Source organism: Promicromonospora sp. NPDC050262, from assembly GCF_040655935.1.
GTDB lineage: Bacteria > Actinomycetota > Actinomycetes > Actinomycetales > Cellulomonadaceae > Promicromonospora.
This window is the reverse complement of sequence record NZ_JBFAKX010000028.1, coordinates 1-43,153: the sequence shown is the minus strand read 5'-3', so window position 1 is coordinate 43,153 and position 43,153 is coordinate 1. Positions and strand designations below refer to the sequence as shown.

At 72.6% G+C, this 43,153-nt stretch carries 39 protein-coding genes and 4 tRNA genes; 13 read left to right on the top strand and 30 right to left on the bottom strand.

What is annotated here, in order from left to right; genetic code table 11:
- Positions 1-906: 906 nt before the first annotated feature.
- From AB0I29_RS26205 to AB0I29_RS26180, 6 genes are all read right to left on the bottom strand, one after another.
- Positions 907-1,587, bottom strand: a complete 681-nt coding sequence (locus AB0I29_RS26205; RefSeq protein ID WP_357487003.1) for a 3-oxoacid CoA-transferase subunit B — start codon at positions 1,585-1,587, stop codon at positions 907-909.
- Complete coding sequence (locus tag AB0I29_RS26200; RefSeq protein WP_357487001.1) at positions 1,584-2,297, bottom strand: 3-oxoacid CoA-transferase subunit A; 714 nt, start codon at positions 2,295-2,297, stop codon at positions 1,584-1,586. Before AB0I29_RS26200 ends, AB0I29_RS26205 begins: the two co-directional genes overlap by 4 nt.
- Positions 2,294-3,487, bottom strand: coding sequence for a thiolase family protein (locus tag AB0I29_RS26195; protein WP_285106501.1), 1,194 nt, complete (start codon positions 3,485-3,487; stop codon positions 2,294-2,296). Before AB0I29_RS26195 ends, AB0I29_RS26200 begins: the two co-directional genes overlap by 4 nt.
- Positions 3,488-3,559: 72 nt before the next feature.
- The gene (locus AB0I29_RS26190; RefSeq protein WP_357486998.1) at positions 3,560-4,354 is read right to left on the bottom strand and encodes an IclR family transcriptional regulator C-terminal domain-containing protein; all 795 of its coding nucleotides are present in this window, start codon (positions 4,352-4,354) and stop codon (positions 3,560-3,562) included.
- A gap of 333 nt (positions 4,355-4,687) precedes the next feature.
- Positions 4,688-4,760, bottom strand: a tRNA-Arg gene (locus tag AB0I29_RS26185).
- A 186-nt stretch (positions 4,761-4,946) separates the two neighbouring features.
- A tRNA-Ser gene (locus AB0I29_RS26180) sits at positions 4,947-5,038 on the bottom strand.
- Positions 5,039-5,277: 239 nt separating this feature from the next.
- Here AB0I29_RS26180 and AB0I29_RS26175 point away from each other — a divergent pair.
- A complete protein-coding gene (locus tag AB0I29_RS26175; protein WP_357486996.1) occupies positions 5,278-6,999 on the top strand; it encodes a GMC family oxidoreductase in 1,722 nt (573 codons plus the stop codon).
- A 61-nt stretch (positions 7,000-7,060) separates the two neighbouring features.
- Here AB0I29_RS26175 and AB0I29_RS26170 read toward each other — a convergent pair.
- The 5 genes from AB0I29_RS26170 to AB0I29_RS26150 all read right to left on the bottom strand — a co-directional run bounded on the left by AB0I29_RS26170 (position 7,061) and on the right by AB0I29_RS26150 (position 13,134).
- Positions 7,061-7,145 (bottom strand) — tRNA-Ser (locus tag AB0I29_RS26170).
- A gap of 119 nt (positions 7,146-7,264) precedes the next feature.
- Positions 7,265-7,984: an ATP/GTP-binding protein gene (locus AB0I29_RS26165; RefSeq protein WP_357487007.1), complete on the bottom strand. Its 720-nt coding sequence runs from the start codon at positions 7,982-7,984 to the stop codon at positions 7,265-7,267.
- A gap of 91 nt (positions 7,985-8,075) precedes the next feature.
- Positions 8,076-8,486 (bottom strand): DUF742 domain-containing protein, encoded by a 411-nt coding sequence (locus AB0I29_RS26160; RefSeq protein WP_020017526.1) that lies wholly within the window; start codon positions 8,484-8,486, stop codon positions 8,076-8,078.
- A gap of 10 nt (positions 8,487-8,496) precedes the next feature.
- Positions 8,497-8,946: a roadblock/LC7 domain-containing protein gene (locus tag AB0I29_RS26155; protein ID WP_357486994.1), complete on the bottom strand. Its 450-nt coding sequence runs from the start codon at positions 8,944-8,946 to the stop codon at positions 8,497-8,499.
- A gap of 36 nt (positions 8,947-8,982) precedes the next feature.
- Entirely contained in the window at positions 8,983-13,134 is a 4,152-nt protein-coding gene (locus AB0I29_RS26150) for an ATP-binding protein (protein ID WP_357486992.1), read from the bottom strand.
- Between the two features lie 143 nt (positions 13,135-13,277).
- Here AB0I29_RS26150 and AB0I29_RS26145 point away from each other — a divergent pair, with 143 nt between their 5' ends.
- A complete protein-coding gene (locus AB0I29_RS26145; protein ID WP_285106510.1) occupies positions 13,278-14,255 on the top strand; it encodes an NAD(P)H-quinone oxidoreductase in 978 nt (325 codons plus the stop codon).
- A gap of 94 nt (positions 14,256-14,349) precedes the next feature.
- On the top strand, positions 14,350-14,982 hold the full coding sequence (locus tag AB0I29_RS26140; protein ID WP_285106512.1) for a bacterial proteasome activator family protein: 633 nt from the start codon (positions 14,350-14,352) through the stop codon (positions 14,980-14,982).
- Positions 14,983-15,044: 62 nt separating this feature from the next.
- On the opposite strand, the gene AB0I29_RS26135 is transcribed toward AB0I29_RS26140, so the two are convergent.
- From AB0I29_RS26135 to AB0I29_RS26125, 3 genes are all read right to left on the bottom strand, one after another.
- Positions 15,045-16,166, bottom strand: coding sequence for a hypothetical protein (locus AB0I29_RS26135; RefSeq protein ID WP_285106514.1), 1,122 nt, complete (start codon positions 16,164-16,166; stop codon positions 15,045-15,047).
- 106 nt (positions 16,167-16,272) lie between these two features.
- Complete coding sequence (dcd, locus tag AB0I29_RS26130; RefSeq protein WP_285106516.1) at positions 16,273-16,848, bottom strand: dCTP deaminase; 576 nt, start codon at positions 16,846-16,848, stop codon at positions 16,273-16,275.
- Between the two features lie 94 nt (positions 16,849-16,942).
- A complete protein-coding gene (locus AB0I29_RS26125) occupies positions 16,943-17,398 on the bottom strand; it encodes a TM2 domain-containing protein (RefSeq protein ID WP_357486989.1) in 456 nt (151 codons plus the stop codon).
- Between the two features lie 156 nt (positions 17,399-17,554).
- Here AB0I29_RS26125 and AB0I29_RS26120 point away from each other — a divergent pair.
- A tRNA-Gly gene (locus AB0I29_RS26120) sits at positions 17,555-17,628 on the top strand.
- Between the two features lie 93 nt (positions 17,629-17,721).
- Here the strand turns inward: AB0I29_RS26120 and AB0I29_RS26115 are convergent.
- The 4 genes from AB0I29_RS26115 to AB0I29_RS26100 all read right to left on the bottom strand — a co-directional run bounded on the left by AB0I29_RS26115 (position 17,722) and on the right by AB0I29_RS26100 (position 19,924).
- Positions 17,722-18,537 (bottom strand): DUF1206 domain-containing protein, encoded by an 816-nt coding sequence (locus AB0I29_RS26115; protein ID WP_357486987.1) that lies wholly within the window; start codon positions 18,535-18,537, stop codon positions 17,722-17,724.
- A gap of 74 nt (positions 18,538-18,611) precedes the next feature.
- The gene (locus AB0I29_RS26110; RefSeq protein WP_357486985.1) at positions 18,612-19,151 is read right to left on the bottom strand and encodes a hypothetical protein; all 540 of its coding nucleotides are present in this window, start codon (positions 19,149-19,151) and stop codon (positions 18,612-18,614) included.
- 102 nt (positions 19,152-19,253) lie between these two features.
- Positions 19,254-19,628, bottom strand: a complete 375-nt coding sequence (locus AB0I29_RS26105; RefSeq protein WP_357486983.1) for a hypothetical protein — start codon at positions 19,626-19,628, stop codon at positions 19,254-19,256.
- Positions 19,625-19,924 carry a hypothetical protein gene (locus tag AB0I29_RS26100; RefSeq protein WP_357486981.1) on the bottom strand — a complete coding sequence of 100 codons (300 nt, stop codon included), beginning with the start codon at positions 19,922-19,924 and terminating at the stop codon, positions 19,625-19,627. The genes AB0I29_RS26105 and AB0I29_RS26100 overlap by 4 nt, the downstream gene beginning before the upstream one ends.
- A gap of 113 nt (positions 19,925-20,037) precedes the next feature.
- Here AB0I29_RS26100 and AB0I29_RS26095 point away from each other — a divergent pair, with 113 nt between their 5' ends.
- The gene (locus AB0I29_RS26095) at positions 20,038-20,784 is read left to right on the top strand and encodes a GntR family transcriptional regulator (protein ID WP_357486979.1); all 747 of its coding nucleotides are present in this window, start codon (positions 20,038-20,040) and stop codon (positions 20,782-20,784) included.
- On the opposite strand, the gene AB0I29_RS26090 is transcribed toward AB0I29_RS26095, so the two are convergent.
- A complete protein-coding gene (locus tag AB0I29_RS26090) occupies positions 20,781-21,695 on the bottom strand; it encodes a hypothetical protein (protein WP_357486977.1) in 915 nt (304 codons plus the stop codon). The two genes, AB0I29_RS26095 and AB0I29_RS26090, sit on opposite strands and share 4 nt — an antisense overlap.
- Position 21,696: 1 nt before the next feature.
- Positions 21,697-22,752 carry an SPFH domain-containing protein gene (locus AB0I29_RS26085; RefSeq protein WP_285106532.1) on the bottom strand — a complete coding sequence of 352 codons (1,056 nt, stop codon included), beginning with the start codon at positions 22,750-22,752 and terminating at the stop codon, positions 21,697-21,699.
- Positions 22,753-22,842: 90 nt separating this feature from the next.
- Between AB0I29_RS26085 and AB0I29_RS26080 the strand changes: the two genes are divergently transcribed.
- Positions 22,843-23,619, top strand: a complete 777-nt coding sequence (locus tag AB0I29_RS26080; RefSeq protein ID WP_357486974.1) for an NUDIX domain-containing protein — start codon at positions 22,843-22,845, stop codon at positions 23,617-23,619.
- Here the strand turns inward: AB0I29_RS26080 and AB0I29_RS26075 are convergent.
- Both AB0I29_RS26075 and AB0I29_RS26070 read right to left on the bottom strand, forming a co-directional pair.
- Positions 23,588-24,628, bottom strand: a complete 1,041-nt coding sequence (locus tag AB0I29_RS26075; RefSeq protein WP_285106536.1) for a pirin family protein — start codon at positions 24,626-24,628, stop codon at positions 23,588-23,590. The genes AB0I29_RS26080 and AB0I29_RS26075 overlap by 32 nt on opposite strands.
- A 509-nt stretch (positions 24,629-25,137) precedes the next feature.
- Positions 25,138-26,070: a hypothetical protein gene (locus AB0I29_RS26070; protein ID WP_357486972.1), complete on the bottom strand. Its 933-nt coding sequence runs from the start codon at positions 26,068-26,070 to the stop codon at positions 25,138-25,140.
- Between the two features lie 388 nt (positions 26,071-26,458).
- On the opposite strand from AB0I29_RS26070, the gene AB0I29_RS26065 reads away from it, so the two are divergent.
- Positions 26,459-27,070 (top strand): TetR/AcrR family transcriptional regulator, encoded by a 612-nt coding sequence (locus AB0I29_RS26065; RefSeq protein WP_285106540.1) that lies wholly within the window; start codon positions 26,459-26,461, stop codon positions 27,068-27,070.
- A 171-nt stretch (positions 27,071-27,241) separates the two neighbouring features.
- Positions 27,242-28,588 carry an MFS transporter gene (locus AB0I29_RS26060; protein ID WP_357486970.1) on the top strand — a complete coding sequence of 449 codons (1,347 nt, stop codon included), beginning with the start codon at positions 27,242-27,244 and terminating at the stop codon, positions 28,586-28,588.
- A 52-nt stretch (positions 28,589-28,640) separates the two neighbouring features.
- On the opposite strand, the gene AB0I29_RS26055 is transcribed toward AB0I29_RS26060, so the two are convergent.
- The 3 genes from AB0I29_RS26055 to ptsP form a co-directional block, all read right to left on the bottom strand.
- Positions 28,641-29,774, bottom strand: a complete 1,134-nt coding sequence (locus tag AB0I29_RS26055; RefSeq protein ID WP_285106544.1) for a magnesium and cobalt transport protein CorA — start codon at positions 29,772-29,774, stop codon at positions 28,641-28,643.
- Positions 29,775-30,089: 315 nt separating this feature from the next.
- On the bottom strand, positions 30,090-30,968 hold the full coding sequence (locus AB0I29_RS26050; RefSeq protein WP_285106546.1) for a sugar phosphate isomerase/epimerase: 879 nt from the start codon (positions 30,966-30,968) through the stop codon (positions 30,090-30,092).
- A gap of 58 nt (positions 30,969-31,026) precedes the next feature.
- Positions 31,027-32,676: a phosphoenolpyruvate--protein phosphotransferase gene (gene ptsP / locus AB0I29_RS26045; RefSeq protein WP_285106548.1), complete on the bottom strand. Its 1,650-nt coding sequence runs from the start codon at positions 32,674-32,676 to the stop codon at positions 31,027-31,029.
- Between the two features lie 132 nt (positions 32,677-32,808).
- Here ptsP and AB0I29_RS26040 point away from each other — a divergent pair, with 132 nt between their 5' ends.
- Both AB0I29_RS26040 and AB0I29_RS26035 read left to right on the top strand, forming a co-directional pair.
- The gene (locus AB0I29_RS26040; RefSeq protein ID WP_285106550.1) at positions 32,809-33,294 is read left to right on the top strand and encodes a PTS glucose transporter subunit IIA; all 486 of its coding nucleotides are present in this window, start codon (positions 32,809-32,811) and stop codon (positions 33,292-33,294) included.
- 43 nt (positions 33,295-33,337) lie between these two features.
- Positions 33,338-33,982: an HAD family hydrolase gene (locus tag AB0I29_RS26035; protein WP_357486967.1), complete on the top strand. Its 645-nt coding sequence runs from the start codon at positions 33,338-33,340 to the stop codon at positions 33,980-33,982.
- Positions 33,983-33,986: 4 nt separating this feature from the next.
- On the opposite strand, the gene AB0I29_RS26030 is transcribed toward AB0I29_RS26035, so the two are convergent.
- Both AB0I29_RS26030 and AB0I29_RS26025 read right to left on the bottom strand, forming a co-directional pair.
- On the bottom strand, positions 33,987-35,921 hold the full coding sequence (locus tag AB0I29_RS26030) for an NHL domain-containing thioredoxin family protein (RefSeq protein ID WP_357486965.1): 1,935 nt from the start codon (positions 35,919-35,921) through the stop codon (positions 33,987-33,989).
- A gap of 10 nt (positions 35,922-35,931) precedes the next feature.
- Positions 35,932-36,147, bottom strand: a complete 216-nt coding sequence (locus AB0I29_RS26025) for a hypothetical protein (protein WP_285106556.1) — start codon at positions 36,145-36,147, stop codon at positions 35,932-35,934.
- Between the two features lie 258 nt (positions 36,148-36,405).
- On the opposite strand from AB0I29_RS26025, the gene AB0I29_RS26020 reads away from it, so the two are divergent.
- Both AB0I29_RS26020 and AB0I29_RS26015 read left to right on the top strand, forming a co-directional pair.
- A complete protein-coding gene (locus AB0I29_RS26020; protein ID WP_285106558.1) occupies positions 36,406-37,461 on the top strand; it encodes a hypothetical protein in 1,056 nt (351 codons plus the stop codon).
- Positions 37,462-37,722: 261 nt separating this feature from the next.
- Positions 37,723-38,067, top strand: coding sequence for a hypothetical protein (locus tag AB0I29_RS26015; protein ID WP_285106560.1), 345 nt, complete (start codon positions 37,723-37,725; stop codon positions 38,065-38,067).
- A gap of 69 nt (positions 38,068-38,136) precedes the next feature.
- On the opposite strand, the gene AB0I29_RS26010 is transcribed toward AB0I29_RS26015, so the two are convergent.
- Both AB0I29_RS26010 and AB0I29_RS26005 read right to left on the bottom strand, forming a co-directional pair.
- Positions 38,137-40,314, bottom strand: coding sequence for a prolyl oligopeptidase family serine peptidase (locus tag AB0I29_RS26010; protein ID WP_357486962.1), 2,178 nt, complete (start codon positions 40,312-40,314; stop codon positions 38,137-38,139).
- Positions 40,315-40,362: 48 nt separating this feature from the next.
- A complete protein-coding gene (locus AB0I29_RS26005; RefSeq protein ID WP_285106562.1) occupies positions 40,363-42,408 on the bottom strand; it encodes a cytochrome c oxidase assembly protein in 2,046 nt (681 codons plus the stop codon).
- Between the two features lie 158 nt (positions 42,409-42,566).
- Between AB0I29_RS26005 and AB0I29_RS26000 the strand changes: the two genes are divergently transcribed.
- Positions 42,567-42,848, top strand: a complete 282-nt coding sequence (locus tag AB0I29_RS26000; protein WP_312877184.1) for a WhiB family transcriptional regulator — start codon at positions 42,567-42,569, stop codon at positions 42,846-42,848.
- A gap of 225 nt (positions 42,849-43,073) precedes the next feature.
- On the opposite strand, the gene AB0I29_RS25995 is transcribed toward AB0I29_RS26000, so the two are convergent.
- Positions 43,074-43,153: DUF3093 family protein (locus AB0I29_RS25995; protein ID WP_357487005.1), on the bottom strand; the 80-nt coding region annotated here is incomplete at its 5' end.

Sequence of the window (43,153 nt, the reverse complement as noted above, 5' to 3'; positions counted from 1 at the left end):
GGCCAGACCAAAACCAAACTGGTTAATTGATCCGATCCAAAAACAACCCCCACCGATCCCGACCACACCACCATGCTGGTGATACGACCCGAAACATGAGAGTCAAATAATTGGCATTGACTATCAAGCACACTGTTGAGTTCTCAAACAACCGACGCACACCGTCAGAGCCGCGACCTTTTCGTTCGCTTCCCTGTCCGGGGCAGTTCCTCAAACTTACCAGGCCCTTTCGGACTTTTCCAAATCCCCGCCGGCCGCAGTGGCCGGGAGAATTCTTCGAGCAACCGAAGGAATTCTGATCCCATTTTTCGCCGACCATGAAAGGCATAAACCTTGATGATCCGCAGAGGAAGGGAACCATCCGAAGTGAACCGCGGTGCGAACCGCGTCATCCCCGTTCGGAGGCAACCTCTGTAACTTACCCTACCACGCTCCCCGGCGCAAGCATCCTGGTCAGGATCACTGCAACGAGGCGCCTGTCGGCAAGCCCAACCCAGAACCGAAGCGCACAAAGCCACCTCGAAGATCTGGGATGGTTCCCGCCCCGGGACCGGCCAGTCACGCTCTTCGCGCTCCCTGTCCGTCTCTCCCTGCCGGGCGAACAACGAGAACGTTACGTGAGCCCGCAGGGTCCGTCAAAGCCAGGGGGCGTGACAGCGGACACAGAGGCGCTGTTCACCGCGTGTTTTTCCAAGAAGCCATCAGGCACGCCCGCGCCGGAGCCATGTCGGACCGGCCCAGCAGCCCCCGTCCGCGGTTCGTTGGCCCGGCGTAGACCAAGAATTCCGCCCGTCGGCCATGTCTGCGTAATCTTTGGTTCAGATTTCGCCATCCGCCGTGCGGCAAGGCTCCAGGGCGCCGTCAGACCCGACGTCCACGCGGCAGGACGCTGCGAGGGCCGGGCCCCTAGGCCAGGCGGAGGCCGAGCAGCTCCTCGAGCTCCCCGTGGGTCACCCCGTACGTCTCGACCACGTGCGCGGCGCCGTCGCCCGGGAGCGCCGGCCCGACGTCGATCACCGCGATGTCGCTGTAGATCCTGGACACGCAGCCCACGCCCGTGAGCGGCAGAGTGCACTCCTCGACGAGCTTGGGCTGACCGTCCTTGGTCAGCAGGGTCATCATGACGACGCTCCGCCTGGCGCCCACCGCGAGGTCCATCGCCCCGCCCACCGCGGGCACCGCCCCCGGCCGGCCCGTGGACCAGTTCGCGAGGTCCCCCGACGTCGACACCTGGAACGCCCCCAGCACGCAGACGTCGATGTGGCCGCCGCGCATCATGGCGAACGAGTCGGCCTGGTGGAAGTACGAGGCGCCGGGGAGCTCGGTCACGGGGATCTTGCCCGCGTTGATGAGCTCGGGGTCCGCGGCGTCCGGCTCCGGCGACGGGCCCATCCCGAGCAGCCCGTTCTCCGTGTGCAGCGTGATGCCCGAGCCGGCAGGAAGGTGGTCGGCCACGAGCGTCGGCAGGCCGATGCCCAGGTTGACGTAGGAACCCGGCGCGATGTCGGCGGCCACGCGGGCCGCCAGCTCGGCTCTCGACAGAGGAGAGCCGCTCCGCGGGCCCGGCGGGACCGTCTCGGCGCTCATGAGGCCGAGCCCTGCGCGCCGGCCTGCGCACCCGCCAGCGTCGTCACGCTGTCGATCGCCACGACGGCGTCGACGTAGATGCCGGGCGTCACCACCGTCTCCGGGTCGATCGACCCGGTCGGCACCACCTCCGCCACCTGCGCCACGGTCCGCCGGGCCGCCGTGGCCATGACGGGCCCGAAGTTCCGGGCCGTCCTGCGGTAGACGAGGTTCCCGACACCGTCGGCCCGGAAGGCCTTGACCAGCGCGACGTCGGCGGCGAGCGGCGCCTCGAAGACCATCGGGACGCCGTCGACCACGCGCGTCTCCTTGCCCTCCGCGAGGGGTGTGCCGAAGCCGGTGGGTGTGAAGAAGCCGCCCAGGCCGGCACCGGCCGCGCGGATCCGCTCGGCCAGGTTGCCCTGCGGCACCAGCTCCAGCTCGATCTCACCCGCGCGGTACGCGGCGTCGAAGTGCCACGAGTCCACCTGACGCGGGAACGAGCACACGATCTTGCGCACCCGACGCTCCAGGATCAGCCGGGCCAGCGCGTCCTCGCCGTTGCCCGCGTTGTTGGAGACGACGACGAGGTCGGCGGCGCCCTGCTCCAGGAGCGCCTCGATGAGCTCCACCGGCTGCCCCGCCGGTCCGAACCCACCGATCATCACGGTCGAGCCGTCGGCGACGTCGCCCACCGCCTCCAGGGCGGTCCGTGCGACCTCGACGGTCATCCGGCGGCCCGCACGTTCTCCAGGACGACGGCCACACCCTGGCCGACGCCGATGCAGATCGCCGCCACGCCCCAGCGCTGGTGCTCCGCGAGCAGCCGGCGGGCGAGCGTGCCGAGGATCCGGGTGCCGGAGGCGCCGAGCGGGTGCCCGAGCGCCGTCGCACCGCCCCACGCGTTCACGATCGCCGGGTCGACGCCCCACGCGTCGACGCAGACGAGCGACTGCGCGGCGAACGCCTCGTTGAGCTCGACGGCACCGACGTCGGCCCAGCCGATGCCGCTCTTCGCGAGCGCGCGCTCGGCGGCCGCCACGGGGGCGTAGCCGAAGTACTGCGGCTCGTTGGCGACCGCGGCGCGGCCCGCGATCCGGGCCAGCGGTTCCAGGCCGGTCAGGCCCGCCGCCGCCTCGGAGCCGATCAGGGCGGCGCTGGCGCCGTCCGTCAGCGGGGAGGCGTTGCCCGCCGTGATGGTGCCGCCGTCCGACCGGAAGGAGGGCTTGAGCGCGGCGAGCTTCTCCAGGGTGCCGTCCGGGCGGACGGGCTCGTCGCGGTGCAGGTCGGTCCCGGGCACCGCGGTGACCAGGTCGTCGTACCGGCCGGCCTCCCAGGCCTCGTGCGCCAGGCGGTGGCTGCGCAGGGCGAACTCGTCCTGACGCTCCCGCGTGACGCCGTACTTCTCGCGCAGCCGCTCGGTCGCCTCGCCGAGGGAGACCGTCCAGTCCGGCTGCATCCGCGCGTTGACCAGGCGCCAGCCCAGCGTGGTGGACACCAGCTCGGCCCCGCCGGCCGGGTAGGCGCGCTCCGGCTTGGGCAGCACCCACGGCGCGCGGCTCATGGACTCGACCCCGCCGGCCACGACGACGTCGGCGTCGCCGGTCTCCACGGCGCGGGCCGCCTGCACGGCGGCGTCGAGCGACGAGCCGCACAGCCGGTTGACCGTCACCCCGGGTACCGACAGCGGCAGGCCCGCCAGCAGCACCGCCATCCGTGCCACGTCCCGGTTCTCCTCGCCCGCGCCGTTCGCGTTGCCGAGGATCACGTCGTCGATCCGGGCCGGGTCCAGCCCGGGTGCCCGGCGGGTCTGCTCGCCGACGACGAAGGCCGCCAGGTCGTCCGGCCGCACCCCCGCGAGCGCGCCGCCGTAGCGGCCGAAGGGTGTTCGCACGGCGTCGTAGACGAATGCCTGCCTCATCGATTCACACCTCTGCCTGTTCGCAGGGCGCACACAAGTTCCGTATGCGTACGCCCACCGTAACAGCCGGGCTCAGGCGCGGGTACGGGCCAGATCCGCCTCGATCTCGCCGGCCGCACGGAGCAGCGCCGGCAGGAACTCGGACACCAGCTCGTCGACCGCGCCACGGCGCACGGGGGCGGACACGTTCACCGCGCCCACCACGCGGCCGGCCCGATCCCGCAGCGGGACCGCCAGGGACCGCAGGCCCTCCTCCAGCTCCTGGTCGACGAGCGCCCAGCCCTGACCACGTACCCGGTCCAGCTCCGCGCGCAGCAGGTCCCGGTCGACGATCGTGTGCGGGGTGAGCGGCTCCAGGGCGACGGCGCCGAGAAAGTCGTCGCGGTCGCCGTGAGGCAGGTGGGCCAGGACCGCGCGCCCCATCGAGGTGGCGGACGCCGGGAACCGCGTGCCCACCTGGATCGCCGCCGACATGATCCGGCGCGTGGCGACCCGGGCCACGTAGACGATCTCCGCGCCGTCGAGCACCGCGACCGAGGACGACTCACCGACGTCCTCCGCGAGGCGCTCCAGGTGCGGCTGGGCCACCTCCGGCAGGGTCAGGCTCGACAGGTAGGCGTAGCCGAGCTCGAGCACCTGGGGGCGCAGGGCGAACACCCGCCCGTCGGTGACGACATAGCCGAGCTCCACCAGGGTGTGCAGGAAGCGTCGCGCCGACGCGCGGCTGAGCGCAGCCTCGCGGGCCACCTCGCTCAGGGTCATGCGTGCCCGGGCAGGGCCGAACGCGCGGATCACGGCCAGCCCGCGCTCGAGGGACTGCACGAACTCGCCCGACCGGGTTCCGGCGTCCTGCGCGGTCTCGCTCATCTCGGGTTCCTCCATGCCGTCGGCGCGTCCGCTTCGCATCCTGGCCGAGCATCCGGTCGTCCGCACCAGGTCGCCCGCGTGCGTCCTGGGAGCCGCGCCTTTGGCAGCACGCCCGCCCGGGCCTCCCCTGGTCCGACGACGGAACGCACCGTTGAGCTCCGACGCCCGCGACCCTGGTCGTTCTCCGAACGGGTGTGCCGCAGGTGAACGTAGCGATCGGCCGGAGGCCGGGTCAATGGTTCGGTGGCCCCGGTCGCAACCGTGACCGGATCGCGACGTGGACAAGAAGAAGAGCCCCTCACCGGCTGGTGCCGGTGAGGGGCTCTGTCACTGTGCGCCCGAAGGGATTCGAACCCCCAACCTTCTGATCCGTAGTCAGATGCTCTATCCGTTGAGCTACGGGCGCTGGTCGTACTACGTGCTGCCTGCCTGCCGTTCACACGGCCGACCGACGAGAACATTACCGCCTGTTCGGCGCGGGCCCAAACTCAAATCCGCGCTTCCCGAGGAGAACTCCGTCACAGCCCTGAACCTGCGTGCCGAAGCCTCTCACAGAAAAGGCCCCGGGCGTCACGCGCGGCCGGGACCTTCCTGGCGGAGACGGAGGGATTTGAACCCTCGAACGGGTTGCCCCGTTACCACCTTAGCAGGGTGGCGCACTAGACCTGACTATGCGACGTCTCCTCGCGACAGCCTCTACCCAGGCAGGGCGATGCCGCGCGGCCCAGGCTACCTGCCGCATGGCGGCCTGAGCAAAGCGGGACGGTCGGCGGCCCGCCGGACCGTGCGACATCCGCGTGATCCTGCCGATTTTCCGTCCGGACCGAGGTGGTCCGGGACGCGCGCCGGACGCCCTCGCAGGGGCCTCGACGGCGTCCGGCAGCATATTTCATACAGCGTCAATAAGCGGTACATTCGCGCACATGGACTACGACGTCTTGGTGATCGGCTCGGGTTTCGGCGGCAGTGTGGCTGCCCTCCGCCTCACGGAGAAGGGCTACAGGGTCGGTGTGCTCGAGGCGGGCCGCCGGTTCGAGGACGACGAGTTCGCCAAGAACTCCTGGCACCTCAAGCAGTTCCTGTGGGCGCCCGCCCTGGGGTGCTACGGGATCCAGCGGGTGCGCCTGCTGCGCAACGTGCTGTGCCTGACGGGGGCCGGCGTGGGCGGCGGGTCGCTGGTGTACGCCAACACCCTCTACCGCCCGCTGGACCCGTTCTACGCCGACCCCGCCTGGTCCCACATCGCCGACTGGAAGTCCGAGCTCGCCCCGTACTACGACCAGGCGGAGCGCATGCTCGGCGTCGTCCAGTACCACGGCCGCTCCCCCGCGGACGACGTCATCCGGGGCGTCGCGGACGACATGGGCGTGGGCGAGACGTTCCGGCCCACGCGGGTGGGCGTGTACTTCGGCCCGGGCGGCGCGGAGGCGCCGTCGCCGGGCTGCCGGGCCGCCGACCCGTTCTTCGGCGGGGCGGGGCCTGAGCGGACGGGCTGCATCGAGTGCGGCGAGTGCATGACGGGCTGCCGGCACGGCGCCAAGAACACCCTGGTCAAGAACTACCTCTACCTCGCGGAGCGCGCGGGCGCCGTGGTGCACCCGCTGACCACGGCCGACGTCGTCCGGCCGCGTCCTGACACGGAGGGTGGCGGCTACGAGATCCGTACCCACCGCACCGGCAAGAGGTGGGGCGGACGGCGGACCTTCACCGCCAGGCAGGTCGTGTTCGCCGCAGGCACCCTCGGCACGCAGCGCCTGCTGCACGCCATGAAGGACACCGGCACGCTGCCGTCGCTGTCGGACCGGCTCGGGCACCTCACCCGCACCAACTCCGAGGCCCTGCTGGGCGCGATGACGCACAAGGTCGGCTCGACGGACTACTCGCGGGGCCTCGCCATCACGTCGTCGTTCTACCCGAACGAGAGCACCCATATCGAGCCCGTGCGCTACGGCCACGGCTCCAACGTCATGGCGGCGCTGCAGCACATCCTGGTCGACGGCGGGCCGTACCGGTTCTTCCGCTGGTTCGGCGAGATGGGCAGGAACCTCAAGTGGCTGCCGGTGCTGATGGACTGGCGCCGCTGGTCCGAGCGGACGGTCATCGCCCTGGTCATGCAGGCCCACGACAACTCGCTGACCACGCTGACCCGGCGGTCGCCCTTCGGCCGGTACTTGACCTCCCGGCAGGGCACCGGCGCGCCCAACCCGAGCTGGATCCCGGAGGGCCACGAGGCGGTGCGCCGCATGGCGGACAAGATGGGCGACGACGGCGTCGAGGGCATCGCGGGCGGCACGGTCGGCGACCCCTTCAACATCCCGCTGACCGCGCACATCCTCGGCGGCTGCGCCATCGGTTCCGACGCCGCGGACGGCGTCGTCGACCCGTACCTGCGGATGTTCGGCCACGCGGGCCTGCACGTCATGGACGGTTCCGCCGTGACCGCGAACCTCGGGGTGAACCCGTCGCTCACCATCACGGCGCAGGCCGAGCGGGCATGCGCGCTGTGGCCCAACGCCGGCGAACAGGACGGGCGGCCCGCCCTCGGGTCGACCTACCGGCCGGTCGAGCCGGTGCGTCCCGTCGCCCCGGTGGTGCCCGAGGCAGCTCCCGCGGCGCTGCGCCTGCCCATCGTCGGGATCAGCTGACCTCGGACGGCAAAAGACGACGGCCGGGATCCCTGGATCCCGGCCGTCGTCCTGTGTGCTGCGGAGGGCGAGGGATTCGAACCCCCGGTGCGTTGCCGCACAACGGTTTTCAAGACCGTCACATTAGGCCGCTCTGTCAGCCCTCCTCGCGCCGTTCACCCCTGCGGGCAGGGCCGGCGCGGGCCCACAGTCTATCGTCCGGCAAGACAGCGACGGCGGGCCGCCCCCAGGGTGGCCCGCCGTCCGCGAGGTGCTGGAGAGCGACTCAGCCCTGCGCCTGCGCGCCGGAGCGGAGCTGGCGCATCGCGAGCTGGACCAGCGCGATCAGCGTCTGCTTGGTCGCCGCACGCGAACGTGCGTCCGTGTAGAGCATCGGCACGTGCGAGGGGATCTGCAGCGCCTCCCGCACGTCCTCGAGCCGGTGCTTGGCCACGCCGTCGAAGCAGTTCACGCCCACGACGAAGGGGATGTTGCGCGACTCGAAGTAGTCGATGGCCGGGAAGCACTGCTCCAGGCGGTCCGTGTCGACCAGGACGACGGCACCGATCGCACCGCGCACCAGGTCGTCCCACATGAAGAGGAAGCGGTCCTGGCCCGGGGTACCGAACAGGTACAGCCACAGGTTGCCCGGCAGCTCCACGCGGCCGAAGTCCATGGCCACCGTGGTGGTGGTCTTGCGGTCGGTCACGCCACCGGCGTCGTCCACGCCGACCGAGTGCTCCGTCATGGCAGCCTCGGTGTTCAGGGGCTCGACGTCGGAGATCGAGCCGATGAACGTGGTCTTGCCCACCGCGAAGCCACCGGCGACGACGATCTTGACGACGGTCGGCGCGGTGCGCTCGGCCGCGGGCTGCGCACCCGGAGCGGCCTGCGCGCCGGCGTTGACCGCCGGCGCCTGCTGCATCACCGGCGGCGCAGGCTGAGCCTGCGCCGGACGGGACGCCTGCGCGGTGGGCGCCGAGGCGCCACCGCCGCCACCCAGCACGCTCTGGCGCGCGGGCGCGTTCGAGGAAGCGGTCGCAGTGCCGGCGTTACCCGACACCGGGGCCCAGTTGGGACCGCTGCGGGCCCCGCCGTCAGAGGGCGGAAATGCCATTAAGAACACTCTCCAAGACGCTCAGCGACAGGCCCGAGTTCGAGCTGCCGTGGCCTGTGTGGACGTTAACCGGTGTCGAGGTGTGCACGGTGACGTGCCCTTCCTCCTGCATGTCCGCCACAAGGATCCGGACGACACCCAGGGGCAGCCGCAGAAGGGCCGAGAGCTCGGCGATCGACACGTACGTGTGCGCGGCGTGCTGGAGGATCGCGCGCTTCTCGGGAGGCAGTCCGAAACTGCTGACTGCCCCGGGAAGAACCTCCACGAGGGCCTCGAGCGGCAGGTCGGACAGCTCCGACCGCACCCGGCCTCCGGTGACCGCATAGGGGCGCACGGTGGACGTCTCACGGACGTCCCCCTGCCCCTGGGAACCGAAAGGTGCGTACGTCATGGTCGAGTCCTCATCCCACGCTGGCGGCTCGGGTCTGCCCATCGACCGGGAGGCTGCCGTGCATCTCCGAGATGAGCTGCGGCGTGAGGGTGGCCTCGGTGCGCGACACCAGGAGAGCCATCTCGTAGCCGATGAGGCCGATGTCGCACGTGGCCTCCGCGACGACGCCGAGCACGGACCCGTTCGAGACGTTCATCAGGAAGAGGAAGCCGTTGTCCATCTCGATGATCGCCTGACGGACGTTACCGCCGTTGAGCTGCCGAGAAGCTCCACGCGTGAGGCTTGACATACCGGAGACGATCGCCGCGAGCTGGTCGCCGCTGGTGCGGTCGAGCTGGTCGGACATCGCCATGAGCAGTCCGTCTGCCGACACGACGAGCGTGTGCCGACTGCCGGGAACGGTACGCACGAAGTTGTCGAGCAGCCAACCGAAATTGGTTGCTTCGGTGCTGAGGGTCACTCTGTTCCTCCTAGTCAGAATCCACAGACGCGCTTGTCACCGCGACTGCGGCGCTGAGTCAGGGACATGATTCACGGTCGAGGGTGCCCACGTCGAGTCCCCACCGCCGTTCTTGCCGTTCTCGTGCTCCGACTTGCCCTCGTCCACGGACTCCGACCGGCCACGTGCGGTGGCCGACTGGAACGCCGAGAGACGTGAGCGAAGCTGCTCGGGATCACGGTCGATGCGAGCCGAGAGCCGCTCGACAGCTGGGTCCGCACCGGTGCCGGAGGCACCGCGGGTACGGCGGGTCAGCCCACCGCTGGCAACCTCCGTGTTGACGGCTGCCGGACGGTACGAGTCGTTCTCTTTCACATCATCTTCCTGATAAGCCCCTCGACGGAGAAGGCTCGTCATCTCCTCGTAGAGCACTGCCGAGGCGGTCCATTCCGACCGTGCCTCCACCGAGTCACGCACGTACTCGGGGTCTAGTGGGTCCTTCCCGTCGCCGTCGGTCCCGGCGGCTCGCTTGGCGAGCGGGGCCGACGAACCGTACGACGGGTCGTACACGGCGCCCGTCGGGTACGGCTCGCTGAACTCGCGGGCGGGAGGCTCGAAGGCCTGCTGCTCGAAGGCCTGCTGCACGTCCGCCACGGGCACGGCCTGCGTGGCCGGTGCCGAGGCGAACGAGGTGGGCACCCGCTCGGGAGCCGGTGCGGCCGGGGCGGGAGCCGCCGGGGCCGGAGCCAGCGGTGCGGCGGCGGCGCGGGGCGCCGCGTCGACGAACGGGTTGGTGCCGGGAGCGGGAGCCGGGGCCTGCGCCTGTGCGGCGGGCAGGGGGACGGTGCCACCCGCGGGAGGGGCCGGCAGAGCCGGCAGCGCCGACGTCAGCGACTCCTGGACCGCCTTCTGGTAGCCCTCCTGGTAACCCCGCTGGTACGTCGGGTCCGCGACGGGAGCCTCCGGGGCCTGAGCCGGGAAGGTCCCGGTCAGCGGGGCGGGGCTGCCCTGGGGCGGACCGCTCGGTGCCTGGAAGTTCTGCGCCGGGAGGTTCTGGGTCGGGAAGTTCTGCGTGGCGAAGCCCGACGTCTGGATGCCCTGCGTCGGGAAGCCCTGCGTCTCGACGTTCGGGGCGGGCACGACCGGGGCGCCGAAGGTCGGCGGACCGGCCACGGGGCTCGCGACGGTCTGGATCGGACGCGACGCCGGACGCTGCTCCTGGGGCTGGTAGGCCCGCAGCTCGCCGGTGGCAGGCTGCCCCGGGCGGCGGCCGAACAGGCCCCGCTTCTGGGCCGGCTTGCCACCCTGCTGGGCACCCGAGGCCGTCGAGCGACGGCTCGGGAGGTCCGCCATGAGCTCCTCGAACGCGGGCAGCGCCTCGAACGACGAGTCGGGACCCTCCGGGGCCTCGGCCCCGAAGCCCTGCGACTGCGGCTGGTCCTGGAACCCGCCGAACCGCTCCGGCTGTACACCGAAGCTCTGCGCCGGAGCAGGAGCGGCAGGGGGCCTGCCACCGCCCGCCGCCGGGAACCGCATCACGTCGGTGTCGGACATGCCGGGCAGTGCGGCCGGGTCCTGCGTGACCGGGTCGAGCTGCAGCGACTGCGTGCTGCCCTCGACGGGATCGATCGTGTTCAGCGAGCGGAAGCTCGAGAAGAGCGCGCTGCGCTGGTCCACGTCCACCGCGGCCGGCGTGGTGTCCTCGAAGACCGGGGCCACCGGCTCGACCGGCTGCGGTGCGCGCTGGCGGCTCGGGAGCGAGCTGCCCTCGGACACGTTCGACGGCGGGGCCCACGCGTTGTCGTCGGCCTGGTACTCCTGCGGGAGCGACGGCGTCTGGATCTCCGGCAGCACGATCGAGCCGGTCGGCGTCGTCTCCGCCACCGGGAGGGCCGCCGTCGAGCTGCGACGCCGGGCCAGGCCGAGCGCCGTCGTGCCGTCGGTGAGGGCGTTGAGGTCCACCGGCTGCGCGACCGGGGCCGGCTGTGCCGCGAACGCGGCCGCGGCGATCTGCGACGTGCCGGTCGGGACCGGCATGCCGCCCTGCTGCGGCACGGACGTGGTGGCCGGGGACGCCGCCGTCACGGCCGGCGAGCCGAAGCCGCTGGTGGGTGCACCCGCGCTCCGCATCGCGCCGGTGCCCGGACCGGTGGCCACGCCGCCGTTGAACTGCGAGGCGGCCGCCTGCGTGTTGGCCTCCAGCGGGTCGGTCGGCATCGGCAGCGGCATCGCGTTGTCCGGCATGAACAACACCGCCGGGAAGCGGACCGTCACCTCGGTACCGGTGCCGCCCTCGCCCGGACCGAACGCCACCTGGGCGCCGAGACGGTCCGAGAGGCGGCCGACCACGTAGAGGCCGAGGCGCTGGGCGCCGACGGCGTCCGACGCGGCGTGGCTGGCGACCTTGCGGTTCGCCTCCGCGACCTCCTCGGGGTTCATGCCGAGGCCGTGGTCGCGGACCACGACGGTGACGAACTGCTCGTCGCGGGCCGTGGTGACCTCGACCGGCGTGTGCGGCTCGGAGAACATCGTCGCGTTCTCCAGGAGCTCGGCCAGCAGGTGCGCCGCGTTGAGCGCGTTGTGGCCCAGCATCATCGGGTCGACGACGAGGTTCAGGCGGACCCGGTCGTACAGCTCGATCTCGGACGACGCGGTACGGATGACGTCGGAGACCGGCATCGGCTGGCGCACGCGACGACCGGAGTCGATGCCCGCGAGGACCAGCAGGGACTCCGCGTTGCGTCGCATACGGGTCGCGAGGTGGTCGAGGCGGAACAGGTTCGACAGCGTCGAGGGGTCCTCCTCGGACCGCTCGAGGTCGTCGAGGAACGCGAGCTGCCGGTTGAGAAGCACCTGGTCACGGCGGGCCACGTTGACGAACATCTCGGCGATCGACCCACGCAGGGCCGCCTGTTCGCGGGCGACGTCGATGGTCGTCCTGTTGACGTCGTTGAACGCCGCGGCGAGCTGGCCGATCTCGTCCGAGGACTCGACGGTGATCGGGTCGAGGTCGATGCTCGGCCCCTGGCCCGGCACCGACACCTGCTCCACCAGGGTGGGGAGGCGGTCACGGACCACACCGGCTGCCTGGGTGAGGCGGCGCAGCGGGGAGACCAGGCGGCGGGCGATGACGAGGGCCATGATGACCGAGAAGCCGAGGGCCGCGATGGCGACGCCACCGGTGAGGTAAGCGCGGTTCGCGGCGACGTCGGCGCGCTCCTGGGCGAAGCCCGCGGTGTCCTCGCGGACGGCGTCACGGACGATGCGGCTCTCCTCGACCCACTTCGCGGACTCGCCCTGGAACGCCTCGGCCTGGGCCGGCTGGATGGACGTGAGGTCACCGCGTGCGACGTAGCCGCGCACCGTGCCGTAGACGCCGTCCATGCCCGGCACCTGGTACTCGCCGGGGATGCGGTCGAAGAGGTCCTGCGTGCTGTCCCACTCGCGGTCACCCAGGTTCACCAGGTCGGCGGCCCGGAGCGCAAGGGACCTGGCGGCGAGCTCGTGCTGCGGGTGGTTCGCCACGACGCCGAGCGTCAGGCCGACGATCGGGCGCTCGTAGGTGTTGGTCAGCATGAGCTGGTCGATCGAGTAGTACGCCTCGAGGCGGGTACCCAGGTCGCGGTCCTCGGAGGTGTCCGCGATGGCGTCCATCACCTCGAGGGCGCCGTCGATGTACGTCCCGTAGGCGTCGGTCGCGACCTGCTCGGTGAGCCGGCCCTCGGCGACCTTCTTCTGCACGTCCGTGATGGCCGCGCGGTCCTCGATGGTCTGCGTGACGGCGTCCTTGACGCGCTGGTCCAGCATCGAGATGTCGATGTCCAGCAGCTCGTCGTCACGGGCGTCGAGGGCCGTGATCGTCTGCGCCTGGGCGGCAGGGGCGGTCCACTTCGGGTTGCCGTCCTTGTCCATGACCTGCTTGCCGTCTTCCCCGATCTCCGGGGTTCCCCGCAGCAGGGCGACGCGGGCCTGGTCACCCGTCGCGCTGCTGTCGATCATCGCGACGATGTTGTACGCCCGCTCCTGCGCGAACGCCGTGCCTGCCTGGTCCTGGTACTCGAGCGCTGCGACGAGATCAGCGGTCTGCTGCGCGCGCATCGCGTCGGCCACAGAGAGGCCGATGATGTACGCCGCAGCGATGACCAGGACGACGGCAGGCGTGACCAGTGTCGCAAGAACTTTCCCGCGCACTCCCAACCTGCGGAACATGCGTACCTCTCTCCATCACTGATCCGGAAGGGGTGGCGTGCGTGGTGCCCGCCGAAACACCCCTCGGTGCTGCGTACAAGTTACCGGCACCCTGTTTCCGCTGGCGACCTTCGTGAGGCCACACGGAAGTAGGCTTCATCGATGTGCGAGCCGTCACGATATCCGGACCGGGGCCATCAGGGAAACTCTCCATTTCATCCCTGAATCACCCGAATGCTGGCCAAAGCGACGTGGTGATCACCGTCGCCGCCGCCGGAGTGAACCGTGCTGACCTGCTACAACGGGCCGGATACTACCCCCCTCCGGCGAATGCCCCGGACTGGCCAGGTCTTGAGATATCAGGAACTGTGAAGCGTGTCGGACTCGGCGTGTCGCGCTGGCGCGCCGGGGACCGGGTCGTCGCGCTCCTGGAGGGCGGCGGTTACGCGGAGGAGGTCGCGGTCCGGGAGACCCAGGTGCTCCCGGTGCCGGACGGCATGGACCTGGTCGACGCCGCCGCCCTCCCCGAGGCCGCGTGCACGGTCTGGAACAACCTCGTCGACGTCGGCGGGCTGCGCGCCGGCGAGTGGGTGCTGGTCCACGGCGGGTCCGGCGGCATCGGCAGCATCGCGATCCAGGTCGCCAAGGCGCTCGGCGCGCACGTCGCCACGACGGCAGGCGGCCCGGAGCGCGCCGCGCGGTGCGCCGAGCTCGGTGCGGACGTCGTCGTCGACCACCGGCGGGAGGACTTCGTCGAGGCGGTCCGTGCCGCCACGGACGGCCGCGGGGCCGACGTGGTGCTCGACCTGCTCGGCGGGGGCGCCCTGGGCGACAACGTCCGCGTCCTGGCCCGCGGCGGCCGCCTGGTGGTCATCGGGATGCAGCAGGGGCGCCGCGGCGAGCTCGACCTCAGCGCGCTCCTGGCCCGGCGCGGCACCATCGCCGGGACGCTGCTCCGGTCCCGGCCGCCGGAGGAGAAGGCGCGCATCGTCGCCGATACCGAACAACACCTCTGGCCACTGTTCGCCGCGGGCACTGTTCGGCCGGTCATTCACGCTCGCATACCGTTCGCGGAAGCGCAGTCGGCGCACGATCTGCTGGAGTCGGGAGAGGCCTTCGGCAAAGTGCTCCTGGTCCCCTGATCAACGCGTGCCTATATATAGGCATGGCCGACAATTTCGTTCCCCACCCGGTAATGCAATGCAGGCGACCGCCGATTCGGGCAAGACTGGACCCATGAACGACGACCGATCCACCCCCCAGTCCGCCGAGCGGCCCGACGAGCGCCGTGACCAGACGCATGCCGTGCACCCCCAGGTGGTCACGCCCGACGGCGCGGCCGTGCCGCCGGAGCGCGAGCCCGAGAGCGCCGGCGACGAGCGCGAGGTCGACGAGGCCGAGGCCGTCGTGGGCCAGGTCGAGGAGCCGGCCAAGGTCATGCGCATCGGCGGCATGATCAAGCGGCTGCTCGACGAGGTGCGGGACGCCCCGCTCGACGAGGCCGCCCGGACCCGCCTGGCCGAGATCCACGAGCGCTCGATCCACGAGCTCGAGGACGGGCTCTCCCCCGACCTGGTCGACGAGCTCCACCGCATCACGCTGCCGTTCTCGGACGACTCCGCACCGTCCGACGCCGAGCTGCGCGTGGCGCAGGCGCAGCTCGTGGGCTGGCTCGAGGGCCTGTTCCACGGCATCCAGACGGCGCTCGTCGCGCAGCAGATGGCGGCGCAGGCGCAGCTGTCGCAGATGCGGCGCGCCCTGCCGCCCGGTACCGGCGCCTTCGGTCAGACCGGCCCCGGCGGGCCCACCCTGCCCGGCGCCGCGGACGACGAGTCGGGCGAGCGCCGCACCCCTGGCCAGTACCTCTGACCTCGTCGCTGCCTCCGGGGTGCGACCTCCGGAGGCAGCGCGGCGGGTAAAGGCCCGGGCGCCTACAGGTCGACCGGGTCCACGAGGAAACCGTCCTCGTCGGCGATCTCGCCGCCGGCGGCACCGTGGATCGCGCTCGCGAGCCGGGCCACCAGCTCCGCGGCGCGCTTGCGTGCGATCCGCAGCTCCATGTTGGGGAACTCCCGCTGCGACTCCACGAGGTCCTGCGGCTCCCAGTGCACCCAGTAGCAGACCGCCCCCTGCTCGGCCCACGGCAGGCCGCGCAGCAGGCGCGGCAGCTTCTCCTCGCCGCTGATCTCGACCGAGACGATGCCGTCGACGCCGAGCTCCACCACCAGGCCGTACCCGTCCAGCACACGCGGCCCGGTGAGCGCCTTGATGTCGTACTCGTCGGCGGCCGCGTGCAGCTTCTTGCGCAGCTCGGGGTCCATGGTCTCGCCGCGGTAGAGCGGCTTGTCCGCGATGCCGTCCGGTGGCCCGCCCCACTCCTTGCCGTCCATGTGCAGCCGGGCGCGGGGGTGCACCTTCTGCAGGATGGTGTGCGCGGCCTGGGGGTCGAGCCAGACGTCGGAGTAGACGGTCATGTCGATCGCGGCCCCGGCGTCGGGAGTCAGCACGACGCCGGCGCCCGGACGCGTCGTCGGGCCGTCCGGGGCGGTGTCCCACAGACCGCCCACGTCCAGGCGGAGGGAGCCGCCCAGGCGCCGCGCGACGGCGACGAGCCACTCGACCAGACGGCGTTCCTCGCGCTCGGGCATGCCGGCGGCGAACGCCCGCCCGACGCCGTCGCGGTCACCCGCAGGGAACGGCGGCTCGCCGCGCTCCCGGTGGCAGACGATGTCGAAGGCCATCTCGGCGCCCGGCGGCACGCCGAGGTCGAAGCCGTCGCCCACGGGCTGGTAGGGCCCGTTGATCACCGCGTGCCGCGAGACCCGCAGCACGCCCGGCTCCCGGCCCTGCGCGCGGCGGCCCTGCGGGGCGCCGGCCACGTTGCCCGGGAGGATCCCGGCCGGGACCACGTCCCAGCGGGTGGCGGAGAACCGGGAGAGCGCGAGGACCTCGATCTCGTCCAGCTCCACGTCACCGGGCACGGTCAGCACGTGCCGGGCCTGGTGCGCCTGCGCAACCGTGCGCGGCAGGAGAGGAAGCTGGGGAGCGGCCATCGGGGTCCCTTCTCGGTCCGGGTGCCCGGTCCGCGCCGGGCACCCGGAGCCTACCTCCCGGCGAACGCCCGTCGGGGCGCCGGGACCGCCCGTGGGCGAGCCCCGCTCACACCGTCGTGCGGTGGAAGTTCTTCGAGGAGCGGGACGCCGTCGGGCCGCGCTGACCCTGGTAGCGGGACCCGTACAGGTCCGAGCCGTACGGGTGCTCCGACGCCGACGAGAGCCGGAAGAAGCAGAGCTGGCCGATCTTCATGCCTGGCCACAGCTTGATCGGCAGCGTCGCGACGTTGCTCAGCTCCAGCGTCACGTGCCCGCTGAAGCCCGGGTCGATGAAGCCGGCCGTCGAGTGCGTCAGCAGGCCGAGGCGGCCGAGGGAGGACTTGCCCTCGAGGCGGGCCGCGACGTCGTCGGGCAGCGTGACCGCCTCGAAGGTGCTCCCGAGCACGAACTCCCCCGGGTGCAGCACGAACGCCTCACCGTTCTCGGCCTCCACGAGGCGGGTCAGCTCCGGCTGGTCCGTCGCGGGGTCGATGAAGGGGTACTTGTGGTTGTCGAACAGCCGGAAGAACTTGTCGAGGCGCACGTCGATGCTCGACGGCTGCAGCATCGACGCGTCGTACGGGTCGAGGACGACGCGGTCGGCATCGAGCTCGGCACGGATATCGCGGTCGGAGAGGAGCACCCGGATACGGTACTGGCCACCGCGGGCCGGCGCCGCCCCGTCCGGGGCGACGCCGTCCGCACCGGGGCGACGCCGCCGCGTCAGCGTGCGGCCGTCACCACTGCAGCGGACGGTGCTTCGCGTCCACCGACCAGTAGCCCTTGCGCATCACGAGGTACAGGATGCCCTCGATCGCGCCCCAGATCGCCGGCACGAACCACGCCTGCCCCAGGGAGACCGCAGTGATGAGGAGCATGATCCAGCCCAGGCCCTTGTAGCCCAGGTAGAACCGGTGCGCCCCGACGACGCCGAGCAGTATCCCGAGCAGGCCCGCGGTGATGCGCGACTTGCGGCCCGGTACGTGCTCCGGCGGCGGGGTGGGGCGGTCGTAGTCGTACTGCTGCTGGTAGTTCGCGGGGCCGGCCTTCGGCGTGGACCCGGCCGAGGACTTCGGCTTCTGCAGGGCACGCGTCTCGCGCGGCGGCGGCGGGGGCTGCGGCGGCCGCGGCGGCAGGGGTTTGGTCTCCTGGTAGATCGGCTCGGTCGGCTTCTCGCTGGGGTGCTCGCTCACTGCTGCTCCGGCTGCTCGGCGACACTCGCGCGGAAACCGGTTCGGGCATCCGGGCGAGTTTGGGTATGATCGGGTCGCGCGCCAGGTTCAGGGGGCGCTGTTGCGGAACCCTAGCGGGATTCCGGAACGGCAGAAACCCGGTCAGAACCGGACGTTGCGGGTGTAGTTCAATGGTAGAACTTCAGCTTCCCAAGCTGATAGCGCGGGTTCGATTCCCGTCACCCGCTCCAGCACGAAGCCCCAGGTCAGAGGATGTTTTCTGACCTGGGGCTCCGTCGTTTCCGGCGCAGTGTCTCGCGCCGCGTGGATGCCTCCGCCCCGCCTCAGAGCCGCGCGAACCGGGCGCGGGCGAAGGAGTAGCCGCCGAACGCCGCGATGCCCAGCCCGACCACCAGGAGCAGCGCCGTGCCGTACGGCTGGTCGCGCATCGTGTGCAGCGCCTCGTCGAGACCACCGGCCTGCTCGGGGTCCGTGGTCACCGCGGCGGCGACCACGAGGCCGCCGACGACGCCGAGCGCGATCCCCTTGGCTGTGTAGCCCGCCTGCCCCAGCCGCACGACGACGGGCCGGACCGCGCTCCCGCCGGCGCCCGAGAGGTCCTCCAGGAACTTCTTCCGGATGCCCTTGACCACGTGGTACACGCCGACGCCGACAATGACCAGGCCGGCGGCACCCACCAGCCAGGCGCCCCCGGGCACGGCCAGGACGCGGGCCGTCAGGCTCTCCTCGCCGCCGCTGCCGCCACCGGTTCCCTGCGCGTACCGGACGCCCGTGACCGCGAGCGCCCCGTAGAGCACGGCCTTGGCCACGCTCTTGCCCCGCGCGGCCAGCTGGCTCTCCGCGTTGGGCACGCCGACGACGGCCGTGGCGAGCTGCCAGAACGCGAGCGCGGCGAAGCCCACCGCGACCAGCCAGAGGAGCACGTCCCCGCCCGGCATCCGGGCGACCGCGCGGAAGGCACCGGTCTGGTCCGCCTGGCCCTCGGACTGCCCGAGCGCGAGCTGGACGGCGAGCCAGCCGACCAACAGGTGCAGCACACCCGAGGCGACGTAGCCGCCTCGGGCCAGGCCGCGGACGGCACGGCTGTTCCTGGCCCGCCGGACGGCGTCGGCTCCGGGCGGAGAGGAGTTCTGGGACATGTGCGCACCTCCGTCGGGCCGCGCGGATCGCGACGCTTACAGATTCGCGCATTTCGCCGTAATTCGCACGGCGGTCACGAACTGTCGGTGACCTCGTCGGGCAGCGTGGTCAGGACCGTCAGCGGCACGTGCGTCTCCCCCGCCCTCGGTTCGAGGCCGACCAGCACGAGCGCGTCCCGCCCGTCCGCGCTGATCCAGCCCTCCGTCCAGGCGCCGTCCGCGGCCGGCAGGTCCGCGAGCGCGGACCAGCCTCGTTCGCCCGCGAGCTCGGTGTCGTAGGCGTTCCGCACCGCCGCCACGTCGGCGTCGACCTCCAGGACGAGCGGCAGGTTGCGCAGCCGTTCGTCGTCGACCTCCTGGGCGAGGGCGTCGTAGACGGGACCCGAGGCGCGCAGGTCACGCGAGGCGACGTCGTCCCCGAACGCGTACTCGTCCGGGGCCGTCACCCCGGGTGGCATGCCGGGCAGCGCGCCTGCGGGTGGCGGCGTCGAGCAGGCGGCCAGGAGGCCTACGGCCAGGACCGCGGTCACGAGGTGCGCGGCGTCGCGCGCACCAGGGCGCACACCAGGGCGCATGCCGCGAGGGAGGCCGGGACGGAACGACCGAGACTTCATCGGCACAGTCTGCCGGGCCGGGATGAACACGGGGTGACGCAAGAACGCCGCGGGCCGGACCCACCGTCCGGCCCGCGGCGTTCGTTCGTGGGGGGAGCACACTCATCCCCGGATGGGCGCCGTCACGTGCAGCGACACCGGCAGTCCCTCCCCGGCGGCGGGAACCCAGCCGCTCCAGCACCGCCAGACCGTGCGCCCGTGCGCCTCGCCGTCGTGGTGCCCCAGCCGCTCGGTGAGGTGGAGCATCCGGGCGAGCCGCGCGGCGTCGGGCACGCGCGCGGCGACCACGTCCACCGTCAGCACGCCCACGACGTCCTCCTCGAGGTCGAGGTGGTCCACGCCTGCCCGTACGTCGAGGGTGTGGATGTCGAAGATGTGGGCGATCAGCGCGGTGACCTCCACGAGCTCCGCGAGGTGCGCACCCGGCGTCGGGCAGCCCTCCGGGCCGAGGCCCGCGTTGCACGATCCTGCCGTCATGTGGGCCACGCCCTGACCTCGCGGACGCTGCCGCGCAGGTCGCCGTAGACATACAGGTCCATGTCGTTCCAGCACCCGGTCCACATCGTGAAGCCCGGCCTGGTCGCCGGATAGTCCGTCGCCACCGTGATGCCCAGCTGCGCCGCGATCGCGGCACCCTCCGAACGCCGCGTCGGATGCACCACCAGATGATCGCGGAACACCTCGATCCACTTGACCCGCGCATCCCCGATCTCCGCCAGGAGGAGCGTCACACCCGTCGCAGAATCCGCCAGGTTGCCCGCAATCGTTGCCATTTCTCCCACCTCTCTGCACCTACCTCTAGGCGCATAGACAGCCTGTTGCGGGTTAACTGGGGGTTGCAACCGCTACGCGGAAAAGTTGCGTATACGCACTGGCTGCGGGTTAGGTGGGTTCCGTGTCTAGAGAGGGACGTGTGACTGCCGCAAGCATCGCCAAGGATCTTCGTGCCGCGATCCGCTCCGGGACCTACAAACCGGGCGATCGTCTCCCGAGCGAAGCAGCGCTCATGTCGAACTACGGCGTGGCCCGCATGACCGCGCGCCACGGCCTGTCGATGCTCAAGGACGAGGGCCTGACCGTGACCCGGCACGGCTCCGGTGTGTTCGTGCGCGCCTTCGAGCCGATCGTCCGCGACAGCACGGGTGGCCAGGTCAGCGAGTCCACAGTGACCGCCGAGATCGACGAGACCGGCGCCGGCCTCACGGTCCGCACGCTCGCCGTCACGGCGGAGGCCGAGCCCTCCGAGAAGATCCGCGCCACCCTCGGCCTCGCCGAGGGCGACAAGGTGACCGTGCGCGAGCGCCTCCACCTGCGGGAGCGCAAGCCCGTCCTGTTCGCGACGTCGTACCTGCCCGCGTCGATCGCGGCCGGTACGCCGATCGCGGACCAGGAGGTCGGGCCGGGCGGCACGCACGCCCGGCTGACCGAGGCGGGGCACGCGCCGGTGCGGTTCCGCGAGGACGTGGTGGGCCGCATGCCGACGATCGAGGAGATCGAGGAGCTGCGCATCGAGCCCGGCACACCGGTGCTCGCGGTCACGCGCACCGCGTTCACCAAGGACGGGTCGGCCGTCGAGGTGAGCCATGTGGTGCTGGACGCGGGCGAGTTCATGCTCCGCTACGACATCCCCTAGACGAGCCGGAGCCTCCGCTCAGCCACGCCGATCCGGACCTCCTGCCCCCAGGAGACCTCGAGCCGGTCCGCCTCCATCCCGTCCCCGAACACGACGAGCCGGTCGGACTGGACGGTCACCACGAGCTCGCCGTCGCCCCCGAGCACGCCCTCCGTCATCGTGACGCCGGTGACGGGCGACGGCCAGGCCTCCCGGACGAACCAGGCCAGGGCCGGGTCCGTGGGCCCAGGCAGCCGGCGGCCACCCCGGTCGTGCGCGATCGAGGCGCACCAGCCGGTGGCGCCGGTGCCGGTGCTGACGATCAGCCCCGACGACGACTGCCGCTCCGTACCGCCGTCGACCCCCAGCAGGTAGCGCGCCGACTGGTGGCTGGGGTGCCCCAGGAACAGCTCGTTCACGGCCTGGAGCTCCTGGCCGTCGTCGAGCCGCGCGTGGACCATCGTGAGCTCGTCGTGGAGCAGGGCTGCGAACGACGCCTCGTTCGCGCCGCCCCGCGGCGCGGCCAGGCTGCCGATGATCTCCCCGACGTCGCCGACGTCGTGCCGCACGAGCACCCCGAGGTTGGTGCCCGGCTCGGGGTCGACGCCGATCACGAGCTGCCGGTCCAGGTACTTGGCCACGTTCGCGACCAGCCCGTCCTGCCCCACCACGAGGACGACGTCCTCGGGCGCGAAGAGGAACCGGTCCAGGTCCGCGCGCTCCACCTCCGCGAGCGCCCAGTCGGACGGCACGCTCGCCGCGACCACCTTGCGGGCGGTCGCGGCGGCGTCGTGCCGGGCTTCGACGTCGGCGAGGGTGCGGCCCCGGGTGCGGAGGAAGAACTCCGCCTGGCCGCGGGTCGCGTGCCGGTCGAGCAGCTCGTCGAGCTCCGTCCGCCGGTGCACCAGCACGGCGCGCGTACGGAGGGCCATGTCAGCGCTCCGCGGCCGGCGCGCCGTTCGCCGCGGCGGCGCCGTCCGACGTCGGCTCCCCCGCCCGGGCGGTCAGCGCGCCCAGGAGTCCGCTCACCAGGTCGGGCGTGACGGTCAGCGAGCCCACGTTCGGCAGGTGCGGCGCGGCGTCGCGCAGGGCGAGCGCGGTGAGCACGTCGCGTCCCACGTTCGCATAGACCGCCATCAGCGCGGCCTCCTTGGCGGCCTCGGCCTCACCGAGCCGGCGCAGCGAGGCCGCCTGGGCGGTCGCCGCGATCTCGCGCCGCTCGGCGTCGGACTTCGCGGACACGAGGGCGGCGGCCGCGGCCTCCTCCGCCTCACGACGCTTGTTCGCACCCTCCTGGGCCACGAGCTGCTCGCGACGGGAGGCGAGCTCGATCTGGCTCGCGAGCTCGTTCTCCGCGATCTTGCGCTCCCGCTCGACGGCGACGGCGCGGCGCTCGTAGGTCGCGCGGTCGGCCTCGGCCTGGAGCCGCTCGCGCACGGGCGTGCGCAGGGCCTTCTCGACGTCGCCCTCAGGCCGGACGGCGAGCACCCGGACGCCCAGGATCTCGATGCCGGTCGCGGCCAGGCGCGCGTCCTCGCCGAGCGCGCCGAGCGCCGTGCGCACGCGGCCGACGCCGGACTCCAGCGCCTCCGCGAGGTCCAGCGTGGCGATGAGGTCGACCGTGAGGCTCTGCGCGAGCTGGCCCACGATGGCCCCCACCTGCTGGCGACCGCTCGCCTCCTGCCCCTTGCCCGTGACGGGGAAGATGCCGAAGTCCAGGCGCTGGGACGCGAGCACCGGGTCGCCGAACCGGTAGGTCACGTTCGACTGCACGCTGACGTCCTGCTGGTCGCGCGTGACGGCGTGGAACAGGACGGGGAGCTCCTGGTCGGTCGCGGGCACCTCGCTGAGCACGGACGTGTCGGGGCGGAACCAGAACGCCTGGCCCACACCTTCGTGCCGCACGGCGCCGTTGCTGAGGTGCACCACGTAGTCGCTCGCGGAGCCCAGGAACTGGCGGATCCCGGGGTAGCGCTTGATCGTCGCCATCGTCGGCCTCTCCTTCGTTGTTGTCGTCAGATTGACGATATCTACCTCCTCCGCTTTTCGTCAAGGTGACGAGAATGTACGGTCGATGTCATGGCCCGCACCGCACCCGTCCCGTCCGCCGTACCCGACTCCGCGGGCGCCTTCCCCGTCACCGTCGACGTCGTGGCGCTCACGGTGCGCGACGGCGCCCTGCAGGCGCTCGTCGTCGACCGCCTCCTGGAGCCGTACCGCGGCCGGGCGGCGCTGCCGGGCGGGTTCGTGCTGCCGGACGAGACCCTGGAGCAGGCAGCGGGGCGGGAGCTGGAGGAGGAGACCCGGCTGACCGTGCCGGCCGGGGCGACCGGCACCGGCCCGTGGCACCTGGAACAGCTCCGCACGTACGGCCCCCTCGGCCGTGACCCGCGCGGCCCGGTGCTCTCCGTCGCCTACCTCCTGCTCGCGCCGGCGTTCGGGCTGCCGGCCGCGGGCGGCGACGCGGCGGAGGCCCGCTGGGTGCCCGTCGGCGAGCGGGGCGCCGGCCTCGCCTTCGACCACGACGGCATCCTGGCCGACGGCGTGGAGCGGGCCCGCGCGAAGATCGAGTACTCGCCCCTGGCGGCCGCGTTCTGCCCGCCCGAGTTCACGGTCGCGGAGCTGCGCGGCGTCTACGAGGCGGTGTGGGGCACGCAGCTCGACGCCCGCAACTTCCACCGCAAGGCCACGGGCACCCCGGGCTTCCTCGAGCCGACGGGGCGCCTGGGCGGAGGAGGCCCCGGCCGCCCGGCCGAGCTGTTCCGGCTGGCGCCCGGTGTGGACCCGACGGCGACCGTGCTGCACCCGCCGCTGCTGCGGCCCGTCAGCCCTGGCCCGGGCGCGCCCTCGGCTTGAGCCGCAGGTCCGGCAGCGCGGGCGCGCGCAGCGGCCCGCTCGGATATCCGTGCACCCGGCCGAACAGCCGCCCCTCGGCGCCGGCCGCGTACCCGGTCGCGCCGCCGTCGAGCTCGGCGATCTGCGCCATCCAGCGGTCGCGGGCCCGCACGATGTCCTCGTGCGTGCGGCCCATGAAGTTCCACCACATGATGACGTCCTCGTCGAACGGCAGCCCGCCGATCAGGACCGCCCGCGCGGGCGCCCCCGCCCCGGCCCGCACCACGAGCGTGGACCGCCCCGGCGCCACGTAGCCGAGGTTCGACGGCGGCACGGCGCTGCCCTCGAACGTCACGTCACCGGCGTCCACGAGCAGGGCGTGCTCGTGCTCCGCGTCGACGCCGATCCGCACCTCGGCGCCCGGTTCGAGGTCGATCTGCGCCCCCACGAGCGGCGTGTAGGTCGTCGCGGTTGACGCCAGCTCCTCCCTCGCCACGGTGAGCCGCCCCAGGAAGACCTGCACGACGGCGCCGTCGGCGCGCACGACCGGGAGGTCCCCGTGGTGCTCGAAGTGCGGGTCGACACCGAGCGCGGAGCCGGGCAGCGCCGTCCACAGCTGCACGCCGTGCAGCCGGGGCGGACGCACCCCGGCGGGCGACTCCTCCGAGTGCGAGATGCCCATGCCCGCCGTCATGAGGTTGAGCTCGCCCGGCCGGACCGTCTGCAGCGAGCCCACGGAGTCACGGTGCAGGATCTCGCCCTCGAAGAGCCAGCTCACGGTCTGCAGCCCGGTGTGCGGGTGGGGCGGGACCTGCATGCCCTCGCTGCCGGAGACGTCGTCGGGGCCGTAGTGGTCGCTGAAGCACCACGCCCCCACGAGCGACCGCGCGCGCTGCGGGATGGTGCGCCGCACGTTCATCGCCCGCGGCCCGCCGAGCGGCACGTCGCGCGGCGTGAGGAGCTCGATGCCGTCGCCTTGCTCACCCGCGACGCAGACCTGCTCGGTCGGCCGGGTCTCGAGGTTGCTCATGCGCCGAGCCTAGATCCACCGGACGCTCCCCGGGAGAGGGGCCAGGGCCCCCGGGGCAGGCCGGGGGCCCTGGCGAACCGCATACCCGTGGCCCGCGCTCGGCGCGTGCCAGGGGCGCCGTGTCGACGTCACGACTCCGATGCGCTCGTCAGACCCGGATCGCCAGGCCTGTTCTGCACGAACACCTCGAACGCGGGCGGTCTTCCGGCCCCGTACAGGCACCTGTGGCGTCATCCACAGCCCGCACCGCGGTACGGGACGTCCTGTCGTTCTCCGGTCGACCATGTGTCCGATGCCCGGGCCGGTCGGTACTGCTGCAGCGCACCGCATCTGCACCCGGATCGTCGAACCATTGCCAACGTTTCTATCCGCGTGCCGCACAAGCGGCAACCGCTCCACCGTTGTAATTTTCACCCTGCGGTTCTCAACAGTTTTATCCACAGGAAGAGCCCTGGATTTCCCACACAACACACAGGGCTGTGGACCAAATCTGTGGATAACCAATTCCATCAGACCCAGGCGCGAGATCCCGGAGCGCCGCCCGTGGCCGAGTCGTTGCGCCCGTCCAGCTCTTCGGGGGTGGCGATGAAGCCGCCGTCGTCCACGAGGATGCCGGCGATGCGGCCGTGCAGGGACACGGCGAGGCGGGCCAGCGAGACGCGCATGCGCGCCCGGGCGATGACGTGCAGCCCCGACCCGTGCTCGAGCTCCAGCTCGTAGGGGTCGGCCGGCATCCAGGTCAGGCGGTAGGCGAACGGTCCGTAGCTGCGCCAGTCCAGCGCCCCGAGGGCGCGCGGCACCCGGTCGACGCGCTCGACGTCGACCACGATCGAGCCGTCGTACGCGGTGCTGCCCGCGAGCGTGTAGCGCGGGGACCCGTCCGGTGTGACCTGCTCGGCGGTCACGTCGGCGGTGGCGATGAACGACCGGAGCATGGGCAGCACGTCCACGGGCCGCAGCGCGTGCGCGGAGTAGAGCGACAGGTTGACCGAGGCCGCGGGGTCGGGGACCAGCGGCTGCCGGCCGTCGGCGAGCACACCACCGGCGGTCTTGCGCGCCGCCGCGACCATCCACTGCACGATGCGCAGCTCCTCGCCCTGCGGGAGCGCGTGCGGGAAGGCGCGGGCGATCCCGTCCCGGTCGTCGTACGACGTCGGGGCGGCGCCGCGCACGTCGCGCAGGCCGTCGCTGCGCGCGATGGAGTACGCCTCCGCCTTGGCGGCGGGGATCGACAGCTCGGCGAGGTGCGCCTCGCCCACCTCGAAGGGGCCGGTCGCGACGTGCGCCTCCCCCAGACGCATGACACCAGGAACGAGCGAGTCGGGCTGCGCCATGCCCCGGAACCGGGACCCGGCCATGCGCCGCGTGCCCGAGGCGCGGGACGGTTCTCGGAGCCAGGTGATCTCCGAGAACCATGCGGCGGCGAGCTCGCTGACCGCCACGGGGCCATTCGTACTGGGCAGGATCAGAATGTGACCCGAGGCGTGTTCCGCAGGAATCACGCCCGCCAGAAATGTCATGCGGGCACCTTACTGCCGAGCACTTTCGCCCATGATGCGGGCATGTTACAGAGAGGAAACACGCTCGTGACGAAGGGCTCACGTCATTAGGCGCACGGGACGGCGTATTTCAACCGCACCGTCACGGGCATCCCTTCGGCATTTCTGGGCGACTGAGTCTCAGTGCAAATGCATGAAGGTGATCTCACCGCACCACACAAACAGGATCTATCCGAACTTAACGCTATCTGTCCGATGAAAGCGCATGCGGCCTCCGCACGCCGCCGATCCCGCGTTCCAGTTACTGACGACGCGGGCATATGATGTCAGCATGCCCAAGATCATCGGCAAGAGCCTGCACGAGCACCGCCAGATGACGAGGCACAAGCTGTTCACCGCTCTGTCCACCCTCATGGCGGAGCGCGGGTTCGACACCATCACGCTGGCCGACATCGCCGCAGCAGCGAACGTCGGCCGCACCGCTGTCTACAACCACTTCCACGACAAGGAAGCGCTGCTCCTCGGGTTCATCACGCACGAGACGGAGCAGTACGCCCACACGCTGGAGCGGGCGCTGGACGGCGTGAGCGATCCCGTGGAACAGCTGCGTACCTACATCCGCCAGCAGGCTCAGCTCACCCGCGTCTTCCACCTCGCCCCCGGCCCGGACCTGCGGACGGTCCTGTCCCGCGCCACGCAGCAGCGCCTGCGGGAGCACGCCGACATCGTGGAGGCGATCCTGCGCCGGATCCTCACCGCGGGGATCGAGGCGGGGACGTTCCCGCCCCAGGACATCGAGCCCACCGTGCACCTCGTCAACGCCTGCCTGTCGGGGCGCCTCATCCCGGACGAACCCGTGGCCCGCGAGCGCACGATCCGCGCGGCCGAGTCGTTCGTGCTCCGCGCGGTCGGGGCGCGGGTGCCGGAGCGCGTCCCCGCCTGAGCGGGCAGAGCCTGAGCCGGAGGTGCAGCGCAGGGTGCGGGCCGAGGAACGAGGCACGCGCCCGGAGCGGAACCGCAGGCCCAGGCGGCCGACAAGCAGAGCCTGAGCAGAACCTTCACCGTCGGAAGATCGGGTGAAAACCCCCGCCGCCGACGCGGTAGCCTCTGGCGCGTGTCCTCCACCGCCGTGAACTCCGAGCCCGCGCCCGCGATGCGGCCGGCGCCGCTCGGCGGTGCGTTCACCCGGGTCGTCGCCGCCAACCTCAGCTCCAGCCTGGGTGACGGCATCGCGCGCGTCGCCGCGCCGCTGCTGGCCGTGCAGCTCACCGATGACCCGCTGCTCGTGTCGCTCGTCGCGGTCGCCGCACTGCTGCCCTGGCTCCTGTTCGCCATCCCGGCCGGCGTGCTCGTGGACCGGATCGACCGCCGGCTCGCCCTCGCGCTGGCGGGCGGGGTCCGCGCCCTCGTGGCCGGCGGCCTCCTCGCCCTGCACCTCACGGGCGCGCTCACCATCTGGTGGCTGCTGCTGGTCGTGCTCCTGTACGGCGTGCTGGAGACGGTGTACGACGGCGCCATCCGCGCCGTGGTCCCGTCCCTCGTGGGCCGGGGGGACCTACCCCGCGCGAACTCGCGCATCGAGGCCACCGAGATCGTGGTGCAGCAGTTCCTCTCCCAGCCGCTCACGTCCTGGTTGCTCGCGTTCTCCGCGGCCTGGGCGCTGGGGCTGAACGCCGCCGCGTACGCCGTGGCCGGCGGGCTGGCGCTGGCGCTGCCCTCCGTCGCCTCCGGGATCGCCGCGCGGCGGCGCCGCGCCGAGCCGGTTGCCGGGCCGACGGCGGTCGAGCCGGGCGCCGAGCCGACGACGGCCGAGCCGGGCCAGGGCGACGAGCCCGAACCCACCCCGGGTTGGCGGGCCGAGCTCGTCGCGGGACTCCGGTTCATCTGGGGCAGCGCGATGCTGCGGCCGCTGTGGATCGTGAGCGTGCTCATCGGCATCTGTCACGCCGCCATCACATCCACGCTGGTGCTGTTCGTCCTGGAACGACTCGATGTGCCCGAGGCCTGGTTCGGCACCTTCATGCTGGCCGGCGCCCTGGGCGCCCTCACCGCCGCGGCCACCACGAACCGGCTCAAGGCACGCTTCCGGACGGGGCCGGTGATGGCGGTCGCGAACGCCGTCGGGCTCGGGGCCTGGTTCCTGGCCGGCGCGTTCCCCCTGGTCTGGGTGGGCGCGGTCGCGATCTTCGTCTCGTTCGGCTGCACGACGACGTGGAACGTGCTGGTCATGTCCCTGCGTCAGGCCGCGGTGCCGAACCACCTGCTCGGCCGGGTGCACGGCACCTGGCGCACCGCGCTGTGGGGCGCGATGCCGCTCGGCTCGCTCGTCGGCGGCCTGCTGGCCCGTTCGGGCTACAGCACCCCGCTGCTCGTGGGGGCGACGGCCGGCCTGGTCGTCGCCGCCGTCGGGCACCGGTACATCGCCGGCCTGCCCGACCCGGAGACCCTCGACCCCGCCTGAGCCCGGCGACGGGCCGCGGCCGGGCCCGTGGGCCCGGCCCCCGCGCGGCCGGTCAGATCCAGCGCTTCCAGCGGAAGACGCCGAACAGGCCCACGCTCACGGCGAGCATCGCGACCAGCGCCGCCGGGTACCCCCACGCCCAGCCGAGCTCCGGCATGGTGTCGAAGTTCATGCCGTAGACCGTGCCCACGAGGGTCGGGGCGAACAGGATGGCCGCCCAGCCGGAGATCTTCTTGACCTCCTCGCCCTGCCGGATGCTCACCTCCGAGAGGTGCTTCATCTCCTCGTTCTGCCGCTGCGCGACCAGCGTCGCGGCCACGGTGAGGATGTCGCGCAGCGCGGCCCGGAAGACCTCGATCCGGTCGGCGGCCTCGGTGAGGTGGTCCGCGACGTCGCGCAGGTAGGCCTGCAGCTCCGGGTCCACGCCGTACTTGTCGGCGCCCTTGGCGAGCGAGGCGCACAGCGCCTGCTCCGGCCGCACCGCCCGCTGGAAGTCGAGCACCTCGCGGGACAGCTCGTAGACGCGCCGCGACACGTCGGGAGCACCGCCCCAGACGTCCGACTCGATCTCGTCGATGTCGTGGTCCAGCCCGGCGACGACCGGCGCGTACCCGTCCACGACGCTGTCGAGGATGGCGTAGAGCACGGCCTCGGGGCCGCGGGCGAGCATCTCGGGGTCCGCCTCCAGCCGCGTGCGCACCGCGGCGAGGTCGGGCGAGGCGCCGTGCCGCACGGTCACCACGAAGTCGGGGCCCACGAACACGTGCAGCTCGCCGAACTCGACCTCCTCGGCGTCGTCCAGGTAGCGGGCGGCGCGCAGCACGACGAACAGGGTGTCGCCGTAGCGCTCGATCTTGGGGCGCTGGTGCGCCTGGATGGCGTCCTCGATCGCGAGCGGGTGCAGGTCGAACTCGCGCGCGAGCGAGGTCAGCTCGGTCTCCTCGGGACGCTCCAGCCCGATCCAGGCCATGCCGCCGGGGCGGGACCGGAGCGCGCTGAAGGTCTCGGCGAGGTTGTCGTAGCCGGCGGTGCGGACGCCGTCGTCGTAGATCGCGGCGGCGACCACCGCCGAACGCGGCTCGGGCGCGACGGGGCGCGGGGCGACGTCGGGCACGCCGACGGTGCGGCGCTGGCGGAGCGCGCCCAGCAGGGGACGGGCAGGACGGGAGGGCAGGAACGTGGCCATGGGGAACTCCTGGGGTCGAGCGCAGGAAAAGGACTGCGAACGCACACCGCAGCAGCGGACGGCCGGACGACCGGTGGACCTCACGCCCCGGCAGGGGGCGGAGCGCACCGGCGCGCGAGAACCCGCGGACCCGCGGGCAGGGGAACCGTCAGCTCAGCTGCGGTTCGGACTACTCGGAGGCTCGCTACGGGTCATGCGCGCCACCTCCTTCGTCCTGCGGCGGTCCGCCGCACCAGTACCTGCTCGACGGAGGCCAGTCTAGCCCCGTCCTCCCTCAGGATCGAAACAGTTCGAGAGCAAGGTCACAGAAAGCCGTCACCACGCGTCATGGGGCCGGTGGTGCGCCCCCGGCGGCGTGTGGAACTCGTGCGGGGTGGGCGAGAGGTAGGCCCGTGCGAACTGCAGCGAGGCGGCCAGGTCGTCGTGCCGCTCGGCGGCCGTACGCGCCGCCCGGGTCGAGATCTCCACGCAGACGTCGCCGCTCCAGCGGCGCGCCACCAGCTCCTCCAGCACCTTCTCGGCGCGCATGCTGCCGCGGCCGGGGACCAGGTGCTCGTCCCGCGCGCCGTGGTTGCCGTCGGCGAGGTGCACGTGCCGCAGCCGGTCACCGAAGGTGTGCAGCAGCGTGAGCGCGTCCTGCTGGGCCACGCTCGCGTGCGACAGGTCGAGGGTCACGGCGTCGTAGTCGTGCTCGGCGGGGTCCCAGCCGGGCAGGTAGGCCTGGAACTCGCGCCGTCCGCCCCGCCAGGGGTACATGTTCTCGACGGCGATCGTGACGCCGGTGGTCTCGCTCAGCTCGCGGACCTGGTCCTGGAACTGCCGCGCGTACTTGTACTGCCAGCGGAACGGCGGGTGCACCACCACCGTGCCGGCGCCGAGCTCCAGCGCCATCTCCGTGGTCCGCTCCAGCTTCGCGTCCGGGGACCGGCCCCAGACCCGCTGGCTGACGAGGAGCGTCGGCGCGTGCACCGAGCGCACCGGCATGCCGTTGTCGGCGGACAGCTTCGCGAGCGAGCGCGGGTTCTGGGTGACCTCCTCGGACCAGATCATCACCTCGATGCCGTCGTAGCCGAGCTCGGCCGCGGCCTCGAAGGCCAGCGGCACACGGCGAGGGAAGACCGACGCCGTCGAGAGCGTGACCTGCACATCGGGTGCGGCCGGCTCCTGCGGTTCGGTCCGGATCGGTTCGGGCATGCGGGCCACCTTAGAGCGCCTTCGTAACTGAGATGTGACCGAGGGGTTCAGATGAGGTTCACGTGAGGAGACGTTCCCGCGCCAGGTCGCGCGCCGCCTGGGCGGTCGAGCACTCGAGGACGTCCCGTGCGAGCTCCACGCACTCGTCACGGGACACGGTTGCGAGGGTACCTGCGACGTCCGCCAGGGCACGAGGTGTCATGGACAACGACGTTACGCCCAGCCCCACCAGGACGGGCGCGAGCAGGGGATCGGCCGCGGCCTCGCCGCACACCCCCACCGGAGCACCATGCAACGCCCCGCCCTCGCTCGCCACCCGGACGAGCTCGAGGACGGCGGGCTGCCACGGCGTCGACAGGACGGCCACCCCGGCCAGGTCCCGGTCGGCGGCCATCGTGTACTGCGTGAGGTCGTTGGTGCCCAGGCTCGCGAACGCCACCTCCGCCAGCAGGTGCCGTGCCTGCAGCGCGGCGGCCGGCGTCTCGATCATGATCCCCGGCTGCTCCAGGCCGTGCGCCGCGCACGCCGCCGCGAAGTCGCGGGACTCGTCCACGGTCGCGACCATCGGCGCCATCACCCAGACCTCGGCGGTCTCCGCGGCGGCTGCCCGGGCGATCGCGTCGAGCTGCCGGTCCAGCACGTCCGGGTGCGCGACCGCGGTGCGCAGGCCACGGACGCCGAGCGCCGGGTTGTCCTCGTGGTCCGGCGTGAGGAACCGCAGGGGCTTGTCGGCGCCCGCGTCGAGCGTGCGGACCACCACCCGACGGCCCGGGAAGTGGGACAGCACCGCCCGGTAGGCGGTCACCTGCTCCTCGACGCTGGGCTCCTCGCCCCGGCCCAGGAAGCAGAACTCGGTACGGAACAGGCCGACGCCGCGCGCACCCGCGGCCGCGGCCGCCTCCGCCGCCGCCGGGTCGGCGACGTTCGCCACGAGCTCCACCTCGGACCCGTCGCGGGTCACGCCCCGGCCGTCGAACGTGGCTGCGGTGACCCGGCGCCGGGCGCCGGCGACGTCGTCGGCGGACGGGCCGCGCAGGACCGTGCCGAGCGTGCCGTCGACCACGAGCTCCTCACCGTCGGCCAGCTCGTTCGCCCCGGGCAGCGCGACGACAGCCGGGATGCCCAGGGCACGCGCCAGGATGGCCATGTGCGAGGTGGGGCCGCCGCGCGCCGTGACGATCGCCGTGACCACGGCGGGGTCGAGCATCGCGGTGTCGGCGGGGGCAAGGTCGCTCGCGACGAGCACGAACGGGTGCCCCGGGTCGGGCACGCCGGGCGGGGCCGCACCGGTGAGCGCGGCGACGATGCGGTCGCGCACGTCGCGCACGTCCCGGGCGCGCTCCGACAGGGGCGGACCGAGCGACTCGAGCTGCGTGGCCACCGCCCCGGCGGCGTCCCAGACGGCGCGTTCCGGCGTGAGGTGGTCGTCGCGGACGCGGCGGGCGGCGGCGGCGGCGAGGGTCGGGTCGGCGGCCATCGCCGCGGTGACCGCGAGCACGTCGGCCGCGGTGCCCGACGCCCGGCCCGCGCGCTCTGCGAGATCGGCCTCGACCTGGGCTGCGGCGTCCTCGACGGCACGGACGGCGTCGTCCGCGGAACCCGACAGGCGGCTCGTGCTCGGCTCGGGCACCCGGGCCGGCATCCGGACCACGGTCCCCACCGCCCGGCCCGGGCTCGCCGGGACTCCCGTGAGCCTCTCGCTCGTCATCCGTACGCTCCCTCGGGCTCGTCGTCGAGTGTCCTCGGAACGTTACACGCGACCGACGGGCCGAGCGAGACCCGGTCGCCCGGTGCGGCGATCCGACGATCGCCCGGTGCGGCGGTCTGACAAGATGACCGCATGGCCGAGGCCCTGAACGTCGGATCTCCCGTCGCCGGACGGGTGGTCGCCATGCGCGACGTGCCGGATCCCGTCTTCGCCGAGAGCATCGTCGGGCCGGGCCTCGCGGTCGAGCCCGACCCCGAGACCGGCGGGCGCGTCGTGGCGCCGTGCGCCGGCGTCGTGGTCAAGCTGCACCCGCACGCCTTCGTGCTGCTGGCACCCTCCGGGGGCGCAGAGCCCGCCGGGGGCCGGGGCGTCCTGGTGCACCTCGGCATCGACACCGTCCAGCTGGGGGGCGAGGGCTTCACCCTGCTGGTCGAGGAGGGCGACACCGTCGCGGCGGGCCAGGAGCTCGTCGCGTGGTCCCCCGCCACGGTGGCCGACGGGGGCCGGTCGCCCCTCGTGCCCGTCGTCGCCCTGGACCTGGGTACCGGGGCGCTCGACGAGCTGGTCCGGCCGGGCGCCGTCGTCCGGGCTGGCGACCCGCTGTTCCGCCTGGCGTGACCCGCCAGCCCCGCACCTCCGCGCGTGTCCTAGGGTCGGGGGCATGGTGCGCACCGTGGTGTTCGACGTCGGCGAGACTCTGATCGACGAGTCCCGGATCTGGCTCCGGTGGGCCGAGCGGCTCGGGGTCCCGCCGCTCACGTTCCTGGGCGTGCTCGGCGGCTGCGCCGCCCTCGACCTCTCGCACCGGGAGGCCTTCGAGCTGCTGCGACCCGGGCTGGACTACCAGGCCGAGGCCGCCGCCTGGGCGCTGGACGACCCGGACGGGCTGCGCACGGGGTTCGACGCCGACGACCTCTACCCCGACGTCCGCCCCGCGCTGGCAGCCCTGCGCGAGGCCGGCTTCGACGTCGTCATCGCGGGGAACCAGCCGCCCGAGGCGCGCGCCGCCCTGGAGGCGATGCACCTGCCGGCGAGCGCGATCCGCACCTCCGACGAGTGGGGCGTGCAGAAGCCTGAGCCGGAGTTCTTCGCCCGGGTCGCGGAGCTGTCGGGGGTCGCGCCGTCGGAGATCGCCTATGTGGGCGACCGGCTGGACAACGACGTGCTCCCCGCTGCCGACGCCGGGATGCGACCCGTCCTGCTCCGCCGCGGACCGTGGGGATACCTGCACGCGCTGCGCCCCGAGGCGGCGCGCACGACCGTGATCGACTCGCTGACCGAGCTGCCGGCGGTGCTGGCGGGCTGACCTGTCAGCCGCGCAGCGGCAGGGTCAGCTCCGCGGTGCCGTCCGGGGCCACGCGCACCGGCACGCCCCAGTCCTGCTGGGCCAGGTGACAGGCGGGGAAGACGTCGGGGTCCGGCTCGCCGTTCGGCAGCAGCGGCACCTGGTCGCACGACGCCGCCTTCGCGGTCACGTGCAGCACGCCCTCGGTCACCTCGGGGTTGATCACCAGGTCACGGAACAGGTCCGTCCCGTTCCCGGCCCCCGACAGCAGCAGCTCCGGCGGGGTCGCGCTGACCTGGAGCGACGTCGACGGGCCCCAGCGGTCGTCGAGCTTCTGCCCCGGAGCGGGCGCGAACGGCACGTCGAGCCGGAGCGCACCCGCGGCCACGTCGGCGGCGGGCCGGGCGACCTTGTGCGCGCCGCCGTCGAGCACCTCGCCCGCGAGGCCCGCCGGGAGCGCCACCCGCGTGAGCCGGTGCGCCGCCGACTCCACCACGAGCAGGTGCACGGCGTCGTCCGCTACCTCGACGAGCACGTCGGACGGCTCGGCCAGGTCCTTCGCGAGGGTCGTCACCTCGCCCGAGGCCGGGTCGTACCGGCGCACCGCCCCGTTGTACGTGTCGGCGACGACGACGCTGCCGTCCGGCAGCACCGCCACCCCGAGCGGGTGCTGCAGCAGGGCCTGGCCGGCCGCGCCGTCACGGTGCCCGAAGTCGAACAGGCCCTGCCCGACGGCGGTCTCGAGGGTCACCTCGGTCTCGCTCACCGGCACCACGCGGCGCAGGGCGGACGTCTCGGCGTCGGCGAGCCAGAGCACGCCGTCGGGCGCCGCCGCGAGGCCCGAGGGCTGTGCGAACCAGGCACCCTCGCCCGGGCCGTCCTCCAGGCCCTCGTTCATGGTGCCCGCGAGCAGCGAGACCTGGTCGAGGTGCGGGCCGGGGTGGAAGTCCCACAGGGTGTGGTTCCCGGCCATCGCGACGACGAACACGCCGCGCTCGGCGGACCACTCCACGTCCCACGGCGAGGAGAGCCGGACGCTCAGCGCGTCGTACGCGTCCTCGGCGTCGAACGCGCCGACGGTGCCGGCCACGTTCTCCTGGCCACCCACCATGAACTGCTGGCCGGTGCCCGCGACGGTGTGCACGGCGCCGTCGGACAGCCGCACGCCGCGCAGCGCGTGGTTGACCGTGTCGGCGACGACGACGTCGTACCCGAGCGACGACCGCAGGTCCTCCGGCACCAGGCACAGCCCGTTCGGCTCCGAGAACCGCGCCTCGTCGGGGCCGCCGTCCACGAGGCCGCGCTCGCCCGACCCGATGCGCCGCACGAGGGTCTCGCCGTCCTGCGCGAGCTCCGCGAGGGAGTGGTGCCCGGCGTCCGCGACCAGGAGGTTGCCGTTCGGCAGGGCGAGCGCCTTGGCGGGGAACCGCAGCGTGCCCGACGCGGGGGCGGGCGGCACGTACGGGCCCGAGCCACGGTGCAGGGTGCCCTTCAGCGCGTGCTCGGCCACCAGGTCGTCCACCAGCGCCGCGATCGCGGAGCCGTGCCCCTCCCCCGCCATCTGCGCCACGATGTAGCCCTCGGGGTCGATGACCACGAGCGTGGGCCAGGCCCGCGCGGTGTACGCGCCCCAGGTGACCAGCTCGGGGTCGTCGAGCACAGGGTGCCGCACCTCGTACCGCTCGACGGCGGCCGCGAGCGCGTCGGGGTCGGCCTCGTGCTCGAACTTCGGTGAGTGCACCCCGATGATCACGAGCTCGTCGCGGTGCCGCTCCTCGACCTCGCGCAGCTCGTCCAGGACGTGCAGGCAGTTGATGCAGCAGAAGGTCCAGAAGTCGAGCACCACGACCTTGCCGCGCAGCTCGGAGAGCGTGACGGTACGGCCTCCGGTGTTCAGCCAGCCGCGCCCGACGAGCTCGGACGCACGGACCCGGGGAAAGTTCTGGACGGTGGTGCTCACCCGCCCATTGTCACTCCCGGGGCGAGGCGTCCTTGCCGCCGTCCGCCCTGCGGGCACGCCACTGCTCGACCAGCGCCTTGTCGGCCCGGCGGCGGGTGAGCTCGCTCTTGCTGGAGTGCACGGCAGCACGGTGCGCGAGCAGGGCAGCGCGGTCCCGCTCGAGGGCCCACATGAGGGCCTCCCGCACGTCGGCGCGGGTCACCCGCGCGCTCCGCGTCTCGTCCATCGTCCCGATCATTCTCGCCGTTTCGTGTCCTTCGGCGTCCGGTGCGGGCGCCGCCAACGTTTCAAGAGGCTGTCGAGGATCTTTTGTGACACCTCGGGGCTTCCTGGCTTTCACCCGGCCATGGTTGGGTGTAGCAGAGGAACGTACCGCGCAAACCTGGCAGGGCGATATCCGTCTATCGGATGACTTTCCTGGGCAGATCGGCGTGTCGCCATCTTGCTGCCGTGTCGTGTTGGTGGGTGAGGAGAGGATCAGGGCATGGACCGCGACCAGGCCAGGAAGATGAAGGAGCAGCTCACAGCCTTCGCCCGAGAGCTAGCCGAGAAGCACGGGGCCGTGGCGACACCGCGGTCGCCGGGTGCGCGGACGGAGGCCGACGCCGCGGACGCCGTGCGGGCGCCCACCCTGGCGCTCGGCCTGGTGCCGCAGGGGGACGGCGAGTTCGGCATCGCGGTCCGCTACCGGCTCGGGATACCCCGGGCCCGCTCGATCGTGCGCAAGGTCTCGGCAGAGATCGGGCCCACGGCCGACGTCCGCCGCACCGGCCGCATCCGCCCGGTGAGCGAGCTCGGCCCACGTCCGCCCGCGCCGACGTCGCAGGCGGACGGCGACACCGACCGGCGGCGTCCGCTGCGGCCCGGCATCTCCATCGGCCACGTGGGCGTCACGGCGGGCACGCTCGGTGCCTTCGTGACCCGCGCCGTGCCCGGCGACGGCCACCTGTACGCGCTGTCGAACTACCACGTGCTGGCCGGGTCCCCGGAGGCGCGGCCCGGCGACGTCGTCCTGCAGCCGGGGCCGGCGGACGGCGGGCTGGCGCCCGGAGACCGGATCGGCGAGCTCACGCAGGTGGTGGACCTGGACTCGACCGAACCGTCGTACACGGACGCCGCGATCGCGCGCCTCGACCGGGTCCCGGTCAGCTTCGACTACCCCGTGGGGCGCGTGGTCAAGACCGCCCGCGCCCTGGGCGGTGAGATCGTCGGCAAGGTGGGCCGCACGACGGCGACCACGCGCGGGCGCGTCACGGCCATCGAGCTCGACGACGTCGTCGTCGGCTACGAGGACCTCGGCGCCCTCAACTTCGACGACCAGATCGAGATCGAGAGCCTCGACGACGGGCCGTTCTCCCGCGGCGGGGACTCGGGCGCGCTCGTCTACCGGGAGGACGGCGTGGCCGTCGGTCTGCTCTTCGCCGGGTCGGAGTCCGGCGGGCGCAGCGGCAAGGGACTCACCTACGCCAACCCGATCGACCAGGTCCTTGAGATACTGGGCGTGGAGCTGGCGAGGGAGCAGGCGCATCCGTTCGCATGAGGTCCGCGACGGCCCGCATCCACCCCGGACGAGCCCGGGCGTCTCGGGTGATGTTCGGCATGCGCACCAGCGTTTCCCCCGTCGGGCGTGTCGCGTTCGGCGGCCGGGGCGATGGGCGTGTCCGCACGGCGCGTCGCGGCCTGCAACCCTGCTGACCTGCGGCGCTGCCCAGGGTGCCCCGGTGTGCCCCACGACCCCTTCCGGCCCCGGTGGAAGGGGGTAGACACGGGGGACACAATGGATGACCAGGAGGTGATCGGGATGGCAACACTCGACGAGGCTCGGTCGGCAAAAGCCGCATTGCGGAAAAACGTCGCCGGGCTCGACGGTGTGATCGGGGTTGGCGTCGCCCCAGAGTTCACGGCGTCAATCGGCCAGCCACCACGTGAGAATCTCGCTCGAAAGCAAGCGCAGCCCGGCACGTCCGGCAGGTCGCCGGTCGAAGTGCTCTCCGAGGACGAGCTGGTCGAACAGGTGGCAGGACCCGGCGGTAGCTGGGTGCTGCAGGTCAACGTGACGGACGCCCGTCTCGTGGACAAGATCCCCGAGGAGATCGACGACGTCGCGGTGCGCGTGCGCGTCGTGGGCGCCGTTCGGGCGGGCTGACGCCCGGAGCCGGCCCGGCGCCGGAGCAGAGCGGACACATCACCCGCTCCACCCCGGCGCAACGTTCGGTCAGCCGAGCGTCGCCGGCAGCTCGGGCGTCTCGCCGAGCACCCGCTCGGCGAGGAAGGCGGACACCACCTGGTACCAGACCTTGGCGTTCTGCGGGGTCAGGATCCAGTGGTTCTCGTCCGGGTAGTACAGGAACCGGTGCACGGTCTCGCCGTCGTCGGACGCCGGGAGGCCCGACTTCGTGAGCAGCTCGAACCACAGGCGCAGGCCCTCGCCCACCGGGACCCGGTAGTCCTTGTCCCCGTGGATCACGAGCATCGGGGTCCGGATGTCACCCACCGCCAGGTGCGGGCTGTTCTCCAGAGCCATCTCCGGCGTCATCTCGCGCGCCCAGTAGAACGAGGCGTCCGTGGTGGGGCCGAACTGGTCCAGCGCCCACAGGCTCGCGTGCGTCACGACGGCCTGGAACCGGTCGGTGTGCCCGGCCACCCAGTTGGCCATGTACCCGCCGAACGAGCCTCCCATCGCGGCCGTGCGGGTCTCGTCGATCTCGGGCAGCGCCTCTGCGGCGTCGGTGATCGCCATCAGGTCCGTGAACGGCGCCCTGCCCCAGGCACCCCAGCCGCGCTGCACGAACTCCTGGCCGTACCCGGTCGACAGCGCGGGGTCCGGCAGCAGCACGGCGTAGCCCTGGGCGACCATCAGCCAGGGGTTCCAGCGCCAGCTCCACGCGTTCCACGAGCCCAGCGGGCCGCCGTGGATCCACAGCAGGAGCGGGGCCTTGGCCTCCGGGCCGACGTCGGTGGGCAGCGCGAGCCAGGCGCGCACGCGCGTGCCGTCCTCGGCGGTGGTCTCGACCTCCGTCAGCGTGCCCGGCAGGGCCGGGGCCGGCACGGGCGAGCGCAGGAGGGTCGCCGCGACCGGCGTCCGCTCCCCCGCGGCACCCGACGCGGCGAACGCCGCCAGGTCGACGCGGACCGGCTCGGCGGGAGCCGCGTAGGAGCTCCGCAGCGCGAAGAGGGTCGCGCCGTCGGGGGTGACGGAGAGGTCCGAGAAGACGGCATCGTCCGACGTCACCTGCTCGACGACCACGTCGGCGCCGGGCAGCGACCCCGAGAACGTGAGCAGGAAGACCGGGCCGCGGCCGTCGTCGTCGGCCTGGACCAGCAGGCCGCTGCCGTCCGGGAGCCAGGTGGGGCGACCGGGCCAGCGGTCCCAGTCGTCCGCGAGGACCACGGGCTCCGCGGAGCCGTCCGTCGGCACCAGGGCGAGCCGGACCACGGGCGCCTCGTCCGGGGACGAGATCGACTCGGTCACGTAGGCCACCCAGGCGCCGTCGGGCGAGATGCGCGGGGCGCCGGTGTCGGCGTCCGGGTCGTCCACCAGGACGCGCCGCTCGCCGGTGCTGGTGTCGTGCACGACCAGGGTGCCGCGTACGGCCGCGCCGGGGTCGCTCACGTTCCAGGTGGTGACGAGGGTCGTACCGTCGGCGGACAGGTCCGCGGCGTGGTCCGTCAGGTGCCGCCCCGCGCCGGTGAGGTCGCGCAGGTGGAGGTGCTTGCCCGGCGTCTCCTCGTCGGCCGCCGGGGTGGCTCCCTCGGCACGCGGGGCCTTCGGCAGCGGGGCCGCGGGCTCGTCCACGAGCGACGCGAGGTCGCCGACCAGGCGCCGCTCCTCGTCCGGGCCCAGGTCGTGGTCCCAGAGCCGCACCGGGTAACCGCTGTGCAGGATCGCCGAGACCTTCTGGTCCTTGCGGGCCTTCCGGAGCCCGGCGTCCTGTGCCAGGTCCTTCGCGGAGGGCAGGAGGCTCGCGCCGACGCTCACCGTGTCGGCGTCACGCGCCACGAGCGGGCCGGAGACGCCACCCTGCGGGGACGCGATCACGCGGGCCTCGCCGCCGCCCGCCGGCAGGAGCCAGAGCGCCGACCGGGGCTCGTCGGCGCCCTTGCCGTCGGGGTCGGGCCGGGCCGAGGTGAACAGGAGGTCGCCGGACCGCGTGAAGACGGCGGACGACTCACCCTTCGCGGACCGGGTCAGCCGCCGTGCCGGTGCCTCGCCCGCCGGGTCCACCTCCCAGAGGGCGGTGCGGTAGGCCGTGCGCTCGCCGTCGAGCGTCTGCAGGGTGGCGACGAGCCGGGTGCCGTCCGGACTGGCGGTGAGGCCGGTGAGGCGCGGGATCGCCACGTACTGGTCGAGGTCGTGGAACGGGGTCTGCGGGGTCTGCGGAGATTCGCTCACGCGGCCGTCCTATCACGCCGGAACGAGGCCGGGCACGGATTTACGTCGTCAGCCCTCCCCGCGCCGCGCCGCCTGCTCCGCCTTCTTGGCGAGCATCTCGTTGTACGCCTCCAGCTCGGCGTCGCCGTCCCGCTCCGCCTTGCGGTCGGTGCGCCGGGCCTCGCGCGCGTCGGACCGGGTCCAGGAGATCGCGACGCCGACGGCGAGCAGCAGGGTCGGCAGCTCGCCGATGCCCCACGCGACGGCGCCGCCCTTCTGCTGGTCCACGATCGCGCTCGGTCCCCATGGGCGGCCCATGAGCCCGAACCAGTCGGGGACGAGCAGGGCCGTGCCCGACGTCAGCGTGACGCCGAAGAACGCGTGGAAGGCCATCGTGGCGAACAGCAGCACGAGCCGCATCGGGTACCCCGGCCGGGACGGGCCCGGGTCGACGCCGATCAGCGCGTTCGCGAAGAGGTATCCGACGAGCGTGAAGTGCAGGATCATCCACAGGTGGCCGGCGTAGGTGGTCAGGGCCAGCTCGAACAGGGGCGTGAAGTAGAAGACGACCATCCCGCCGGCGAACAGGACGGCGGCCACGATCGGGTTCGCGAGGAACCGGCCCCAGGCCGAGTGCACCAGCAGCAGGATCCACTCGCGAGGCCCGCGGGAGTCGTCCTTGCGCGAGGGGACGGCCCGGGCGAGCAGGGTGACCGGCGCGGCCAGCACGAGGAAGATCGGCACCACCATGGCCAGGATCATGTGCTGGACCATGTGGGCGCTGAACAGCACGTGGCCGTAGACGGCCGCGCCGCCGTTCGTGGCCCAGAAGAGCACCACGATCCCCAGGCACCAGGAGACGGTGCGGCCCACCGGCCACGCGTCCCCGCGCTTGCGCAGCCGGAGCGCCCACCGGACGTACACGATCAGGGCGGCCGCGCACGCGAACGCCACGATGACGTCCCACTGGAACTCGGTGAGCCACCGCAGCGCCGTCGGCTCGGGCGGCAGCGGGTGGCCGGTGACGATCTCGGCCGGGGTCGGGTCGGTGATCGCGTCGTCGGGCACAGGAGGCGCCGTGGAGCCGAGGGCGACCGCCACGCCGGACACCGCGCCCATCACCCCGACCTCCACCGCGGCGAGGCGCCAGAACAGGCCGACCGCCGCGTTCCTCGTGGTGCCGGCGGACAGGCGCGCGACGACGGTGCTGCGGTGCAGCCAGCCCAGGCCGCCCAGCACGATCAGCAGCACGGCCTTGACCACGATCAGGATGCCGTAGTCGGTGCCGAGCTGGTCGAGCGACCCGATCCGGATCCAGGCACTGACCAGGCCGGAGACGGCGACGGCGGCGAAGCACCAGATCGCGATCGCGGAGTACCGCCGGATCACGTCGGCGGTCGCGGCGTACCGCAGCCCGACGAGGACGATCGCGGCCAGCCCGCCGATCCAGAGGGCGGCGCCGCCCAGGTGCAGGAACAGGGCCGAGATCGCGAGGTCGTGGCTGGCGGCGCCGGCGGCGTGGCCCGTGGACGACTGCATGCCGAGGGCGACCAGCGGCAGCGCCATCGTGCACAGGGCGCCGACCGAGCCCCGCACGAGGAGCGCGACGGCGGCGGTGAGCGCGGCGACGATCACGATCCCCAGGTAGGTACGGCCCACCGGTATGGTCGAGACGTACTCCATCAGGGCCGGGCCGAACGTCGGCGAGTCCAGGGGCAGGTACGTGGACCACGAGAACCGCAGCACGAGCTGCACCAGCGCGGCGACGGTCCACACTCCGGCGGCCACGCCCGCGACCCCGATCGCGCGGTCCACGAGCGGCCCGCGCGGCAGCACCCAGGCCGCCAGCGCGAGCGTGCCGACGGTCACGGCCACGGCCAGCTCGGTGGTCACGGTGGCGACGGGCACGCCCCAGCGCACCAGCACACCCGGGTCCGCGAAGTTGGCGAACGCGGTGAACGCCCCGGAGAACGCGCCGGCCGCGAAGAGGGCGGCCAGCGCCACGAGCCCCGCGACGGGCAGGGCCACGCCGAGCCACGAGGGGCTGGTCGGGCCGCTCTCGGTGCTCTTCCGGGCGGTTCTGCTGGTCCCGTTCCGGGCGTCGGTGGGTGTCACACGGTCCAGCCTAGGCGCGCCGGGCAGCGGTTCTGACCGCCCGCGGACGTCCCGTTGACCACACCGCGGGCATACCGCCACCGGGACTTTCGAAGAAATTCAGGAAAAGTTGGGAGGGATTATGCACCAAACCCAACCCTTTAGCCCTCTTCTGCGTTGTGACCAGTGTGGACCTCGCGAACATCATCACCGAGACCGACGACTCCGTGCCGTGCTCGGAACAGCCCGAGCTCTGGTTCGCGGAGCATCCGGCGGACCTCGAGGAGGCGAAGCGCGCCTGCGCCGCCTGCCCGCTCAAGGCGCAGTGCCTGGCGGGCGCACTCGCACGCCGCGAGCCGTGGGGCGTGTGGGGCGGAGAGATCGTCGTGGACGGCACCGTACGCAGCCGCAAGCGTCGTCGTGGACGCCCGCGCTCGATCGGCGGCATGCGCGTGGCGTGACGGCCGTGTGAGCACCAGACGTCGCCCGGGGCACGGTGGCCGAGTCCGGCTGCCGTGAATGTCGGAGCAGTGCGCCCGTCCGTACCGCGGATCGCCCAGACCGATCCGGACAGGCGCGCTGCTCCGGCCGTCCCACGTCTTGGATCGTTCCAGAGTCCCGGCCCGCCGAGGAGCCCGTAGACGTGTCAGACCCCCAGGTCACCCGGGTGACCTGGGGGTCTGACCTCAGTCAGCCAGGGCCTGCACCAGCAGCTCCGGGCGGCGCGTGGAGACCAGCCAGTAGGGGGTGGGGTCGGCCGGGTCGT

Coding starts and splice junctions, on each gene's coding strand:
- AB0I29_RS26015 (WP_285106560.1), top strand. CDS start 37,723: ATGGCAACACTCGACGAGGCTCGGTCGGCAAAAGCCGCATTGCGGAAA.
- AB0I29_RS26105 (WP_357486983.1), bottom strand. CDS start 19,628: ATGACGGCAGGATCGTGCAACGCGGGCCTCGGCCCGGAGGGCTGCCCG.
- AB0I29_RS26195 (WP_285106501.1), bottom strand. CDS start 3,487: ATGAGGCAGGCATTCGTCTACGACGCCGTGCGAACACCCTTCGGCCGC.
- AB0I29_RS26075 (WP_285106536.1), bottom strand. CDS start 24,628: ATGAGCAACCTCGAGACCCGGCCGACCGAGCAGGTCTGCGTCGCGGGT.
- AB0I29_RS26085 (WP_285106532.1), bottom strand. CDS start 22,752: ATGGCGACGATCAAGCGCTACCCCGGGATCCGCCAGTTCCTGGGCTCC.
- AB0I29_RS26035 (WP_357486967.1), top strand. CDS start 33,338: ATGGTGCGCACCGTGGTGTTCGACGTCGGCGAGACTCTGATCGACGAG.
- AB0I29_RS26175 (WP_357486996.1), top strand. CDS start 5,278: ATGGACTACGACGTCTTGGTGATCGGCTCGGGTTTCGGCGGCAGTGTG.
- AB0I29_RS26200 (WP_357487001.1), bottom strand. CDS start 2,297: ATGACCGTCGAGGTCGCACGGACCGCCCTGGAGGCGGTGGGCGACGTC.
- AB0I29_RS26100 (WP_357486981.1), bottom strand. CDS start 19,924: ATGGCAACGATTGCGGGCAACCTGGCGGATTCTGCGACGGGTGTGACG.
- AB0I29_RS26080 (WP_357486974.1), top strand. CDS start 22,843: ATGGCCCGCACCGCACCCGTCCCGTCCGCCGTACCCGACTCCGCGGGC.
- AB0I29_RS26135 (WP_285106514.1), bottom strand. CDS start 16,166: ATGGCCGCTCCCCAGCTTCCTCTCCTGCCGCGCACGGTTGCGCAGGCG.
- AB0I29_RS26055 (WP_285106544.1), bottom strand. CDS start 29,774: ATGGCCACGTTCCTGCCCTCCCGTCCTGCCCGTCCCCTGCTGGGCGCG.
- AB0I29_RS26190 (WP_357486998.1), bottom strand. CDS start 4,354: ATGAGCGAGACCGCGCAGGACGCCGGAACCCGGTCGGGCGAGTTCGTG.
- AB0I29_RS26025 (WP_285106556.1), bottom strand. CDS start 36,147: ATGGACGAGACGCGGAGCGCGCGGGTGACCCGCGCCGACGTGCGGGAG.
- AB0I29_RS26110 (WP_357486985.1), bottom strand. CDS start 19,151: ATGAAGTCTCGGTCGTTCCGTCCCGGCCTCCCTCGCGGCATGCGCCCT.
- AB0I29_RS26065 (WP_285106540.1), top strand. CDS start 26,459: ATGCCCAAGATCATCGGCAAGAGCCTGCACGAGCACCGCCAGATGACG.
- AB0I29_RS26115 (WP_357486987.1), bottom strand. CDS start 18,537: ATGTCCCAGAACTCCTCTCCGCCCGGAGCCGACGCCGTCCGGCGGGCC.
- AB0I29_RS26140 (WP_285106512.1), top strand. CDS start 14,350: ATGAACGACGACCGATCCACCCCCCAGTCCGCCGAGCGGCCCGACGAG.
- AB0I29_RS26050 (WP_285106546.1), bottom strand. CDS start 30,968: ATGCCCGAACCGATCCGGACCGAACCGCAGGAGCCGGCCGCACCCGAT.
- ptsP (WP_285106548.1), bottom strand. CDS start 32,676: ATGACGAGCGAGAGGCTCACGGGAGTCCCGGCGAGCCCGGGCCGGGCG.
- AB0I29_RS26090 (WP_357486977.1), bottom strand. CDS start 21,695: ATGGCCCTCCGTACGCGCGCCGTGCTGGTGCACCGGCGGACGGAGCTC.
- AB0I29_RS26150 (WP_357486992.1), bottom strand. CDS start 13,134: ATGTTCCGCAGGTTGGGAGTGCGCGGGAAAGTTCTTGCGACACTGGTC.
- AB0I29_RS26020 (WP_285106558.1), top strand. CDS start 36,406: ATGGACCGCGACCAGGCCAGGAAGATGAAGGAGCAGCTCACAGCCTTC.
- AB0I29_RS26040 (WP_285106550.1), top strand. CDS start 32,809: ATGGCCGAGGCCCTGAACGTCGGATCTCCCGTCGCCGGACGGGTGGTC.
- AB0I29_RS26160 (WP_020017526.1), bottom strand. CDS start 8,486: ATGACGTACGCACCTTTCGGTTCCCAGGGGCAGGGGGACGTCCGTGAG.
- AB0I29_RS26205 (WP_357487003.1), bottom strand. CDS start 1,587: ATGAGCGCCGAGACGGTCCCGCCGGGCCCGCGGAGCGGCTCTCCTCTG.